General features: G+C 41.3%; 59 protein-coding genes, 1 tRNA gene and 2 pseudogenes (1 of these 62 running past the window's edge). 31 read left to right on the forward strand and 31 right to left on the reverse strand.

Features of this window, described 5'->3' with window-relative positions; genetic code table 11:
• Positions 1-352 precede the first annotated feature (352 nt).
• Both LGZ98_RS09325 and LGZ98_RS09330 read left to right on the forward strand, forming a co-directional pair.
• Positions 353-499, forward strand: a complete 147-nt coding sequence (locus LGZ98_RS09325; protein ID WP_158536590.1) for a hypothetical protein — start codon at positions 353-355, stop codon at positions 497-499.
• Positions 500-557: 58 nt separating this feature from the next.
• Positions 558-1,226, forward strand: a pseudogene (locus tag LGZ98_RS09330) (helix-turn-helix transcriptional regulator).
• Between the two features lie 137 nt (positions 1,227-1,363).
• On the opposite strand, the gene LGZ98_RS09335 reads toward LGZ98_RS09330, so the two are convergent.
• The 5 genes and pseudogenes from LGZ98_RS09335 to LGZ98_RS09355 form a co-directional block, all read right to left on the reverse strand.
• Positions 1,364-1,540 carry a DUF6392 family protein gene (locus LGZ98_RS09335; RefSeq protein WP_315901992.1) on the reverse strand — a complete coding sequence of 59 codons (177 nt, stop codon included), beginning with the start codon at positions 1,538-1,540 and terminating at the stop codon, positions 1,364-1,366.
• A 93-nt stretch (positions 1,541-1,633) separates the two neighbouring features.
• Complete coding sequence (locus tag LGZ98_RS09340) at positions 1,634-2,299, reverse strand: RES family NAD+ phosphorylase (RefSeq protein ID WP_113043443.1); 666 nt, start codon at positions 2,297-2,299, stop codon at positions 1,634-1,636.
• Positions 2,292-2,966 carry an antitoxin Xre/MbcA/ParS toxin-binding domain-containing protein gene (locus LGZ98_RS09345; protein WP_113043444.1) on the reverse strand — a complete coding sequence of 225 codons (675 nt, stop codon included), beginning with the start codon at positions 2,964-2,966 and terminating at the stop codon, positions 2,292-2,294. Before LGZ98_RS09345 ends, LGZ98_RS09340 begins: the two co-directional genes overlap by 8 nt.
• 57 nt (positions 2,967-3,023) lie before the next feature.
• Positions 3,024-3,293, reverse strand: a complete 270-nt coding sequence (locus tag LGZ98_RS09350; RefSeq protein WP_262977998.1) for a hypothetical protein — start codon at positions 3,291-3,293, stop codon at positions 3,024-3,026.
• Between the two features lie 264 nt (positions 3,294-3,557).
• Positions 3,558-3,731 (reverse strand): annotated as a pseudogene (locus LGZ98_RS09355) (S-type pyocin domain-containing protein); the annotation flags it as partial.
• An 846-nt stretch (positions 3,732-4,577) separates the two neighbouring features.
• Between LGZ98_RS09355 and LGZ98_RS09360 the strand changes: the two are divergent.
• The 11 genes from LGZ98_RS09360 (at position 4,578) to LGZ98_RS09410 (ending at position 12,433) form a co-directional block, all read left to right on the forward strand.
• Positions 4,578-5,270 carry a PAS domain-containing protein gene (locus tag LGZ98_RS09360; protein WP_113043446.1) on the forward strand — a complete coding sequence of 231 codons (693 nt, stop codon included), beginning with the start codon at positions 4,578-4,580 and terminating at the stop codon, positions 5,268-5,270.
• 50 nt (positions 5,271-5,320) lie between these two features.
• The gene (locus LGZ98_RS09365) at positions 5,321-6,001 is read left to right on the forward strand and encodes a helix-turn-helix transcriptional regulator (RefSeq protein ID WP_262977999.1); all 681 of its coding nucleotides are present in this window, start codon (positions 5,321-5,323) and stop codon (positions 5,999-6,001) included.
• Between the two features lie 29 nt (positions 6,002-6,030).
• Positions 6,031-6,177, forward strand: coding sequence for a hypothetical protein (locus LGZ98_RS09370; RefSeq protein ID WP_390904663.1), 147 nt, complete (start codon positions 6,031-6,033; stop codon positions 6,175-6,177).
• Entirely contained in the window at positions 6,162-6,842 is a 681-nt protein-coding gene (locus LGZ98_RS09375; protein WP_113043448.1) for a helix-turn-helix transcriptional regulator, read from the forward strand. The genes LGZ98_RS09370 and LGZ98_RS09375 overlap by 16 nt, the downstream gene beginning before the upstream one ends.
• A gap of 30 nt (positions 6,843-6,872) precedes the next feature.
• Positions 6,873-7,553, forward strand: a complete 681-nt coding sequence (locus tag LGZ98_RS09380; protein ID WP_262978000.1) for a helix-turn-helix transcriptional regulator — start codon at positions 6,873-6,875, stop codon at positions 7,551-7,553.
• Positions 7,554-7,839: 286 nt separating this feature from the next.
• Complete coding sequence (locus LGZ98_RS09385; protein WP_113043450.1) at positions 7,840-8,520, forward strand: helix-turn-helix transcriptional regulator; 681 nt, start codon at positions 7,840-7,842, stop codon at positions 8,518-8,520.
• 270 nt (positions 8,521-8,790) lie between these two features.
• Positions 8,791-9,471, forward strand: a complete 681-nt coding sequence (locus tag LGZ98_RS09390) for a helix-turn-helix transcriptional regulator (protein ID WP_113043451.1) — start codon at positions 8,791-8,793, stop codon at positions 9,469-9,471.
• Positions 9,472-9,500: 29 nt separating this feature from the next.
• Positions 9,501-10,181, forward strand: coding sequence for a helix-turn-helix transcriptional regulator (locus tag LGZ98_RS09395; protein WP_113043452.1), 681 nt, complete (start codon positions 9,501-9,503; stop codon positions 10,179-10,181).
• Positions 10,182-10,210: 29 nt separating this feature from the next.
• Positions 10,211-10,891, forward strand: a complete 681-nt coding sequence (locus LGZ98_RS09400) for a helix-turn-helix transcriptional regulator (protein WP_113043453.1) — start codon at positions 10,211-10,213, stop codon at positions 10,889-10,891.
• A 27-nt stretch (positions 10,892-10,918) separates the two neighbouring features.
• A complete protein-coding gene (locus tag LGZ98_RS09405; RefSeq protein WP_262978001.1) occupies positions 10,919-11,590 on the forward strand; it encodes a helix-turn-helix transcriptional regulator in 672 nt (223 codons plus the stop codon).
• A 147-nt stretch (positions 11,591-11,737) separates the two neighbouring features.
• On the forward strand, positions 11,738-12,433 hold the full coding sequence (locus LGZ98_RS09410) for a PAS domain-containing protein (protein ID WP_113043455.1): 696 nt from the start codon (positions 11,738-11,740) through the stop codon (positions 12,431-12,433).
• Positions 12,434-12,723: 290 nt separating this feature from the next.
• On the opposite strand, the gene LGZ98_RS09415 is transcribed toward LGZ98_RS09410, so the two are convergent.
• The 11 genes from LGZ98_RS09415 to LGZ98_RS09465 form a co-directional block, all read right to left on the reverse strand.
• Positions 12,724-13,860, reverse strand: a complete 1,137-nt coding sequence (locus tag LGZ98_RS09415) for an aminotransferase class V-fold PLP-dependent enzyme (RefSeq protein ID WP_113043456.1) — start codon at positions 13,858-13,860, stop codon at positions 12,724-12,726.
• Between the two features lie 45 nt (positions 13,861-13,905).
• On the reverse strand, positions 13,906-15,261 hold the full coding sequence (locus tag LGZ98_RS09420) for a YhfT family protein (protein ID WP_228902246.1): 1,356 nt from the start codon (positions 15,259-15,261) through the stop codon (positions 13,906-13,908).
• On the reverse strand, positions 15,251-15,631 hold the full coding sequence (locus tag LGZ98_RS09425) for a DUF2620 domain-containing protein (RefSeq protein ID WP_113043458.1): 381 nt from the start codon (positions 15,629-15,631) through the stop codon (positions 15,251-15,253). The genes LGZ98_RS09420 and LGZ98_RS09425 overlap by 11 nt, the downstream gene beginning before the upstream one ends.
• Before the next feature lie 11 nt (positions 15,632-15,642).
• Positions 15,643-16,533: a phosphotriesterase-related protein gene (locus LGZ98_RS09430; protein ID WP_113043459.1), complete on the reverse strand. Its 891-nt coding sequence runs from the start codon at positions 16,531-16,533 to the stop codon at positions 15,643-15,645.
• 43 nt (positions 16,534-16,576) lie between these two features.
• Positions 16,577-17,755: a YhfX family PLP-dependent enzyme gene (locus LGZ98_RS09435; protein WP_262978002.1), complete on the reverse strand. Its 1,179-nt coding sequence runs from the start codon at positions 17,753-17,755 to the stop codon at positions 16,577-16,579.
• A gap of 117 nt (positions 17,756-17,872) precedes the next feature.
• Positions 17,873-18,229, reverse strand: a complete 357-nt coding sequence (locus LGZ98_RS09440; RefSeq protein WP_113043461.1) for a PRD domain-containing protein — start codon at positions 18,227-18,229, stop codon at positions 17,873-17,875.
• A 23-nt stretch (positions 18,230-18,252) separates the two neighbouring features.
• Positions 18,253-19,158, reverse strand: a complete 906-nt coding sequence (yhfZ, locus tag LGZ98_RS09445) for a GntR family transcriptional regulator YhfZ (protein ID WP_112876922.1) — start codon at positions 19,156-19,158, stop codon at positions 18,253-18,255.
• Positions 19,159-19,310: 152 nt separating this feature from the next.
• Positions 19,311-20,978 carry a PTS fructose transporter subunit IIBC gene (gene fruA / locus LGZ98_RS09450; RefSeq protein WP_262978003.1) on the reverse strand — a complete coding sequence of 556 codons (1,668 nt, stop codon included), beginning with the start codon at positions 20,976-20,978 and terminating at the stop codon, positions 19,311-19,313.
• A 72-nt stretch (positions 20,979-21,050) separates the two neighbouring features.
• Entirely contained in the window at positions 21,051-22,178 is a 1,128-nt protein-coding gene (gene fruB, locus LGZ98_RS09455) for a fused PTS fructose transporter subunit IIA/HPr protein (RefSeq protein WP_262978004.1), read from the reverse strand.
• A 347-nt stretch (positions 22,179-22,525) separates the two neighbouring features.
• Positions 22,526-23,146, reverse strand: coding sequence for a tyrosine-type DNA invertase (locus tag LGZ98_RS09460; protein WP_262978005.1), 621 nt, complete (start codon positions 23,144-23,146; stop codon positions 22,526-22,528).
• 709 nt (positions 23,147-23,855) lie between these two features.
• Positions 23,856-24,017, reverse strand: coding sequence for a hypothetical protein (locus LGZ98_RS09465; protein ID WP_228903221.1), 162 nt, complete (start codon positions 24,015-24,017; stop codon positions 23,856-23,858).
• 569 nt (positions 24,018-24,586) lie between these two features.
• Here LGZ98_RS09465 and LGZ98_RS09470 point away from each other — a divergent pair.
• The 3 genes from LGZ98_RS09470 to LGZ98_RS09480 are packed head-to-tail and all read left to right on the forward strand — an operon-like array spanning position 24,587 to position 26,134.
• Positions 24,587-25,258, forward strand: coding sequence for a helix-turn-helix transcriptional regulator (locus LGZ98_RS09470; RefSeq protein ID WP_262978006.1), 672 nt, complete (start codon positions 24,587-24,589; stop codon positions 25,256-25,258).
• On the forward strand, positions 25,224-25,418 hold the full coding sequence (locus tag LGZ98_RS09475) for a hypothetical protein (protein ID WP_262978007.1): 195 nt from the start codon (positions 25,224-25,226) through the stop codon (positions 25,416-25,418). Before LGZ98_RS09470 ends, LGZ98_RS09475 begins: the two co-directional genes overlap by 35 nt.
• 20 nt (positions 25,419-25,438) lie before the next feature.
• Positions 25,439-26,134 carry a helix-turn-helix transcriptional regulator gene (locus tag LGZ98_RS09480; protein WP_262978008.1) on the forward strand — a complete coding sequence of 232 codons (696 nt, stop codon included), beginning with the start codon at positions 25,439-25,441 and terminating at the stop codon, positions 26,132-26,134.
• Between the two features lie 319 nt (positions 26,135-26,453).
• Here the strand turns inward: LGZ98_RS09480 and LGZ98_RS09485 are convergent, their stop codons facing one another.
• Genes LGZ98_RS09485 through LGZ98_RS09495 form a run of 3 tightly spaced genes read right to left on the reverse strand, consistent with a single transcriptional unit; the run spans position 26,454 to position 28,484 of the window.
• Positions 26,454-27,710 carry a PTS ascorbate transporter subunit IIC gene (locus LGZ98_RS09485; RefSeq protein WP_262978009.1) on the reverse strand — a complete coding sequence of 419 codons (1,257 nt, stop codon included), beginning with the start codon at positions 27,708-27,710 and terminating at the stop codon, positions 26,454-26,456.
• A 14-nt stretch (positions 27,711-27,724) separates the two neighbouring features.
• Positions 27,725-28,012 carry a PTS sugar transporter subunit IIB gene (locus LGZ98_RS09490; protein WP_113044365.1) on the reverse strand — a complete coding sequence of 96 codons (288 nt, stop codon included), beginning with the start codon at positions 28,010-28,012 and terminating at the stop codon, positions 27,725-27,727.
• 28 nt (positions 28,013-28,040) lie between these two features.
• Positions 28,041-28,484 carry a PTS sugar transporter subunit IIA gene (locus tag LGZ98_RS09495; protein ID WP_113044364.1) on the reverse strand — a complete coding sequence of 148 codons (444 nt, stop codon included), beginning with the start codon at positions 28,482-28,484 and terminating at the stop codon, positions 28,041-28,043.
• Between the two features lie 286 nt (positions 28,485-28,770).
• Between LGZ98_RS09495 and LGZ98_RS09500 the strand changes: the two genes are divergently transcribed.
• Entirely contained in the window at positions 28,771-29,811 is a 1,041-nt protein-coding gene (locus LGZ98_RS09500; RefSeq protein WP_228902673.1) for a LacI family DNA-binding transcriptional regulator, read from the forward strand.
• 62 nt (positions 29,812-29,873) lie between these two features.
• Here the strand turns inward: LGZ98_RS09500 and LGZ98_RS09505 are convergent, their stop codons facing one another.
• The 4 genes from LGZ98_RS09505 to LGZ98_RS09520 all read right to left on the reverse strand — a co-directional run bounded on the left by LGZ98_RS09505 (position 29,874) and on the right by LGZ98_RS09520 (position 32,403).
• A complete protein-coding gene (locus tag LGZ98_RS09505) occupies positions 29,874-30,227 on the reverse strand; it encodes a nuclear transport factor 2 family protein (RefSeq protein ID WP_262978018.1) in 354 nt (117 codons plus the stop codon).
• Between the two features lie 354 nt (positions 30,228-30,581).
• On the reverse strand, positions 30,582-31,637 hold the full coding sequence (locus LGZ98_RS09510; protein ID WP_262978010.1) for an alkene reductase: 1,056 nt from the start codon (positions 31,635-31,637) through the stop codon (positions 30,582-30,584).
• Between the two features lie 231 nt (positions 31,638-31,868).
• The gene (locus LGZ98_RS09515; protein WP_262978011.1) at positions 31,869-32,198 is read right to left on the reverse strand and encodes a type II toxin-antitoxin system RelE/ParE family toxin; all 330 of its coding nucleotides are present in this window, start codon (positions 32,196-32,198) and stop codon (positions 31,869-31,871) included.
• Entirely contained in the window at positions 32,167-32,403 is a 237-nt protein-coding gene (locus LGZ98_RS09520; RefSeq protein ID WP_011146234.1) for a TA system antitoxin ParD family protein, read from the reverse strand. Before LGZ98_RS09520 ends, LGZ98_RS09515 begins: the two co-directional genes overlap by 32 nt.
• A 535-nt stretch (positions 32,404-32,938) precedes the next feature.
• Here LGZ98_RS09520 and LGZ98_RS09525 point away from each other — a divergent pair.
• The gene (locus tag LGZ98_RS09525) at positions 32,939-34,660 is read left to right on the forward strand and encodes a phospholipase D-like domain-containing protein (RefSeq protein WP_262978012.1); all 1,722 of its coding nucleotides are present in this window, start codon (positions 32,939-32,941) and stop codon (positions 34,658-34,660) included.
• A 194-nt stretch (positions 34,661-34,854) separates the two neighbouring features.
• Here LGZ98_RS09525 and LGZ98_RS09530 read toward each other — a convergent pair whose 3' ends face one another.
• A complete protein-coding gene (locus LGZ98_RS09530) occupies positions 34,855-36,186 on the reverse strand; it encodes a D-serine ammonia-lyase (RefSeq protein WP_113043973.1) in 1,332 nt (443 codons plus the stop codon).
• A 416-nt stretch (positions 36,187-36,602) separates the two neighbouring features.
• Positions 36,603-37,940 (reverse strand): D-serine transporter DsdX, encoded by a 1,338-nt coding sequence (gene dsdX / locus LGZ98_RS09535; protein ID WP_113043974.1) that lies wholly within the window; start codon positions 37,938-37,940, stop codon positions 36,603-36,605.
• Between the two features lie 250 nt (positions 37,941-38,190).
• On the opposite strand from dsdX, the gene dsdC reads away from it, so the two are divergent.
• Positions 38,191-39,129 (forward strand): DNA-binding transcriptional regulator DsdC, encoded by a 939-nt coding sequence (gene dsdC, locus LGZ98_RS09540; RefSeq protein WP_113043975.1) that lies wholly within the window; start codon positions 38,191-38,193, stop codon positions 39,127-39,129.
• Positions 39,130-39,402: 273 nt separating this feature from the next.
• A complete protein-coding gene (locus tag LGZ98_RS09545) occupies positions 39,403-39,951 on the forward strand; it encodes an Ail/Lom family outer membrane beta-barrel protein (protein WP_113043976.1) in 549 nt (182 codons plus the stop codon).
• A gap of 180 nt (positions 39,952-40,131) precedes the next feature.
• Here the strand turns inward: LGZ98_RS09545 and LGZ98_RS09550 are convergent.
• A tRNA-Lys gene (locus LGZ98_RS09550) sits at positions 40,132-40,207 on the reverse strand.
• Between the two features lie 252 nt (positions 40,208-40,459).
• Between LGZ98_RS09550 and cycA the strand changes: the two genes are divergently transcribed.
• Entirely contained in the window at positions 40,460-41,866 is a 1,407-nt protein-coding gene (cycA, locus tag LGZ98_RS09555; protein WP_113043977.1) for a D-serine/D-alanine/glycine transporter, read from the forward strand.
• 224 nt (positions 41,867-42,090) lie between these two features.
• Here cycA and putP read toward each other — a convergent pair whose 3' ends face one another.
• Positions 42,091-43,575 carry a sodium/proline symporter PutP gene (gene putP, locus LGZ98_RS09560; RefSeq protein ID WP_113043978.1) on the reverse strand — a complete coding sequence of 495 codons (1,485 nt, stop codon included), beginning with the start codon at positions 43,573-43,575 and terminating at the stop codon, positions 42,091-42,093.
• 486 nt (positions 43,576-44,061) lie between these two features.
• On the opposite strand from putP, the gene putA reads away from it, so the two are divergent.
• Complete coding sequence (gene putA / locus LGZ98_RS09565; protein ID WP_262978013.1) at positions 44,062-48,042, forward strand: trifunctional transcriptional regulator/proline dehydrogenase/L-glutamate gamma-semialdehyde dehydrogenase; 3,981 nt, start codon at positions 44,062-44,064, stop codon at positions 48,040-48,042.
• 80 nt (positions 48,043-48,122) lie between these two features.
• Here the strand turns inward: putA and fliZ are convergent, their stop codons facing one another.
• The 3 genes from fliZ to LGZ98_RS09580 form a co-directional block, all read right to left on the reverse strand.
• Positions 48,123-48,635, reverse strand: coding sequence for a flagella biosynthesis regulatory protein FliZ (gene fliZ / locus LGZ98_RS09570; protein WP_011146218.1), 513 nt, complete (start codon positions 48,633-48,635; stop codon positions 48,123-48,125).
• A 52-nt stretch (positions 48,636-48,687) separates the two neighbouring features.
• On the reverse strand, positions 48,688-49,410 hold the full coding sequence (locus LGZ98_RS09575) for an RNA polymerase sigma factor FliA (RefSeq protein WP_113043980.1): 723 nt from the start codon (positions 49,408-49,410) through the stop codon (positions 48,688-48,690).
• A 246-nt stretch (positions 49,411-49,656) separates the two neighbouring features.
• Positions 49,657-50,724 carry a FliC/FljB family flagellin gene (locus LGZ98_RS09580; RefSeq protein WP_113043981.1) on the reverse strand — a complete coding sequence of 356 codons (1,068 nt, stop codon included), beginning with the start codon at positions 50,722-50,724 and terminating at the stop codon, positions 49,657-49,659.
• Between the two features lie 274 nt (positions 50,725-50,998).
• Here LGZ98_RS09580 and fliD point away from each other — a divergent pair, with 274 nt between their 5' ends.
• From fliD to LGZ98_RS09610, 6 genes are all read left to right on the forward strand, one after another.
• Positions 50,999-52,420 (forward strand): flagellar filament capping protein FliD, encoded by a 1,422-nt coding sequence (gene fliD, locus LGZ98_RS09585; protein ID WP_228901531.1) that lies wholly within the window; start codon positions 50,999-51,001, stop codon positions 52,418-52,420.
• Positions 52,421-52,432: 12 nt separating this feature from the next.
• Positions 52,433-52,843 (forward strand): flagellar export chaperone FliS, encoded by a 411-nt coding sequence (fliS, locus tag LGZ98_RS09590; protein WP_262978014.1) that lies wholly within the window; start codon positions 52,433-52,435, stop codon positions 52,841-52,843.
• The gene (gene fliT / locus LGZ98_RS09595; RefSeq protein WP_113043983.1) at positions 52,843-53,217 is read left to right on the forward strand and encodes a flagella biosynthesis regulatory protein FliT; all 375 of its coding nucleotides are present in this window, start codon (positions 52,843-52,845) and stop codon (positions 53,215-53,217) included. Before fliS ends, fliT begins: the two co-directional genes overlap by 1 nt.
• Before the next feature lie 254 nt (positions 53,218-53,471).
• Positions 53,472-53,753 carry a type II toxin-antitoxin system RelE/ParE family toxin gene (locus tag LGZ98_RS09600; protein ID WP_228901549.1) on the forward strand — a complete coding sequence of 94 codons (282 nt, stop codon included), beginning with the start codon at positions 53,472-53,474 and terminating at the stop codon, positions 53,751-53,753.
• An 11-nt stretch (positions 53,754-53,764) separates the two neighbouring features.
• Complete coding sequence (locus tag LGZ98_RS09605; RefSeq protein WP_113043985.1) at positions 53,765-54,046, forward strand: HigA family addiction module antitoxin; 282 nt, start codon at positions 53,765-53,767, stop codon at positions 54,044-54,046.
• Positions 54,047-54,071: 25 nt separating this feature from the next.
• Complete coding sequence (locus LGZ98_RS09610) at positions 54,072-54,278, forward strand: hypothetical protein (RefSeq protein WP_228901534.1); 207 nt, start codon at positions 54,072-54,074, stop codon at positions 54,276-54,278.
• On the opposite strand, the gene fliE is transcribed toward LGZ98_RS09610, so the two are convergent.
• Positions 54,259-54,570, reverse strand: a complete 312-nt coding sequence (gene fliE / locus LGZ98_RS09615; RefSeq protein ID WP_113043986.1) for a flagellar hook-basal body complex protein FliE — start codon at positions 54,568-54,570, stop codon at positions 54,259-54,261. The genes LGZ98_RS09610 and fliE overlap by 20 nt on opposite strands.
• A gap of 284 nt (positions 54,571-54,854) precedes the next feature.
• On the opposite strand from fliE, the gene fliF reads away from it, so the two are divergent.
• The 3 genes in view from fliF to fliH are tightly spaced (each overlapping or abutting the next) and all read left to right on the forward strand, a layout consistent with a single transcriptional unit that may run on beyond the window.
• Positions 54,855-56,558, forward strand: coding sequence for a flagellar basal-body MS-ring/collar protein FliF (fliF, locus tag LGZ98_RS09620; RefSeq protein WP_228901536.1), 1,704 nt, complete (start codon positions 54,855-54,857; stop codon positions 56,556-56,558).
• Positions 56,555-57,547 carry a flagellar motor switch protein FliG gene (fliG, locus tag LGZ98_RS09625; protein WP_113043988.1) on the forward strand — a complete coding sequence of 331 codons (993 nt, stop codon included), beginning with the start codon at positions 56,555-56,557 and terminating at the stop codon, positions 57,545-57,547. The genes fliF and fliG overlap by 4 nt, the downstream gene beginning before the upstream one ends.
• On the forward strand, positions 57,540-57,671 hold the 5' portion of the coding sequence (gene fliH, locus LGZ98_RS09630; RefSeq protein WP_228901539.1) for a flagellar assembly protein FliH. It continues 573 nt past the right edge of the window; the window shows 132 of its 705 coding nt (coding positions 1-132); the start codon lies at positions 57,540-57,542; the stop codon falls past the right edge of the window. Before fliG ends, fliH begins: the two co-directional genes overlap by 8 nt.

A 57,671-nucleotide genomic window follows, 5' to 3' on the forward strand; every position in this document is an offset into this window, starting at 1 on the left:
TAAATCATTTAAATAATAACCTAAATAATAAAATGTCATATTAACTATAAATTACAACAAAATAATACCATTATTGAACTAATTTACCTGTGTAAAAAATAATAATTCCCAGGAAAAATGATTAGTTATCAAAAATCCCCCGCCCTATTCTCTACCAATATCACAATTTTCCTAAGAATTACGATATTAAAATATTTTTAACTGGTAAATTACCTTCATCTATTGTAGAAAACACCGTTAATTATAGTAAGAAAATTTACCCAAAATTAAATCTATAATGTCATATACCCTATGGATTTCAAGATGCATCGCGACGGCAAAGGAGTGAATCCCCGGGAGCATAGCAAACTATGTGACCGGGGTGAGCGAGTGCAGCCAACAAAGAGGCAACTTGAAAGATGACGGGTATATACAACTAAACGATTATCGTAATAAAAATAACCATAATAATTATTTTATGAAAAAGTCTGTTATTGCTGGTAATAAAGTATTAAACTGACAATATGATTCAAACATATCACGACTTAAACCCAAAATGGGTAAAAAGGAATTATAATATGAGTAATCACATAACTATATCATCTCAAGTTATTAATACACTGGCAGCAAGCAACGAGCCTTGGGGAATTAAAGATAAAAACTCATGCTTTATTTACGGTAATTTAGCATTAAAATCTCTTCAGAACTTTTCAAATTCATTTGAATTTGAAGGGGTCTATGAAAATGAGCTTCCTTGGGATAGTGCTAAATTTGCGGAACAATTTATTAATCATGACAAAAAGGTAATAGAAAAACAGCAGAGAATATGCTCAATAGAAACCCATATATTTGGCAGAGAGAAAATCCTATCGTCTTATTTTTTCGAAAAATCACCTTTTTACCATCAAGATGGAGATTGCATCGGAGTCATATATCATGGTTGGAAAGCGCAAAACCATTCATTATCCTATTTACATCAATACCACAACACACTTCCCGCCTCAATTATGCTACAACCACCAACTGATCTTTTTACTCAACGTGAATGAGATGTCATTTTCCTCTTTTTACAGAAAAATACCAGAAAGCAGATTGGACGGATACTGAATCTAGCCTATCGCACTATTGAATATTATATGACTCGGATATACCGTAAGATAGGAATTAATTCCAGCCAACAACTGGAAGAATATTGTCGAGCCAATAATTTCAATCACTATATACCGGAAAAGTTTTTATTATCTTAGATTACGTATTTATTCCCAGTTTTTACATGCTGTTCTTATTCATTATTAATGGAGAAAATAACCCGCCCTGTTGGAATATTTTATTTAAAAATATTATAGTTATATTCAATAATTTTTAAAAATTATATATGAACCCATCAGGGCCTAATAAAGACACGCTCTAATAGATCATAATCAACTTGCATACTAATCGGCATATGAAAACCTAAACAAGTATATAGTTCTGTCCAACCAATATCTTTCTTTAATCTTTTCCTCGGAGGAAGTGATTTTTCAGGTTTGCCAAACTGTTTATGAATCCATTCCCGGGACATTAGCGATCAGGATCATGCTCAGCCGTGTCACTACCGTCATAGAGGATGGAGCTCACCTACAATTCAGGCTTTTAATGACAAATATGCCGTAGATCATACCATATCTTTAGGTACCAAAACCAACTCCATTTCATCTGCAAGCTCTTTAAGTTTTTCGTTAACCTCTTTAGAAGTAGCGGCTGGTTCAGATTCAAGAGACACATACAAATCTTTTTCTTCCACCCGATCTCCAAAAATTATTATTGCTTTACCACCGTGCTGCTTAGAGGGCCATCGAATTGCTTGAGCATCAGGATTGTCATGATAAATTTTTGCTGCCCAGAGCTGAGTAATATGATAATCCGATGCTCCTGATTCTACTAGTTGGCCTTGAATAATCCCCCATTTCTTCAGTATTCGTGGGTTGATATCCACATACTTGATATCTTTTTGTGGAGTAATTTGGCTATACGCTAAATCATCTAGTTTACCCAGATCAACAGGTATACCGGCGCAGTTTAGTGGAATATCGTGTAAAATCGTCTCCATAATAGCGACTCCTACGTTTTCACCGCCATAGAGTGTTGGAACAGAGATTCCATTATTTTTGAACGGGCTAAAACGGGCATTGCCAACACCAGGATTAAATTCAGCTCCTTTAAACTTGGCTTTATGAATACGTTTAATAGGCGTACCCGCTTTCCACTTTTGGATTTTGGCTGCTGTATTCTCTGGAGGAAATGGTATATCTTCTTGAAATTCTTTTTTATCATCAGCCATGACGCGGCCCTTCAGCTTCTTCTTTGGCTGCCATATAAACATTATCAGGTTGAGTTAATAAAAGGTCCTTTGGTTTTTTATTACCAAGCCAGCTATTTGGTGTGCCGAACCAGATAGCTATTGACCAAGGAGTTTTTTTGTCCCCAAACAGCGCAATAGTTTTCTTTATCACTGGTAACGGTTGGCCGCCTTCGTCTAGAGCATACAACGGGAAGAGGTCTTTGCCATTAATTGGCAATGCGAATATTTTTTTCGACTTTTTCCAACGATTTGCCGCAGCGCTGGAATTCACTGATTTAGATCCGGCTAATTTGCTGAGTTCACTTGCAGTCAGCCACTCTGAATCAGTAATGATCTGATTTTTTAATTTTTCAAGGCGTGCTTCATTACGGGAAGCAAATCCAATTTTTGAAGATGGTTCAGTCGTAACAGACCGATTTTTGTTCTTATTAAATGTAGTGACAGCGGTTATCGCACTAGCTATTGCCAACTTAATATCATGATAATCAATTGCTCTTGGCAACTTTACTACCACATACTGATCTGCCTCATCAGCAGGAATTTCAGACAAACTGATATGTTTTACAATATCCTTGTCATTTGATAACTCAATTGAAAGAAAGTCAAAGCTAACATTCTCCGATTTAGGTTGCGATTTAGTAATCATGCTGCCTCCATATTGTATCTGCTTGAGTTCGTATTTTGCGTATTTTGCGTATTTTCGTTATATGGATGATATGGCGTATTTGTAAAAAGTGCAAGAATTGATACGCTGTAACCGACCGTCTTCTTTATCCTGCTTAAGCTCAGATTGCTCTTTCTCTTTATGGCTTTTATGGAAGACAACCCAATTCCCTTCCTTTTTACCCACCTTTTCAAACCATAGAATTTGCTCCGTTAAAAGAACGGTAACAAACAGCCATAGAAACAAATCAACACTATATGTTAGTTTCCAGCCATTCCTTCCGGCCAGACAGCAAAGAGAAATGGTCAAAAGCGGTAACCAACAAGCAATTACTGTCTAATAGGGGGAGTTATGCCATGACAACGGTATACCTATTTTGATAGAACTGCTTACGTACTTGATGAATAAGGAATAGGCATGAAGAGTTATCCATACGTATTTTGGTTTCTCGTTATCACTACTGATCTGTACAGCAATCTCTCTGTATCAACGAAGAGACTGATCATCGTTGATACAGAGTTCGGATAGGAATTCTCCACTGGTTCGTAGTATCGGGTAAGTGACGAAATTTTCAGACAAAAATAATCCCATTAATCCGACTGTCAACGGATTCGGTGCCGCCAGCCAGCGCCCGACACTGGTAACGCCACCACCAATGTAACGCATCACCAATGCTTCACCGTCCGCTACCACACCGCGAGCGGTGGCGGTGGCTTCGGCCTTATCTTTGCTACCGCTAAACCACCGACAATGATGTAAGTGCCAGAATGCTTACCACAGGTAACCTTATCCCCTTCGCGAGCAGTTGCTCGTCCCTTTTTTTGCCTCCGGCGTTACCTCGTCGGCACTGTCAAAGCAGAAAATCATTGATACAAACTGGGGAATATGGGGTAAGAACGTGATTGTCACAAACATCTAAGTGGAACTTGAAATGCAACTTTATATCTCGGACTATACCATTTTAAGTAAGTTTTTTATTTAATTATTCTTCGATAATTTAATTTTATAGAATTTCCCTAACCTTAATTTTATTTAAGAATAGCCATTGTCCGCAGTAGGCAAATTCAAACTCGGTTTTTAGATTGAAAACTCTATTTAGTTGATTATTCTGATAATTCCAAAATATGGTTTATCTAATTACAATGCTCTAGATACACCGTTTAAAAAGCATTCTTTAATTGATCGAATATTATTCCGATTAAATGCCATTTTTTCGCCATTATTCCGTTCCAAAAATAACACCTTCTTTTTCATTCTATTACCTATCATCGTTATAACAACCGCTCCCTCACGCTTCGGTTAATGACAGAAAATTTTTGATCTACGTCACTTAATTACTCATGACTTAAAAAGCTTATTCATTAATTTTGCTGTTTAGTAAGTAAACTAAAATGTTTTTATACAAAATAGTATTTTTAGTTATATTCGTTAATGTTAAAAGTATCATTATATAACAATAAAAGACTTAATTAATAAATATATGTATTTTGACGAGCAAGTTATTATATTCTATTATATTACCAAGGCATTTTGAGTATAATTAGTTAACAAACATGTCAGATAACAACTGAAATAATCGTTCAGGAGTCACCAATGCAACATATAAAAAACAGACCTAATAATATCACCCCACAATTAATTCATATGTGGGAAAACAGTGATGAACCTTGGGGAGCCAAAGATCTCCAATCAAGATTTATTTACGCCAATTCCGCTTTTTATCAACTGCATAATTTGCCTGAAGATTTCGATATTACCGGGCTTACATCAGGTGAATTACCCTCACCTATTGCAGAATATGAAAAAGAATTCCACCGTCAGGATCAAAAAGTTCTTCAAACTATGCAACGCGTTAGTTCACTAGAAACGCATCCATTTGAAGAACATAAGATTAAGCAAATCTATCTTTGTAATAAATACCCACTTTGTGACGAAAATGGCAATTGTATTGGGCTCACTTTTCATATGTGCAAAACCCAAAACTTTTCTACTGCTTACTATTATGATAAAACCCCTCCCGCAACGTTGGAATTTATCGCCCCTAATGACAAATTGACACAAACTGAATGGGAAGTTCTCTTTCTAACTCTGCGCTCATTAGATGAAGAGAAAATCGGTGAAGAGTTAATGATAAGTGCCGAAGATGTGGTTAATCATATTCAGTCAATTTACCAAAAATTCAATTTATCATTACACGAAGAATTGAAAGATTTCTGCAAAGAAAATAAACTTGATGTTTATATTCCCGCAAGATTTGTCACTATCGGTAGTATGGAATTAAATTGATTATAAAATTAAAAATCTAATTTTAAGGCTAGGAAAACAGGATTGATAGTATGGACAATAAACTAATTATTTCATCTCAAGTTATTAATACATTAAAACAAAGTAATGACCCGTGGGGAATAAAGGATAAAAACTCATGCTTTATTTATGGTAATTTGGCATTAAAATCCCTTAAAAATTTTTCAAGTTCATTTGAATTTGAAGGGCTTTATGAGCATGAATTACCTTGGGATGGGGCCGAATTTGCCAAAGAATACATCACTCATGATCAAAAGGTGATGGAAAAAGAAGAAAGAGTATGTTTGCTTTTAACACATACTTTTGGAAAAGAACAGATTCTTTCGTCTTATTTTTTTGAAAAATACCCTCTTTATCATGAAGACGGAAGCTGTATGGGAACGATATATCATGGTTGGCAAGCCCAAGATTTCTCATTCACCCGGCTATTTCATGGAAAATTGCCAGCCAATATTATGTTCCAACCACCGACCGATCTCTTTACTCAACGGGAATGGGATGTTATTTTTCTAATGTTACACAAATATACTAGTAAGCAAATCGGTAGAATGTTAAATATTTCCTACCGTACGGTTGAAACCCATATCTCACGCATCTATAAACGAATTGGTCTTCATTCTAGTCGTCAATTAGAAGAATATTGTCGCACCAATGATTATGATCTCTATGTACCAGAAAGGTTTGTGCATCCAGAAAGCAGAATGTTTCCTTAATCTTTAGATTAAAAGGAGATTTTACTGATATGAAGAAGAACTATGCACTATCACCTCAGATTATTAATACAATGGAGATGAACAATGAGCCGTGGGGAATAAAGGATAGTTCTTCAAACTTTATTTACAGCAATGCAGCTAAAGAAAAAGGAGTAATAACATGGACAATAAACTAATTATTTCATCTCAAGTTATTAATACATTAAAACAAAGTAATGACCCGTGGGGAATAAAGGATAAAAACTCATGCTTTATCTATGGCAATTTGGCATTAAAATCTCTTAAGAATTTTTCAAGTTCATTTGAATTTGAAGGACTTTATGAGCATGAGTTACCTTGGGATGGGGCCGAATTTGCCAAAGAATACATCGCTCATGATCAAAAGGTGATGGAAAAAGAAGAAAGAGTATGTTTGTTTTTAACACATACTTTTGGAAAAGAACAAATTCTTTCATCTTATTTTTTTGAAAAATACCCTCTTTACCATGAAGACGGAAGTTGTATGGGAACGATATATCATGGTTGGCAAGCTCAGGATTTCTCATTCACCCGGCTATTTCGTGGAAAATTGCCAGCCAATATTATGTTCCAGCCACCGACCGATCGCTTTACTCAACGAGAATGGGATGTTATTTTCCTGATGTTACAAAAATATACCAATAAGCAAATCGGTATAATGTTAAATATTTCCTACCGTACAGTTGAAAACCATATCTCACGCATATGTAAACGAATTGGTCTTCATTCCAGTCGGCAATTGGAAGAATATTGTCGCACCAATGATTATGATCTCTATGTGCCAAAAAGATTTGTGCAATCTGGAAGCAGAATGCTCCCTTAACCCTTAAATTAAAAAGGAGTTTTTACTGATATGAAAAAGAACTATGCACTATCACCTCAGATTATTAATACAATGGAGCAAAGTAATGCCCCCTGGGCAATAAAGGATAAAAACTCATGCCACATTTATGTCAATCAAGCATGTAAAAGCCTTCTCAATATTTCATGTTCTTTTGACTTTGAAGGACTTTATGATGATGAATTACCCTGGGATGGGGCCGAATTTGCCAAAGAATACATGGTTCATGATCAAAAGGTGATGGAAAAAGAAGAAAAAGTATGTTTGCTTGTAACACATAATTTTGGAAAAGAACAAATTCTGTCATCCTATTTTTTTGAAAAACATCCTCTTTATCATGAAGACAGAAGTTGTATAGGAACAATATATCATGGTTGGCAAGTTCAGGATTTCTCATTCACCCGGCTATTTCATGGAAAATTGCCAGCCAATATTATGTTCCAGCCACCGACTGATCTCTTTACCCAACGGGAATGGGATGTTATTTTCCTGATGTTACACAAATATACCAGTAAGCAAATCGGTACAATGTTAAATATTTCCTATCGTACGGTTGAAAACCATATCTCACGCATATGTAAACGAATTGGTCTTCATTCTAGCCGCCAATTAGAAGAATATTGTCGTACCAATGATTATGATCTCTATGTACCAGAAAGGTTTGTGCGCCCAGAAAGCAGAATGTTTCCTTAATCCTTAGATTAAAAGGAGTTATCACTAGTATGAAGAAGAACTATGCAATATCACCTCAGATTATTAGTACAATGGAGATGAACAATGAGCCGTTGGGAATAACGAATAGTTCTTCAAACTTTATCTACAGCAATGCAGCTAAAAAAAATTTATTCATAATTTTAAACAATTATTTGATTATGAAGGGTTTTATGATCTTACATTACCCTAGGGTTTGGGTAGTCGTGAGTTAAATTGATGATAAGATTAAAAATCTAATTTTAAGGCTAAAAAGAGGAATGATAACATGGAAAATGAATTAATTATTTCATCTCAAGTTATTAACACCATGCAGCAAAGTAATGAACCTTGGGCAATCAAAGACAAAAACTCATGTTGGATTTTTGGTAATTTGGCATTCAGACAAATCCAAAATCTCCCAGATTTATTTGATTATGAAGGGAAAAATGATAGTGAACTCCCCTGGAACGGGGCTGAATTTGCAAAAGAATTCGTTATTCACGATAAAAATGTTATGAAACAAGAGAAAAGAATATGTTCACTTGAAACACATACATATGGGAAAGACAAATTTCTATCATCTTATTTTTCGGAAAAATATCCAATATATAATGATGAAAACGAATGTATCGGTCTCTTTCTCCATGCATGGAAAGCCCAGGATTTCTCATTCACTCGGTTATTTCGTGGAAAACTTCCAGCCTCTATATTATTTCAACCACCGACCGATCTTTTTACTCAACGGGAATGGGATGTTATTTTCCTGATGTTACACAAATATACCAATAAGCAAATCGGTATAATGTTAAATATTTCCTACCGTACGGTTGAAAACCATATCTCACGCATATGTAAACGAATTGGTCTTCATTCCAGTCGTCAATTGGAAGAGTATTGTCGCACCAATGATTATGATCTCTATGTGCCAGAAAGTTTTGTGCATCCAGAAAGCAGAATGTTTCCTTAATCCTTAGATTAAAAAGGAGTTGTTACTAATATGAAGAAGAACTATGCACTATCACCTCAGATTATTAATACAATGGAGATGAACAATGAGCCGTTGGGAATAATGAATAGTTCTTCAAACTTTATCTACAGCAATGCAGCTAAAAAAAATTTATTCATAATGTTAAACAATTATTTGATTATAAACTATCCTAGGGTTTGAGGTAGTCGTGAGTTAAATAGATTATAAGATCAAATATCTAATTTTAAGGCTAGAAAGAGGAATGATAACATGGAAAATGAATTAATTATTTCGCCTCAAGTTATTAATACTATGCAACAAAGTAATGAACCTTGGGCAATCAAAGACAAAAACTCATGCTGGATTTTTTGTAATTCGGCACTTAGACAAATGCAAAATATCCCGGATTTATTTGATTATGAAGGGAAATATGATAGTGAACTCCCCTGGAACGGGGCTGAATTTGCAAAAGAATTCGTTATTCACGATAAAAGTGTTATGAAACAAGAGAAAAGAATATGTTCACTTGAAACACATACATATGGAAAAGATAAATTTCTATCATCTTATTTTTCGGAAAAATATCCAATCTATAATGATGAAAACGAATGTATCGGTCTCTTTATCCATGGATGGAAAGCCCAAGATTTCTCACTTACTCGACTATTTTATGGAAAACTTCCTGCCTCTATATTATTTCAACCACCGACTGATCTCTTTACTCAACGGGAATGGGATATTATTTTCCTCCTATTACACAAATATACCAGCAAGCAAATCGGTAGAATGTTAAATATTTCCTATCGTACGGTTGAAACCCATATATCACGCATATATAAACGAATTGGTCTTCATTCTAGTCGTCAATTAGAAGATTATTGTCGCACCAATGATTATGATCTCTATGTACCAGAAAGGTTTGTGCATCCAGAAAGCAAAATGTTTCCTTAACCATTAGATTAAAAGGAGTTCTCACTAATATGAATAAGAACTATGTCATCTCCCCTCAGATTATTAATACAATGGCGCAGAGTAATGAACCCTGGGGAATAAAAGATAAAAACTCATGCTTTATTTATGTCAATCAGGCATGTAAACATGTTCAAAATATTTCAAGCTCTTTTGACTATGAGGGGCTTTATGATTATGACCTTCCCTGGGATGGAGCCGAATTTGCTGAAGAATACATGACTCACGATAGAATGGTGATGGAAATAGAAGAAAGGATGCGTTCACTTATAACACATGTACATGGAAAAGAACAAATTCTTTCATCTTATTTTTTTGAAAAACATCCTCTTTATCATGAAGACGGAAGCTGTATAGGAACAATATATCATGGTTGGCAAGCTCAGGATTTTTCATTCACCCGATTATTTCGTGGAAAATTGCCCGCCAATATTATGTTCCAGCCACCGACTGATCGCTTTACTCAACGGGAATGGGATGTTATTTTTCTGATATTACACAAATATACCAATAAGCAAATCGGTATAATGTTAAATATTTCCTACCGTACGGTTGAAAACCATATCTCACGCATATGTAAACGAATTGGTCTTCATTCTAGCCGTCAATTGGAAGAATATTGTCGCACCAATGATTATGATCTCTATGTACCAGAAAGGTTTGTACACCCAGAAAGCAGAATGTTTCCTTAACCATTAGATTAAAAGGAGTTCTCACTAATATGAAGAAGAACTATGTCATCTCCCCTCAGATTATTAATACAATGGAGCAGAGTAATGAGCCATGGGGAATAAAGGATGAAAACACACGCTATATTTATGTCAATCAAGCATGTAAACGTCTTCAAAATATTTCAAGCTCTTTTGACTATGAAGGACTTTATGAACATGAATTGCCCTGGGATGGTGCCGAATTTGCTAAAGAATACATGGCCCATGACAGAAAAGTGGTAGAACAGGAAAAAAGAATATGTTCACTTGAGACACATATACATGGAAAAGAGCAAATTCTGTCATCCTACTTTTTTGCAAAATATCCTCTTTACCATGAAGACGGAAGCTGTATAGGCGTGATATATCATGGTTGGCAAGCACAAGATTTCTCATTCATTCGACTATTTCATGGAAAACTGCCGGCATCTATTATGTTCCAGCCACCAACCGATCTCTTTACTCTACGGGAATGGGATGTTATTTTCCTGATGTTACACAAGTATACCAGCAAGCGAATTGGTAGAATGTTAAATATTTCTTATCGTACGGTTGAATCTCATATCTCACGAATATATGGAAGAATTGGGGTTCATTCTAGTCGTCAATTGGAAGAATATTGTCGCACCAATGATTATGATCTCTATATGCCAAAAAAATTTATCCATCCCAAAAACAGAGTTTTTCTTTAACCTTTAGAATACAGGAGTTTTGTCAATATGAAAAATAACTATGAAATATCACCTCAAGTTATTAATACAATGGAAATAAGTAATGAACCGTGGGGAATAAAGGATAATTCTTCAAACTTTATTTACGGTAATTCAGCCACAAAGAGGTTTATTCATAATTTTAAAGAGTCATTTGATTATGAAGGGCTTTATGATCATGAACTGCCCTGGGATGGCGCTGAATTCGCCAAGGAGTTTATTCTCCACGATAAAAATGTCATGGTTAAAGGCGAAAGAGTCTGTTCACTTGAAACCCATGTTTTTGGACAAGAGCAAACTTTGTCATCCTATTTTTGTGAAAAGTTGCCTCTTTATCATGACAATGGTAATTGTATGGGAATTATGTACCATATGTGGAAGGCTAAAAAGTATTCATTAACCTACCTACATCAATATTATGATAAATTACCGTCATCCATGCTACTCCAACCCCCTTCCGATCTTTTTACTCATCGGGAGTGGGATATTATCTTTCTCTTCTTACAGAAACAGCCCAAAAAACAGATTGGGAAAATATTGAATATCGCCTATCATGAGGTCGAAGAACATATGTCAAGGATATATCGTAAAATCGGGATTCACTCCAGTCAACAGTTGGAAGAGTATTGTCGAACCAATAATTTTGATCACTATATCCCAGAAAGGTTTTTATTGTCTTAAATTACGTATTATTTCCCAGTCCCTACATACTACCTTTGTTAGTTATTTATTGATAAAATAGACGACCCTATGGAAATATGCTTTGCTTTCAATGATATATTTACATTCAATAATTCTAAAAAGCAATAATTATCTTAAAGGATATTTATGAATAAATCAGGATTTAAAGAAGTCCCTTTTATTACTCGTCAATTAACACATATATGGGACAGAAGCCCCGATCCTTGGTTTGTAAAAGATAAGGAATCTCGCTTTATTTATGCAAATACCAAGTTTATTAAAATCATTAAGTTACCTGAAAACTTTAATATCATAGGGTATAGCGTTGACGAATTACCAATACCTGTTAATGGTTTTGCCCATCACTTTAAAGAACATGATCGCAGGGTCTTAGAATGTATGCAGAAAGTATGCTCTGTCGGCACTTATCCTCAAGGTAATGGTCGGCCGCCTAAATCCTATTTTTGCGAAAAATATCCATTGATGAGTGAGGATAATCACTGTATTGGCATTATTTCTCACGCCAGAGAATTAGAGCACTTTACGGTTTATCATTATATTAAAGAGCATATACCAACCTCAGCCAGCCTCAGACCACCTAATGATTTGTTAAATGAGAAAGAGTGGATGGTTATTTTTCTATTTTGCTGCGGTATGAATAATAATGAAACATCCATTGAAATGAATGTTTCATGCCATTCGGTGGAAAAACATTTTGAAAGTATTTACGAAAAACTATCCGTCAGCTCATTGACTGAGTTACGATTACTTTGCAAAGAAAAGGGGTATGATCTCTATGTTCCACCAAGGTATTTTCTATCAATAGGTCATTTTATATTATAAATAATCGATTTTACTGTTAATTATTAATAATTCTATTGATCATTCAGGTAATAATAAGGGATACAATTAATGGCATCGCCGATCTTTACATTAATTCAGGATTTATAAGCCTTGAGCCTTGATATCGATTTCCCCATCTTTTCCTTTAAAGAGGGTACTCTCGCCGACACAAGGCGGGAGGGGAGTTTCGACGGGACGTTAGTCCCGTATAGTGTTTCACAACTTCGAGCATCGTCACACGCGCCGGCAAAATGAAAACGAGACCCAAGAACGGGCTTGTTGTCTGCCTCTCATACTGATGGAAAGCGGTATATCGGGAGTGGTTGAAGGTGTAGCAAGGAAGCGGCCTGTGCACAGCTTTGACTCAGGAGCCTTATCACTGTCTCCGCACCACTTCGATTAGGATTTATCCTTATCATCCGTCTCTCTAACGCGGGATCAGATTGACGGAATGTACCAGATAACCGGTAAAACAGTGGCGGAATGTCAAACTTTGATTCAGCGCCCACCGGATATGGCAGTGCACCAAGCTTATGAGCAACATGAAGTACCTGTTCGGCAATCTCATCATAAAACTCCACCAGCAATACTTTCGATTGTGCATTGGCGATAAACGCCTGTTTCACCTGCGGTATGATTCCCTGATTAAGCCGGACCACTAATGTTTCACTCACCTGAGCCTGCACAGCATGCATCACCGGAGCAAATACTAATCCACGCAATACTTCCAATGCCTGAAATCCCTGTACTTGACTGCCACCGGAATACATACTACGCCGGATGCGCTCTATTGCCGCTTGTTGACCTACCACAACACCGATACCTTGCGGGCCAAACAGTTTAAAGCTGGAGAAGGCCGATAACACAGCCCCCCATTCACAACCGATTCGTTCCACTTTCATGGCAGCATAATTATCGTCAACCAGAACCGGTAGTGATGCAGCATTCAATAGTGATATAACTTCTGCCAGCTCATAAGCATCATCAATTTTCTGCCGTGTGTGTTGTACTAACCCCGCCACCGGTGCATGTTGCAAAATCGCAGCCTGTATTTGTTCGGATTGATTGAAATCGGCCCGCACCAGATGTAAGCCCATCTGCTCGGCAATAATCGCCGTCGAGGGATATAACGGCGCATCATGAATCAGCAGGCTATTACCCGCATTAAGTAATGCCGACAACCCACAACGTATTGCCCCAGTTCCCGCCCCTTGTACTAACACAGCAGCCTCAGCAGAAAAGAAATCGGCAATGACCTGTTCAACGCGTTGCGTTATCTGTGGCCGGTTCAATCCCGGCACCAGCCCTAAATCTCCTGTGGTGAGAAAATCCGCACCTGGAAAATAGCGGCAGATAATATCAACTAAACGAAACTGCTTGTGCTGCGCCTGCTCCATACTCAGACTAGGTAATGGATATGTGTTCAATATCGGCTCTCCCGTGCTTCCCCTCTATTTTTATCATCACAAAAATTAGCTGATGCCCAACAGATAGATGACGTTAGCTAGCACACCAACCACAATCGTTGCAATCGGCCCAATCGCCATTTCAACCAAAGGACGTTTAGCCGTACGGTTGAGTAGATAAATACCCGCCACCACCATAAATCCCATGCCCGGCAGAATGGCGTTGGCAGCCATCATTCCCCCCACCAATAAGGCAACTTCTAACATGCGGGTAATAACAGTACGAATATGCTCACCACAAGCTTTGACTCCGGGATATTTATCCAACCAGATAGCAATTCTCGCCAGCAGTTTGATTTCTATAAACATAATCAAACTACCGGCAATGAAGGCAATCCACAGATTATTCGTGACTAACCCAGCGACAAACACGAACTTCATGCCGACCGGGCTATAAACCCCTGTCGCAATGGCTGTCATACCGACTAACGGCACAAAGCTGATCGCTCTGGCAAGCGCCACCAACATGGCGTTAGCCCCTTCCCCCTGCGCCATCAGTTGCAGTGATACCGGACCTTCCGCCAGCAGGCTGAGTGACATCGAAGCCGCTACCGCAGTCAAACCCCCACTTAATACCAGCAACCAGATGTTATTTTGAATGCGCTGTATCCGCGTGGAGAATAGTCCAACCAACGTCTCATTCGCACCTTTAGCCGGAGCAGATCCCTCGCCGGCTTTGGGAGCACGCTGTTTCATAGCAAAGTAGAACATCACAATCATTGAGATCAGCAGGGCTATCCCGTTAGGATCCAATTGCACCGGTTTGCTCAGAGCCCCACCAAAACTCAATGATCCTACCGCTTTCGTCGCGATATACCCCACCAATGTCGCAATCAGTACCCATATTCCTTTGCCATATCCGTATTGATAGGCCACAACAATCGCAGGAAACAGGGCAAAGCAGGCTACGATAGGATCGCCAACTTTACTCAGGTTACCCATGAAATTAACCGGCAAATGGGCAAAGATATCGACAACAGATCGTAAACCGGTCATCAAGGCAACGGCATATAGCGCTCCCAAGACAGCGGAAAGTATGAAACCTTTTTTACTGTTTGCACACCAAGTACCAATAACATCGGTTCCCAATAATAAGCTATGCACCAGAATAATCGGGGCGGTCAGCGAGAACGGAATACCAAAGCCGATAACCAACCCAAAACTTAGGGCAAAACTGGTGGCAGCCAGGGTTTTACGATTCATACGCCCTTCCAGATGCTCCGGCATTAAAGGACGTAGCCCATCATGAAATACTGCAATACCACGGTTAGCCATCATGGCAGATATCCCACCAATCACCGCCAACAAACCCGCTTTAAACGGATCAATTTCCATTAAGCGAGTGAAAAATTCATATTCCATTTTCCTGTCCCCATGAAGAAAGAATAGCCTTGATAACCACCGGAATAACCGCGTCTATATCCTGACCAGTAAAACCAAATGCCGTTTTCCCGGCGTTAACATGGGCAATAATTTCTTCATCAGGCAGGATCTTCCCTGGCATACTGATGGTGGCGCATTTGTCAATACCAACAATCGCAATGGCCATTGCCAAAGCGCCTCCACCGGTATTACAGGCTCCCAAATAGTAATCCGCATCACCACTCTTAAGCGCCATAGCGGCATCTATGTCGCCCATCACGGTAATGGATAAGGTTTTATCCCCGGCCAGACGGCGTAAAGTTTCAGCAATTTTTTCTTTCTCAATTTGTCCTCCAATAACAAATCTCATATGTTTTTCCTTTATTTGAAAAATAGCATTGGGTTATTACGTAACATCAAATCAATATCAGTTTGCGTTAATCCAGCCCGGTTTAGCATCGGCACAAAGGTGGTGATTAAATAAGCAAACCCATTGCCACCATTGGCTTTTAAGTGAGAACGACGGGTAATATCCATCGATAACATGACGCGGTTAAGCAAGCCACTTCGGGCCAGGGTCTGTAACATAGCGATCCGCTTTTCATCCGGGTAGTAATCGTTTTTGCCAATCGTGTCGAACTGGATGTAGGCCCCCTGTTCAATGATGCGCAAGATGTTGTCCAGATTATCTTTAAGATCACAGTGACCAATCACTACGCGTTCAGCATCTACACCGTGCTTTTTCAGTAATGCCAGTTGCTCAAGACCCATTGTGCTTAATGTCGTATGGGTCGAAACAGGACGCCCGGTCTCCAAATGGGCTATCGCCGCAGCATAAAATACTTTCTCTTCATCAGGCGTAATTACCCCCTTGCTGGAACCAATTTCCCCAATGACTCCGGCTTTCAGCGTCGTACCGTCGATACCCTGTTCAATCTCAGCGATCATTTCATCCGCCAATTGTCGAGCTGTGGTATGTGCTACATGTTCAGGAAAAAAGGCAGATTGGTAATAGCCAGTTGAAACTATTACATTAATGCCGGAGTCCCGCATCAGATCCAGCATAAACTGTGGGTTACGTCCCATGTAACGATTGGTCATCTCCACAATATTGTGTACACCCAGGCTGACCAGTGTTTTCATCTCTTCACAAATCAGGTCGTACTGATCCAACCGGCAGTCAATGTTGTTTTTAAATGACGATAAATCGAGATGCAGGTGCTCATGTGCATAGGTATAACCAGATGCATCAATTCTGTTTTTCTGGGTCATGAGTAAGAGAGTCCTCAGACGAAGAGAGTGGAACTGCGTCTGCTCACAGGCCATTTTCTCTATTAATCGGGATAGGGTTTCCTTGGCTGTCATAAAGCCCTTCCAAGACCAGATGCCCTGACTGGATACCGCTAACCAACGCCACATCACTGCGAGTAGCAAATATCTGGGTGCGAAAGCACAGCACGACAACACAGCCGACCGGAAATTCACCGCTCAGAGGAAAATGGTAATCAATGCTGGTGTCATCCATCGGTAACAAGTGCGTGGCGGTGATCTGGCCGTTTGGCAGGAATATCAGCGCGTTATGCGCCCGTCCACGACGGTAATAACCGCCCCCATAGCAGTAACTGTTACCGTTAAATCGGTGGGATATTTCCGTCAGATAGAGCATAGCAATGCGCTCTGGCTGCTCTCCCCGAAAATTGGCAAGGATTGTTCCTGTTAGCGCATGTCCAGGCTCGGTATGGGTAACGCCATACTTTGCCAGTAGCGGCAGTGTGCTACAGCTTGACGCCGACGGCGCATTTATCTGCGTCACCTCAACCCCAGTTTGTCGTAAAATGTCTTTTGCTTTCAGTAAAGTAAATAAGTTTGGCGCCGGCAGTGTCTGCTGCTGATCCTCTTGCCACAACAAGCAAGGAAAATGTGTCAATCCCGTCAGTTTTACACCGGGCATTGCCATGATGCGCTGAACGATGGTGTGCAATTCCGACAAGTGAAAACCCGCTTCCTGACCTGGATATAAATGATCATGATCATCATAGATTTTCAGCATAATGCGTTGCACATTTCCTTCACGCTGCGCCAAACTGGAAATTTCCTCCGCTTTTTCTAAAGAATATACTGTGATCACTTTCGGATGTTGCTGCATCACTGAGGAGACCATATTACGAGGGATCTGTACCAGATGGCCTGCATGACTAACCGGGATATTCCCATTCATCAAGACTCTGGCCTCTTTAAAATCCACCGCGGTGACACCCTGATAACCCAGTTCCATCAGTTTACGAGCCAACCAAGGGTTACGCCCCACCTGTTTGGTCATCAGATAAAGAGCAATACCATAATGCTCCGCTACCGCAAGCAATCGTCTGGCATTTTCTAAAACCTGATCAACGTCAATAACATAAGTATCAGGCAGTAAGACCCCTCGCGCCCATAATGTCTGGGCTGCCTCAATCAGTGCCGGATTTTGTTTGTTCAGCGCATGTATAAACATGCTGTACCTCCTGTACTCCTTCGGCGATCAATGCCACTGCAATAAGTTAGATGTTAAATCATCATTTTTTTGAATATTTGATGGAAAAAAAAATCCTTCATCTCTGTTGTCGTGTTATCACTGCCCCTTTGCCGCCCAAAGGCTAAACAAATTTGCCAGCAGATACCCCTCCTCACAGGGATGTAATTGCACGTCAAAATGTACTAATAGCGAAGCATTAATCGCTTGCAAATGAGAAAAGATTCTCGATTGACGCACTTCCATCAGCAGTTCAATATCCATTGAACTGATTTGTTCTCCCCGGCGTGAGCGCATTAACGCGTTGGCCATATGTGTTATTACTATTTCTCCTAACGCATTCCTGACAGGAATTTCCCAATCGTTTTCAAGCTGAGCCACAACTTGTAACATGCCATCATGAATATCCTGATCAATGACTTTTCCCTGATAGAGCAAATTCAGTCGATTTTCCATTCGTTAACGCCATCTATGCTAAATTAATAGCTTGGGTCCTGCTGACCTGCCAGTACACGTTGTTGATGAACTAATAACTCTGTTGTATTTACCATCGTACGTAAAAGTTGTTGCATCAGAATGTCATCAGCTCTGGTTAAAATCACCGCTTCAGAAGCTCGGATAAAACATGCACTTCCATGGAGCGGTACTGCAATAAGCTCCCTGGAACTGAGTTCAACTTCTCTGCTGACGTTCCAGATCACGGCATCAATGTCACCTTTCGCTACCTTATACAGGCTCTCGTGGTAAGAAATATCCACCAACGTGATATCCTGCCCGGCAAAGTACACTTCAGTCATGATTTTCTGGTCGGCAGAACGATGATCCAGCCCAACACGACGGATGTTATGTTCACCTCCTTTGCGATAAATCAGTTGGTGTGCACCAACATAGGTATGTGGTCCCAATTCAAGTACAGTACAAACATCACCTTGTTCCAGATAAGTTTGAGCCGCCAAATGTGATACCACCGCCAAGTCATAAATACCCTTACGCAAGCATTCCACCCTAGCATCTGAACCTCTCATGTGGGCGAAGTAAAATGGAATGCCCTCAAATTGCGCTTTCAGACCGCTTGCCAGCCCCTCATACAATCGGGTATAAGGCAGCGGCATTGCACAAACCACGTTACTAATATCAGCATGGGCTAACAGTGCTTTGTGATCCATACTGACCAAATAGCTACCATTGCGCCCCCGTCGTTCCACATAAACCGCGCCAGAACTCTCCAGTTTTTTTAATGCAAACTGAACTAACCCAACAGATAATCCATAGTCAGATGACAGCTCTTCAATCGTTTTCAACCGATTACCACAGCGCTCACCTAGCAGATAACGTGCCAAGCATGCTTGTGCAACCCCCTCTTTTTTAAGCAGCCCATGACTCATAATAACTCTTCATTTTTTTGAATATATTTATATCCAATTTAAGGCGGCAAATAACAATCGGAAAATAGCAAAAATGCGAATGAAGTCACGAATAAATAGGTAATTTTCTGAAATTTCAATGATTTTAGTTTGATAACTAATAATTTCTGTTTTTATGTTTTAGTTGTGGTCGTTTCTGGACGCTTAAGCAGTGCATAGATCAATCCTGCCAACAAAGTACCGGCGATAATCGACATCAAATAACCCAGTATTGGTGTGATAGCACCTGGAATCAACAGCACAAACAGACCACCGTGCGGTGTCATTAATTGCGCACTTATTGCCATAGAGATGGCTCCCGTCACCGCACCACCAACGATACAACATGGAAGCACACGTATCGGATCACGAACAGCAAAGGGAATCGCGCCTTCGGAAATAAAACATAAACCTAACACCAATGCGGCTTTACCACTTTCCCGCTGAACGTTATCGAACTTCTGCCGGGCAATCAGTGTCGCCACTCCCATAGCCAGCGGGGGAACCATCCCCGCTGCCATAATGGCAGCCATTGGCGCGTAGGTTTGCGAGCTAAGCAAACCGACACCAAACGCATAGGCAGCTTTGTTTATCGCTCCCCCCATATCAGCACACATCATTCCGCCTAAAATGGCTCCTAGCAGGAGTGCGTTGGTTGTCTCCATATGAGAAAGCCAATACGTTAGCCCCGCCATGATACCGGCGACGGGTTTACCAATAACGTAAATCATAATCAGGCCGGTGATCAGGCTAGCAAATAGCGGAATGATCAAGATCGGTTTCAATGCTGCCATACTCTGCGGCAATTTCACTTTGGTGTTAAGCAACTTCGCTACGTAACCGGCGAGAAAACCCGCAATAATACCGCCAATAAATCCCGCGTTCGTGCTAGTTGCCAACATGCCGCCAATTAAACCGGGTGTCAGACCTGGGCGATCAGCGATCGAGAAAGCAATGTAACCAGCCAATATAGGGACCATCAGAGCAAAAGCTGAGCTACCACCGATTTGCATTAACGCCGCCGCCAATGTACCCGATTCTTTAAATGCAGTGATGCCAAAAGCAAATGACAATGCAATGCACAGGCCACCCGCCACCACCATCGGTAACATATAAGAGACGCCCGTCAACAAGTGACGATAGATACCGGTATTCTCTTCCCTCCGGTCAGTTTTAACATTTTGCCCTTCCGGTTCGAAAAGCCTGGCTTCGACTAGCGCGCTATCAAATTCTTGCGCTGTTTTCTTCAACGCCAGCCCGGTGGAGGTGCGGTACATCGGTTTTCCGGCAAATTTCGCCAGATCTACGTCAATATCGGCAACGACTAGCACCAGATCCGCTTTTTCCACCTCTTCCGGCGTAATAACATTGCCCGCACCTACTGAGCCGCGCGTTTCCACCTTTACCCACCAACCGCGCTTTTTGGCTTCGGTTTCGATGGCCTCCGCAGCCATAAAGGTGTGCGCTACCCCTGTAGGACAAGCAGTCACCGCGACAATCCGTTTTGTATCACAACTGATGTCAGTTGCCGGTATCTGATACGGCTTCGCGTCAGCTTTTGCCTGCTGAAAGAAATTTTTCGGCGCATGCAATGCCTGTTCCGTGTCTCCGAGATAAACAAGCTTACCGTTCAATGTGTTATCGGTGGGGATGCGACTGCCAGTCACGACCACCAAATCGGCCTCTGCTGGATTTTCTGTTAGTATCAGTCCGTTTTCCGCCGCAGCGGCACTGAGGATTGTTTTCACCAGATAACTTCCGGCAAGTCCGAGTGAAGAATCAACGATAAGCAGCATTTTCATCATGCTTCTCCTGCTGTTAGCTAAAAGGGTTGTAGATCGACGCGCGCCATTATCACGGCAAATTGGGGATTTCTACTCTCGCGGCCCCTCCCCCAAACCGGAAGTAATCGCTTCACCAATGGCCGCTATCGCCTGCTGCGCATCATCACCATTGGCAGTAACATGAAGCCGATGGCCTTTTTTAGCGCCCAATGCCATGATTTTTATCAGACTACGGCCGTTTATCGGTTGACCGGCACCATCAAGATTGATGATGGTAATTTCACTGGAAAATTGCCGGATAACATTAACCAACAGAGCACCTGGGCGAGTATGTAAGCCATGTTCGTTGCACAGGACAAATTCCCCGCTGGATATGGCGCTCTGCGCCAGTACGCCACTGGTCAGTAATGTCAGCACTGTCGGCGCATCAGCTTTCAGCAAACATTCCGCTTTTTGTGCTAATAGCAAGTTACTTAAGTGGTGCAACACATTTAGCGGTTGGTCGTCAGCAATCGCAACCGTCAGCAACATCACCACCGGCTCGTTATCCCGCGTGAATAATCGGCTCACTGCCACAGCGCTGGTTAAGTTACCGTCGGGGCTATCACTGAGCCAAATGCCCTGCCCAAGATCCAGGGGTTTGCTGTTAATCACTTTGCTGACAAAGGTCGTATCTACGGCCCCCACTTGCTGTAACCGCCCGGCATTCAATGCCTGTAATGTCATCAGATCGCGGGCATTAACATCTAACGTGATCAAGCTGGTATCGAATTTAAACTCAGCCTGCTGAACTTCTCCCATTAGCAAGCTATGCAGTACCTGTGCTGACTCAATAGTTTTCAGCTGTTTTGCAATACGATCATCACTCAGTAAGTGTGTTAACTGACGCAGTAGTGCCAAATGCTCATCGGAACGCGCGGCGATACCAATAACCACATAACACATCGCGCCTTGATCCCATTCAATACCCTGTGAGAAGTGAAATACCTGTACATCGGTTTTCATGACCAGATCACGGGTATCTAGCGTGCCATGCGGAATGGCGATACCGTTGCCAAGGTAGGTGGAAATTTGCTTTTCACGTTGCAACATGCCGTCAACATAGGCATCACTGACGTTACCACTCGCGGCTAACATGGCCGCCACTTGGCGAATGGCATCTTCTTTACTGGTTGCAATTGCACCAGTATGGATATTTTGCAGAGCCAACTGGAACATAATTTTCTCCCTATTACCAAAAATAGAATCGTTTCAGTTTACGTAGAGAAAAAAACATTAAGTCCAATAAAAGAAAAAAGAGATAAAAAACTGAAACGTTTCAACGAGTGTGGAACATGACTAATTTTCATTCAATACTTATGTGAAATAAAATCGCAATTTTTTGAGATTACTCACATTTTTCCTGCCATCGTTTTTTTTCTATCTTCGGTTTAAGAGATTTGGTAAACCAATAACTCACGTGCCATTAATGAAATCATTGGCCGTCAATCAGTAAGAAGGAGAGAAGTTAGCTCTACAGATGGTTTTTATGTATGCGCCTTAACAGGCGCATACATCAGAATCACTTATTCAATTGAACAAGCATTTTCCTGTGGGACATAATCAAAGTGTAATTCCCGACTCCGATTCCTTTTTACACCCCAAACACCGTGGAAACGCTCTGCATTACTGGCGGTATAGCGTACTGTATGGCGAATATTACTGTGCCCAAGATAATCTTGTATCAACCGAGTATCTATCCCCCTATCTGCAAGCGCAAAACCACAGGCATGGCGCAACATGTGCGGATGAGAGCCTACGGAAATATTAGCCAATCGTCCTAATTGACTAATAAGTTGATAAATGCGCTGGCGAGTCAGTGGGTTTCCGCTGCGTGACAGAAACAACCAATCACTTTCTGCCCCTCGGAAGGTTTTACGGACTTTTAGCCACTCCCTGATCGCCTGGATTTCATAGCCTAACAGAGGATGAATAGTAGAAAATCCGCCTTTTAAACGCCGGATATACAAACTGCCATCTTCCAAATCCAGATCAGATATCCGTAGATACCTGGCTTCACTAACACGTAAGCCATGAACAAAACTCATGTATACCAGACAATAGTCGCGCTCCCCATTAGGGCCCTTTTTCGCCACTTCCAGCATTCTTTCCACTTCGTATTGCGTTAGATGTCTTCGCTGACCCATTATGGTCTATCCCAAATATTCTTTGTTTCAACGCACTTAACACGCTGCGTTATCTGTAACTGATTAAGACCCGGAACCAACCCTAAATCCCCCATAGTAATTAAACCTGCACCGAAATGGCGGCAGATGACTGTATGAAATCTCTGTTTCTGTACTTGCTCTATTCTCAAGCTGCGTAATGGATAGATATTCAATGTCTGTTCTCCGGTAATCCCCCCCTATTCTTACCATCACAAGGCCAAAAGAAAAATAGTGATTCAATTAACCGATCCCCACCAAATAAGGCTTTTTGGCTAGAATTACCAACAAAAATCGCTGCGATAGGCTCAATAACCATTTTAACAAAAGGACATGTCCGTCAGATTGATATCTGGTTCAAATCACTAAGGAAGGATGTTGATGCAGCAATGTTTGCCGGCTTCCGATAAACATTTAATCTCTCTATCTTTGCTAGAGGAACCCGGCAGACAGCAAATCTAACAAACTGGTAACAAGGTAGATGATCCTCTATGCAGAATAATCTGGTATATCAGCTAGATACAATATTCAGCATTCAGCTTTTCAAACCACTACCAGATTTTATCCATGTCGTCATCAATGATGCCTTTTATAAATTTTTTAAACCTCAATATTATGACCCATTATTGCCCTCCTCCGCCAATCATTTGCAACAAAATTTGGTTTGCGAGTGTACTCACACGTTTAAAAGTTACATGTGACTTTTCCCGTTAATTGACGTTGACCGGTGATCCGCATCCTCTACCCGCTCATCTGCTAATCCATTGGCTTCACTAGCTGGTGTGCACTTTGCACTATACCCGTCATCTTTCAAGTTGCCTCTTTGTTGGCTGCGCTCGCTCACCCCGGTCACATAGTTACCTATGCTCCCGGGGATTCACTCCCTTGCCGTCGCGATCCATCTTGAAATACATAGGGTATATACAATATGATCTCGACAGCCAAGGAAAGTAAAAACAGAGAAAGAGATGTTAAGGATTAAATCAAACCTGTATAAAGACAACTTAAATAATTTCAGAACTAAACAATATTAATACTTATATTTTTTTACATAGAGGTATTTTTTACACAGAATAATAAACCATTTAATTAACAGATATGTGTAAAAATCAATAAATTTTATTTCTTTACCAATTAATTATTGCAATCTCTTATATATTCAGGTTATTTTAAGTGTAATCATTAAAAAAACGCTTCAGATAATGATTTAAAGACTCATTAAGGAGTTGTCATGTTAAACAAACAAAATAATATCACTCCGCAATTAGTTTACATGTGGGAAAATAGTCATGATTTTACAAAAATACATCGGCCAAAAACAAAAAGAATATTGTTGTCTTAACGATGTTGATCTCGACACACCAGAAAAATTTTTGCAACAAGAAAGCATTATGTTTTCCTAAATCAAAATATTACACAAATATGACTAGAAAAAATCCAACTATTTCGTTACAAATAATCAACACATTGGAAGTAAGCAATGAACCGTGGGGAGTAAAAGATAAATCTTCCTGTTTTCTCTATGGTAATAGTGCATTAATTAAACTCCAAAATATAAATGCCAACTATGATTATGAGGGTAAATATGATAGTGATATTCCCTGGAGGGGCAATGAATTTGCCAAAGATTTTATTACACATGATTTGCAGGTAATAAAAAATAGAGAAAGTATTTTATCATTAGAGACACATGTATTTGGGCGAGATAAGGTTTTATCATCTTATTTCCAGGAAAAATTTCCACTCGATGATGGTAAAGGTGAATGCATCGGTATTCTTTTCCATGCCTGGAAAGTTCAGGATAATTCATTGACTCGGCTATTTCACAGTAAACTACCTACTTCTATTATGTTTCAATCGCCGACTCATCTCCTTACTGAACAAGAATGGGAAGTTGTCTTTCTTTTTCTACAAAAATATAGTAGGAAACAAAGCTGTCAATTACTCAAAATTTCACATAAAACCATAGAGGAATATATAAGAAATATTTACAATAAATTGAAAGTTAACTCAGACTCACAACTGGAGGAATATTGCCGACTAAATAGTTTTGATCTCTATGCACCAAAAAGGTTCTTATTGTCTTACTTATAAATATCGTCTATTTATTCAAATTTTTTATACCCTATGGATTTCAAGATGGATCGCGACGGCAAGGGAGCGAATCCCCGGGAGCATAGCAAACTATGTGACCGGGGTGAGCGAGCGCAGCCAACAAAGAGGCAACTTGAAAGATAACGGGTATATAAGGTAATAATGTTATAAAGGTCAAATATGAGTCAATCAGGATGTAAAAAAGTCCCTTTTATTACTCCTCAATTAACTAATATGTGGGATAAAAGCTCAGAACCGTGGTTTGTAAAAGATAAGGAGTTCCGCTTTATTTATGCAAATAAAATGTTTATCAAAGCTAATAAGCTACCTGAAAATCTTGATATTATTGGGTATACCGATAAAGAATTACCTTCGCCAGTTAATCAATTCTCTCATCTTTTTGAGGAACATGATCATAAGGTGTTACAGGGTATGCAACGAATATCATCTCTTAGCACTTACCCTCAAGCAAAAAATGAACAAGCCACATCCTATTTCTGTGATAAATATCCGTTAATGGATGAAAATAAACAGTGTATTGGTATAATTTCTCACGCAAGAGAAATACATAATTTTACTGTATCTCATTATATGGAGAACAATATTCCTATATCAATTCGATTTCAACAACCTAACAATATATTAAAAGAGAAAGAATGGATAATCATTTTTTTATTCTGCCGTGGCGTTAGTAATAGATATATCGCTGACGAAATGAAAATTTCATATCGCACTGTGGAAAAATATTTCGAAAGTATCTATGAGAAACTATCAGTTAGCTCAGCAATTGAGTTAAGAACACTTTGCAAAGAGAATAGTTATGATCTTTATATTCCCCCCCAATATCTTCAATCTATAGGCCATATTTTGCTATAAATAATCGATTTCATTATTACATATTTCTCTCTGACCTGTTTAATTAACCTGAATTTTGCTTAAATTTCCCCTAACTGATATATGGATAACAATTTGATAAATCAAAATAAAGGGCTAAAAACGTGACTAAATAATCATTTTTTTGAAAATTTACTTTTCTATTTCTGTTGAAGACTTTATATAAAAAACGATGAAACCAAGAAATTCTCATGAGCACTGACGGGTGCTTTATCATGGTCGAATGGTTTACATCAATATTTTGGCAAGAAACAGGGTGTTTATGACCCTGTTTCAATTCCAAGATCCAGATATTCCACAATCAACGAACAATAATACCTAACAGAATGCCCAATGCGCCAAAGTCAGCATCACTGAATGTCGTGTTAGCAATACCGATATCCCCCAAAACGGGTAACAGAAATACGGGTAAGAAGGTAATCAGAAAGCCTTGAGTAAAAGCCCCGAGAATAGCGCCTCTACTCCCCCCTGTCGCATTACCAAAAACCCCGGCCGCCGCACCAACAAAAAAGTGCGGCACAACGCCGGGAATAATGACCGTCATACCAAGTGCATACAGGACAAACATACCGATAACACCAGCCACAAAACTGCTCAAGAATCCTACCAATACTGCATTAGGAGCGTAAGGAAAGACAACCGGGCAATCTAACGCAGGTTTAGCATTGGGTACCAGTTTGTCAGAGATTCCTTTAAATGCAGGAACAATTTCTGCAATTATCATTCTCACACCTTGCAGAATAATGTATACACCTGCGGCAAAGGTAATAGATTGCATTAGCGAGAACATAAATCCATTTTTCCCACCACTGACTTCCCTCACAAAATCACCGCCAGCAAATAAACAACTGATCATGAAAATAATCGCCATCGTAAAAGAGATGGCAACCGGTGTATCACGCAGAAACAGCAAGCTTTTCGGAACATTCATCTCTTCGGTTGAGTGGGCCTTATTTCCTAGTTTGCTGCCAATAAAACCCGCGAGAACATAGGAAAGCGAGGAAAAATGCCCAATGGCAACGTCGTCAGAACCTGTTATTTTCTTCATATATGGATGGACAATCGCCGGGAAGAAAACCATAGCAACGCCAACAACCACAGAACCAATAGCCACTAGCATCGAGCCTTTGATCCCTGCTGTTGCCAGAATCACCGCGACCATCATGGACATAAATAATGTGTGGTGCCCAGTCAGAAAGATAAATTTCCACGGGGTAAAACGCGCAATCAAGATATTGATCACCATAGCAAAGAACATGATCATGGCCATTTCTTTACCAAAACTCTTTTGCGCAATGGAAACAATTGCTTCGTTGTTTGGTACGACTCCCTGAATACCAAAAGCGTGTTGGAAAATTTCAGCAAAATCCCCCAGTGAAGAGACGACTAATCCAGCACCCGCCCCCAAGATCAAAAACCCCATAATGGTTTTTATGGTACCTTTGATACATTCAGTCACCGGTTTCTTTTGCACGATCAAACCAACAAGCGCGATAACCCCCACCAAAATCGCAGGTTCTGACAGAACATCACTCATCAGAAAATGAAAAAACTCCATGACAACCTCCCCGGTTACAGTGCACCAAGTTCAACTAATGCCACGGACAGACGTACTTTCATTGCCGATTTATCCACCATATTGTCCAGCGCAACAATTTTGCCATCGACTGCCTGAATAACCAGTTGTTCTGCAATATCTTTAGTCCCGACAAAAATGTCGCTTTGAGTTGCTTTTGCTGACCCCAGATCGACGTGATCAACACTGGCATCTATTCCCATCTCTTTCAGAATATTTTTGATGCTCATTTCCATTATCAAGCTGGTACCTAACCCATGTCCGCAAACGACAGTGATTTTCATACTGTTACCCCATAGCAAAAATAACGACTTAATACTTGTTAATCACGGCAAGAATCTCTTCTTTACTTTTGGCACTCATCAGTAATGCAATATCTTGTTGATTATCAAATAGTTCGGCAAGTTTAGCGATCACTTCGATATGGCTGTTGCTATCCGTTGCTGCCAAGACAATCAACAAATTAACCGGATCATTTTCTTCAGAACCAAACTCCACTCCTTTGCTAATCACAGTTAACGCTAAAGCTAATTTGTTGACCCCTTGTTCCGGTCTGGCATGTGGCATAGCAATTCCCGGCCCAACAACATAATAGGGACCAATTACCTCATGCGAACGATAAATAGCATCAATATAACAAGCAGAAATGGCGCCATTTTCCACCAGAGGCTGACAAGCAATCGCAATCGCTTCACGCCAATTTTTAGCATCCGGTATCACTTGGATCACATCTTGGGTGAGTAACGTCTTTAGCATCAATTTCCCCTAATTAAAATCTCATTCCACTCTACCTACTCTCTATCTTCTATCTTCTATCTTCTATCTTCTATCTTCTATCTTCTGCTAGTGATATTAGTCACAAATGATAGCGCTATCTATGATAGTAACTCATAATTGTGATAGCGCTATCATTTGTTATTTGATTAATTCACCAGAAAGCGAAAGTACATCATGGTTTTTTCCTCCACGGCTTGCCTGAGATCAGGTAGAATCCCATCGTCAAATTTATAGCCGCTAATTAAAAAAATAGAAAAATATTTTGATGAAAAAGACACGAAAACGCCGTAATACAGGGCGAGTAACATTACAAGATGTTGCTAAGTATGCCGGTGTCGGTTCAATGACAGTTTCACGCGCATTGAGAACACCAGAAGTGGTATCGGATAAATTGCGAGAAAAAATTGAACACGCTATACAAAAATTGGGATATATCCCAAATGGCGCTGCCGGCGTACTTGCTTCGGGCCAAAGTAATATTATTGCAGTACTTGTGCCCTCACTGACAGATAAAGCTAGTGCTACATTTATACAGTCACTGCAACAAGTGCTGAATAAACATGCCTTTCAAGTTTTACTTGGATGTCATGAATATGACCATAATAAAGAAGCTGAAATTATCATGACATTACTGCAAAGCAATGCAGTCGCATTGGTGATTTTTGGTTCGCTATTGGCAGATAAAACCCACAGCAATATTTCTCATATCAATATTCCCATTATTAATGTTGCAAACTCTCATCAACAGCAGACGGCAATTAATATAGAAACCGATTTTTCCGCGGCTGCCTATACGTTGACTGAACATATGTTGAATAATGGCCGCAAGCATATCGGTTATATTGGCGCCCAAATGGATAGCCGTTTACGCAATCAGCAAATTAATGGCTGGCATAAAGCCATGCTGCATCACTATCAGAATGCTGACCAAAATATCACTACCTCGGATACTGCTAGCATGCAATTTGGTCGCCAGGCAATTACTGAAATGTTATTACGTCAACCTGAACTGGAAGGTGTGATTTGCAGTCACGAAGTGATTGCCCTAGGTGTCATGTTTGAATGTCAGCGGCGTCTACTTAAAATACCCGCTGATTTGGCTGTTGCTTGTCTGGATGGTTCAAATAACTGTGACCACACACAGCCAACACTGACATCAATTCGCATTGATTATCCCCAAATAGGCAGGGACACCGGAAAATTACTGATAAAACTGCTCACTCAACAAGGTGAAGATGAAACAAAACATCAAAACAACCGATATCACCTATTTTCGTATAAGTTCGAGCCTAGACAAAGTGCTTAGTAAAATTGATCACCCTATGCTATTGTTTGGCTCAGTTAATATTGCCGGCATAATAACCGATGTCACCGAATAGCATAATCTGCATGAGCACGCTCAATCTGAAGCGTATCGGCAGTTTGTTGTAATTTAACTAGCCGCCCATCCCGCACTGTCCATATATGAACGAAACGAGAAATGAACCGTTTGCCACGCTTCACCCGTCCCAAATAATTACCCAGAACAATGACATGATCATCTGACTCAAAATATTCAGAACTGTCCACAATAAACTCATCAATATCATTTAAAAACGGCACAAAAAAATTATTTAATATATCCTCAATCCCTTCATAAACCCCACCATACCGAGATCCTTCGGTAACATCCCAAATAATATCGCTCGCCATGATCTGGCGAAGAACATCAATATCACCCATAGAGTCGTAAAAACGACGAACAATAGATATACCCGTCATCTTTCAAGTTTCCTCTTTGTTGGCTGCGCTCGCTCACCCCGGTCACATAGTTTGCTATGCTCCCGGGGATTCACTCCCTTGCCGTCGCGATGCATCTTGAAATCCATAGGGTATACATTTAATGAATCTGACATTATCATTCTCCTTCAAATTATCCTGCAATGAAATATGACCGGCTCTTATAAAATGAGCCAGCCGGATATCTTGGGACGTTCAACCAAAAAGCGCCATTAAAGCTTTAAATTAACATCCCCGAAAAACAATTCGAATATCTTTCATGTTAGGCTATCCACTGCGGGTAAGATATCCCCTTACCTAGGTAAGCACTGGATAATCAGTATAGCCTATAGCACCAGGAACCATAAAAGTTTCCGGTTGTTGTTCATTAAATGGCGCTTTAGCTAAAAACCGGTGAGGTAAGTCTGGATTGGAGATGAATAATTGACCAAAAGCCACTGCATCAGCCCGGCCGTCAGCAAGAACTTGCTCGGCACTTTCTTTAGTAAGTTCCTCGTTAGCAATATAGGTTGACCCAAAAGCCTCTTTTATCACCTTACTTAAGTCACCATCAACCACAGCATCACGTGAGAAGATAAAAGCAATACCTCGTTTACCAAGTTCACGTGCTACATATCCAAACGTCGTCACAGGATTGGAATCCGCCATAGAGTAATGACCACCACGTGGGGACAAATGCATACCAACACGTGTTGATCCCCAAACCGAAATACAAGCGTCTGTCACTTCCAGCAGCAACCGAGCCCGATTTTCGACTGAACCTCCGTACTGATCTGTGCGCAGATTAGCATTATCTTGCAAGAATTGATCGAGCAAATATCCATTGGCACCATGTATTTCTACTCCATCAAACCCGGCCGTTTTCGCATTTTCCGCTCCGCGTCTGAATGCTTCAACAATGCCGGGAATCTCCTCAGACTCAAGCGCCCGAGGAACCACAAAAGGACGTTTTGGGCGTAATAAGCTAACATAACCCTCAGCCGCAATTGCACTTGGCGCCACCGGCCGTTCTCCATTAAGGAAAACAGGGTCCGATATCCGCCCCACATGCCAAAGCTGTATAAAAATACGCCCACCAGCAGCATGCACAGCATCCGTGACCAATCGCCAGCCAGCAACTTGCTCATCCGACCAAATACCCGGCGTATTCTCGTAGCCAACTCCCTGTGGGGTTACGGAAGTCGCTTCGCTGATAATCAAACCAGCGGAAGCGCGTTGAGCATAGTATTCCGCCATTAGCGCATTAGGGACACGCCCTTCTCCTTCTGCACGGTTACGTGTCAGAGGAGCCATAAAGATGCGATTTGGCAAGTCGAGATCACCAATGCGAATTGGGTCAAAAAGTGTAGGCATATTTTTTCTCTCATATAGATTAATAAATGCACTTCGTTGCAAATCATCAATAGCTGCATAGCCAGGTCATACCAGAAACAAACTAATACAACAATGACTTTGTTTGAGAATGATATATACCGCTTGTAGCCTTTGATTTAAATAAATAGGGGTTTATTGAATGAGTGGTGTAAAAAAGGCCACGCAATACGCAGCCTTGAAACGCGCTTTATTGGATAGAGCCCCTAGCCCCTATCCAATGAGTTTTAAATCTGCTTTTCTGTGTCGCTTTTGTTCCTGATAAAAATTTTCATGAGAGCCAAAGTTCAGCAGGTATAACTCTATTTTCTCTTCAACCCAACAGTAACCAAGCAATGTTAACTGGTTATTTAACTGAAATTTATGAACTCGAAGGAAACTTAAATCACCTTTCTTCTGCTCACCGATCTCAGGATTATCAATTATTCTATCAATCTCATCTTCTACTATCGTAAGAAGATCCTCAGATAACTTAGATAATGCCTTAGAGAAACGTCTTGTTTCATAAACTTCAATCTTTGGATCTTTTTGTCCTTCTGACATAACGCGACACCTTACCGCTATTGACTTCGCTTTTTGCCAGTAAAGAATCAAGGATAAAAGAGTACGGCAAATCAGGGTTATCCTCCGCAATGCGGCCAATCTTAGCCCAATGCTCGATTTGCTTAGGTACACTTCTGCTTGAAGCTTCTGCATGAATTTTTACATCATTCACGAAATCATCATCCAAACGTATACTGATAGCCATAGTTTAGTTACCCCTCTGGGATTTTGTACTACATGCGTTATAAAATGCACGTGTATAAAATGCAACATTTTATCGCATTATGCAATTATTAATTACAATTTCGATATCTCTATTCCCATGATATAAAAGGGAACCTCTCAAAATCCCCCGCTCAACGCAATAAGATACAGAAAGGCCAATTTTATTTTCATCCTCAATAAAACTGGCTTCATTGAATTGTTGATATCGCCTGAATTACGGATCTATACCCTATGGATTTCAAGATGCATCGCGACGGCAAGGGAGTGAATCCCCGGGAGCATAGCAAACTATGTGACCGGGGTGAGTGAGCGCAGCCAACAAAGAGGCAACTTGAAAGATAACGGGTATATGGCTCAGAAAAGTCGATTTATCCCCCCCCTTTAAAAATGCGAAGTCGGTTCTATCTTTTTTAACTTCCCCCCCTCAAAAATTGATTATGATTATAAATAGCTTGCCTGATGCTGGCAGGCTGTTGGTTGATATGTAAAAAAATTGTTGCTTGGAGGATGTATATATGAATTTATTGGATGGTTTACAAAAAAAACTGGACGGTTACTTTAATAAAACAAGTGAAATCAACTATGTAAAAATATTTGATACTCCCAAAATATGGGGGCTTCCTTTTGGAAAAGAGATAATGCCACAGGCGGTTAAAAGAGCAGCGGAATTTGAAGATGCTATTGTAAGCATTCTGGAAAACATGCGTTATCGCTGTGATATTTCCTCTTTAAATGCCCCGGATGCAGAGTGGAGAAAAGTTATCCTATCAGCTATTGATAGCGCATTTACCAAAAAAATAAACAGGAAGGAGAGAACTCAGATAAGGTTCTTATTCGCTCAAACACCGACATCTTTATTAAACGGTGTGAATTCATACTTTGAAGGTACCCCTGAATATCTGGCATTGAAGAATGATATTATTAAATTAATTCAAGAAAGGAGAGATCATTGGGAGTGTATACCTGAAATATGGATTGGTCGGTTTTACAGGATAGTAGACGGACTTAAAGTATCATTAGAGAAGAAAGCGCTGCCAGAAGAAATGTTTCCAGAAGATGATACCAGAATGACATGGAATCATACAAAAATTATCGCAGTTGATGGAATTGAGTCATTTGTCGGGGGCCATAATTTAAATATGGATCTTTTTAAAAATTACCCTCCAGTTCATGATGTCTCTGTTAAAGTTATAGGAACGGCATCATTAAGCTCACAATTATTTTTAAATAACATGTGGGAGGCTGATACAGATCTCTTAACTAAAGAATTCTTTGATATAGATGAAAATAGATGGGTTAATGCAAATGGTATTGTGGGAAAGCCAGCAGATCCATTAAAAAAAGAGCACATTACTGAATATATAGACAGAAAAAAAGAAGAATGCCTAAAAAATCCACCTAAGGACCCAGAATATAAGAAAACAAGCAGGATATTATCCGTAGGTAAATATTGGTCTGGGCCTGATATGCGAACGGATTATAAAAAAGGCTCCGAAATAATGAAAGAGTTTATAATAAAGAATGCAAAGAAAAAAATCCGCATGTCCCAACAGGATCTTGTCAGTGCATGGAAAAAACAATGGAAAGATCATCATGTGTGCCGATGGTTAATCGAAGCATTACTTTCCAACCCCGAACTGGAAGTTCAAATTGTTGTATCGCCACTTGATGCAGCAGCTGGTGCTGCTGGTGATCAATATTCTTTTGGTTCTGGAGCCAAAAGAACGTTTGAAATATTTAAATACTATTTGACACATAATGAGCATACCGATGAGAAGCTGGAAGATCCTGATGGAATCAGGCAAGCCGCATTGAAGAGAATTGAGGTTGCCCCTTTTTTCTTTACAGACAAAGTACCTGAAGATCTTTTGATTGAAGGCACTACATACAAATGGCCAACCCCGGATGAAAATTCTTATACTGCTACGCTAAAAGAACCGTCTCTTGCTGAAAGACCCCCACAGATAGGTGCTATAGGACGCCCATTCCGATCCTTAATTAAAGCAAGTGGTCCGGTATATCCCAAAGTTCCCCCTGCTCCTGGGAATCATGCAAAAGTAACAATAATTGATGATGAACTCTACGTGGTTGGTTCTGATAATCTCTATCCGGGTTATCTTTCGGAGTTCAACTATCTTATTGAGGGAGAAGATGCGGTGAAGGCTTTCATAGAATCCTACTGGGAACCGTTGTGGAAATATTCAGGAACACATTCATTTAATTACAAAAATGTTTGATGTAAGTAACCAGTGTACTGATATATTCCCGCCAACTGCTGGCGGGAATATTACTTGAAAAACATTAAGGAGATGACTTTTCAGAGTAGGAAATCAAATCAACGCGTTTTTCAGTAATAATCTGGAGGCCAGCAAGATATTGAACCTGATAAACCAGATGCTGGCAACCGGATTGCCCCTGTGAAAAAGACCAATTAGATTTTGGCTGTCACCAAATATTTTGTCATTTCATCATCGGGCACCATACCACCGCCGGTTGCCCAAACCAAATGCGTAGCCTGTTTCATCTTTTCTGCTGAAAGGTTCTTATTGTTCAGGTAATCAAGGTTTCCACTCACACGAGCAGGACCCGCCATCCCAACTAACGCCGAAGGCTCTAACCGGATACCTTCATCACGATCCAGTAAGCCCAACAGATTATACATTTCCTGATCTTGAACAGTATAAAATCCATCCAGCAAACGTTCCATCGCTCGCCCAACAAAGCCGGAAGCCCTGCCTACCGCAAGACCATCGGCAGCAGTGATATTGTCGATTCCGATATCCTGTACGCAAATATTGTCATGCAAACCAGTATATACCCCCAACAACATACTGGGAGAATGGGTCGGTTCAGCAAAAATGCAGTGCACATGATCACCAAAAGCCAGTTTCAATCCAAATGCAACACCACCAGGACCGCCACCAACACCACACGGCAAATAAACGAATAGTGGGTGATCTTCATCAACCACAATATTCATCTGCTCAAACTGCGCCTTTACCCGTCCACCTGCGACAGAATATCCCAGAAACAACGTTTGGGAGTTTTCATCGTCAATAAAGAAACAGTTAGGAGTAGATTCAGCTTCTTTACGCCCTCTGGCCACGGCTACCCCATAATCTAGCTCATGTTCCACGACATTGACCCCATGTGAACGTAGCTTTTGCTTCTTCCATTCACGAGCATCGGCAGACATATGTACGCTGACATTAAAGCCCAATTTTGCACTGACAATACCAATGGACAGCCCCAAATTGCCGGTAGAACCTACAGCAATGCTGTATTGATTAAAGAATTGTCTAAACTCTTCTGAAAACAGTTTGCTGTAATCATCGTTTTCAGAAAGCAACCCCGCCTGTAATGCCAATTTTTCCGCGTGAGTTAACACTTCATAAATTCCACCACGGGCTTTAATCGAACCGGAAATGGGCAAGTGGCTGTCTTTTTTAAGCAAAATGTTCCCTGTGATACCCATACCATAATGTTGCTCCAGTGTTTTTTGCATCGTAGGTATAGCCACTATTTCTGATTCAATAATGCCATGTGTGACGGCTGTTTCTGGAAAAGCTTTACATAAATAAGACGCAAAACGATCCAAGCGTGCTTCAGCATCCTTAACATCATCAGCGCCCAAACCGACAAAAGGCAATCCCTCTTTCAAGGTGGGATTACAAGGGTTAAACCAGAAGATTTCCTCTAATTCCATCAAATTTTTTACTAACGGATGTTCATTTAGTAATTGTTGAATTTCAGTACTTTTCATATATGTATTAACCTAAAATAAGTGTTTCCCTGGTATATACCCGTCATCTTTCAAGTTGCCTCTTTGTTGGCTGCACTCGCTCACCCCGGTCACATCGTTATCTATGCTCCCGGGGATTCACTCCCTTGCCGCCGCGATGCATCTTGAAATCCATAGGGTATATAAAAACAACTCTTGCTTTTTTGATTATTAGAATTTCTTATTATATTTACTGCAACTTCCTACAAATATCAGCACATCATACTTTATTTTTTATCTTCCCCTTATTTTGATTACTACGTTAATGTTTATCTTGTTTATTATTTTAGATATAAATTTGCCTATTTTATAGGCTTCCCTGGTATTGACACTTCGCACTTCTTATTCTTATTTTTCAAGCTGAACGGTTACTTCTTTCCATTACATAATGGTAGCCATTACACGATGGTAGAAAGAAGAAACGTCCCAGCCAACGCAACCACAGAAGCAATAAATGTTGCGGTTGTATAATACTTAAAAGTTTCACTGAGCGTTGTTCCGCAATATTGCTTAACCAACCAAAACAGTGAATCAGTCACAATAGTACCGCCGATAGCACCTGAACCAATAGCCAATGTAATGATTTCAGGGCTAATATCTGGATATAGCGGCAGCATAGGCGAAACAATCGCTGTTGCCCCCATCATTGCGACTGTTGCTGAACCAACCGCCGCATGCAAAATAATGGCTACCAACCAAGACAAAAGAATTGGGTGCATATCCAGACTCGACAAAATAACAGCCAATGTATCACTAAGGCCACTGACTTTTAAAATACTATTAAATGCTCCGCCCGCGCCGATAATTAATAAAATATTGGCGATAGAAGAAAAACAATCTTCCGTTTTCATCAACAGAGTACTCATTCCCATATTTTGCTTGATGCCCAAGGTGTAATAGGCAACAAACGCGGCAATGAACATGGCTGTAATAGGATTACCAATAAATTCCAGCACCGTATAAAACGTGGTACCTTTTTCCATATTTAATTCAGTAACCGTTTTAGCCAACATTAACCCAATTGGCAATAACACAGTAAACAATGTGATGCCTAAAGAGGGTAAATTCTCTTCTTTACGAACTGCAATTTCAGAAAATTCAGCCGGAATCGATTTAAAAGGCAGACGGTTACCGAGAAGTTTCTGAAATAATGGACCACCCACCAAAGCGGCAAACAGGCCAACTATCAGCCCATAAATAATCACCGAGCCAATATCCGCACCCAATTTATTCGTCACAAATAATGCAGCCGGGTGTGGAGGAATAATACAGTGAACCGCCATCAACGCTGTACATAATGGGATCGCTAATTTCAGCAGTGACGTATTGGTTTTCCTGGCAATAGAAAATGCCAGTGGAATTAACAATACCACCCCAACTTCGACAAACAGCGTAATACCACAAACCAAACCAATCAGTACCATAATGATATCAGGTGACAGCCATCGGCATTTTTGCAATGTGATACCAATCCGCTCTGCCGCGCCGGATATCTCCATCATCTTACCAAGAATGGTCCCCAGACCAATCACTACGGCTAAAAAACCTAACGTATCCCCGATTCCCCCTTGAATGGCGCTCACCATTTCAACAGGGTTCATTCCCATTAAAGCACCGACATAAAAACTGGCTAACAATAGAGCAAGAAAAGGGTGAATCTTTAATTTAATTATCGTAAATACAATTAACACAATACTTGTGAGTAACGTACCAATCACCCAAGGTTGTGAATCCACTTAATCATTCCCCACAGTTAACCTTTGTTCGTCTCACGAATTTTCATTATTGAATATGAATATTCAATTTTTGACAAATGATTAATACATAGCCATGCATGAATCAGATTGAGCCAATTCAGTGATACCGATCAAAATTTTCACTTTATTTGCGATTTAAATCACTAAAACTATCTGAAACATACCGCCTTAATGATACGGTTATATTATCCGTCTTATCCGTCGTCGATGAACTAGAAACACGATAAATATGTACACAGATGATAATTTCATGGTTGTAAATAAGTTACTCAATGGAAGCCAGTTATCAAAGCTGCATACATTTGAGATAGCCGCTCGTCACGGCTCTTTTGTTCTGGCTGCTGACGAATTAGCTATCACTGCCAGTGCGGTCAGCCATCGAATCAGTTCTCTGGAACAAGAGTTAGGATTCAAACTGTTCCAACGTTTTCACAGAAAAATTGAATTAACTTGTGAAGGAAAGCGTTTATTTTGGACAATTAAATCAACGCTGGAACACCTAAATCAGGAAATTCTGGAAATAAAAAATCAGGAGTTATCGGGTAACCTGACTATTTACTCCCGTCCGACCTTTACTCAATGCTGGCTAGTGCCTAAATTAGCTGATTTTAATCAGCTATATCCATCCATTAACCTGAACATCTTAGTCGGTAATGAAAATGTGAATTTCCGCGGTTATGGTATCGATCTTGCGATCTATTTTGATGATATTATATCCAACGAATTATCACATCAATATCTGATGAGTGAGTATATTACCCCGGTCTGTAGCCCGCAGTATGCCGAACAACATAATCTAATGGGAAATATTGATAATCTACGATACTGCACACTATTGCATGATAAACAAGCATGGAGCTACGATTCTGATACCAAAGAGTGGAATACTTGGGCAGAACACTTTAGCATTACACTGGAGCCATCACAAAAATGTATTGTCTTTGATCGTTCCGATTTAGCTGCCGTTGCTGCAATACACCATGCAGGTGTTGCAATGGGAAGAAAAAATATGATTTGGGAAAAAATTGAAAACAATGAATTAGTCGCCCCCTTTCCCAACACTGAAGTATTATGTCAACAATATTACTATACCTGTACCCTGCCTCAACAACAGAATGAGAAAGTCAATGCCTTTATCCAATGGCTAAAATCAACTATAGACAAATAAAAATATAGCCAACCATTAACGGATATAACAAACCCGCTCTATTTTAAGTGGCGACAGTTAGTCGCCACAGAATTTAACAACGGAGTTTATTCTTCACTATTTCTATCCTTAAAAAGTCAGTAACAATGTAATGATTTGAAAATAACATCTAAATTTAATCAAAAAATATATACTCATGGTGTAAGTTATGATACTCATCACAACTGCTAGTAAGCAAATCGTTTAAATGCATTATAAAGTCGTTTATTTTAGAAGTATATAGAGTGTAATGAAATGCAAAAATTGTTATTAAGCTGTGGAGTTATCTTTTCTGTATCTGCGATAGCTTTACCTGCTCAAGCAGAACAACATACAGCCTCAATCGGATACGCCTATGTGAAACCACAAGATGTAAGTGCACTAAATGGTGCAACATTGAGTTACCGATATGAGCTTGATGATCAATGGGGGCTATTATCATCATTTACCTTTGCTAAAGGAAATGAAAAAGAAACAAAATATTACACAAGGGATGACTTAAAGTACTATTCTTTAATGATTGGCCCAACCTATAGAATTAATGACTATATTAGTTTATATGGGCAACTCGGGCTATCCAGAATAAATGATAAATCTACTGCCCACTATAGTGGTGGATATATCGAGAAAGAATCAACAAGCAAAAATACTTTAGGTTGGGGAACGGGTTTTATTATCAACCCAACTACCAATACCTCAATTACCGCCGGTTATGAAGGTAGCCGTTTTAGTATTAAAGACGGAAATGAGAAAGATCACTTATCTACTAACGGTTTTAATATAACTGTCGGCTATCGTTTCTAATTTAATTAATGAGCAATGTATCATCACCAGGGTTGAATATTCCACAAAATTGACAATCTTGGTGATTTATCGAAATAATCTTAACTCAATTCTACATGCCAGAAAGCCTAACCCTCGCTTAAGAAAGCTTATCAACAATGAGTAGCCGCCGATAATTAACGCATTTAATTGGCCTTAACTTGGTGGGTTGTCGGGGGCTCGAACCCCGGACCAATTGATTAAGAGTCAACTGCTCTGCCGACTGAGCTAACAACCCAATATGAGCAATTATTCCCCGATACAAAGCTAGCGTCAATATATTATGGCTATTTTTTTCTAAAAGAATAATTCACATTCAATTCCAACAGCATTGACAAGTTAAATTGCAACCAATTTGTTTTTAAAGTGAGATCAGACTGTTATTACTATAGTAATCTGTGTCACAATCTTTTTCGCAAACATCATCATATATAAGGCCACTTAAAGAGCCGTAACAATTTACCTAAGAAAATATTGGATACTATATACTATGGCAGAAAATATACACACTTCACTTTCCGCTAAAACCGGGGAAACGCAGTTGCAACGTAATCTAAGCAACCGGCATATACAACTTATCGCTATTGGCGGCGCCATCGGCACGGGTCTGTTTATGGGATCAGGGAAAACAATCTCTCTCGCCGGACCATCGATCATATTCGTTTATATGATTATCGGTTTCATGCTGTTCTTCGTGATGCGCGCAATGGGTGAACTATTGCTTTCAAACCTGAATTATAAATCATTCAGTGATTTCTCCGCCGATTTGCTCGGGCCCTGGGCAGGTTTTTTCGTCGGCTGGACTTATTGGTTTTGTTGGGTCATTACCGGTATCGCCGATGTAGTCGCAATCACTTCCTATATCAGCTATTGGCAACCAGATTTTCCACAATGGCTTACTTCCCTACTCTGTGTTTCACTGCTGCTCTCCCTTAATCTGGCTACAGTGAAATTATTCGGGGAAATGGAATTCTGGTTCGCTATGATAAAAATCGTTGCCATTATCGCTTTAATCGTGACAGGTGCTGTTCTGATTGGCATGCATTTTCAATCTCCAGCCGGTCATACCGCTTCACTGGCAAATATATGGAATGATGGTGGATTCTTTCCCAAAGGGTTAAGTGGATTTTTTGCCGGATTTCAGATAGCTATATTTGCCTTTGTGGGCATTGAATTAGTAGGCACCGCGGCCGCAGAAACTAAAGATCCAATGAAATCGCTACCCAGAGCCATTAATGCCATCCCGATTCGTATTATCACCTTCTACGTGCTGGCGCTGATAATTATTATGTCAGTCACACCGTGGCGTTCAATCATTGCAGATAAAAGTCCTTTTGTTGAGCTGTTTGTTCTAATCGGTTTACCCGCTGCCGCCAGTATCGTGAACTTTGTGGTATTAACCTCCGCCGCCTCTTCAGCAAACAGTGGGGTTTTCTCCACCAGCCGCATGCTATTTGGATTAGCAAAAGAAGGCGATGCACCACAGCAATTCAGCCGCCTTTCACGCCGTTCTGTGCCTGCATCAGGGTTAATCTTCACCTGTTTATGTTTATCCTGTGGTGTGGTGCTGATTTATTTAATTCCTGATGTTATGCATGTATTTACCCTAGTCACTACCGTTTCAGCCATTCTGTTTATGTTTATTTGGAGCATGATCCTATGCTCATATTTGGTTTACCGGAAACGTCGCCCAGCATTACATAAGGCTTCAACCTATAAAATGCCATTGGGTATTATCATGTCATGGGTCTGTCTGGCATTTTTTGCATTTGTTCTGATATTACTCACTTTACGGGATGATACCCGCCAGGCATTAATCATCACGCCTGTTTGGTTTCTGGTCTTAATTATCGGTTTTCAAATTGTAAAAAAACGTAGAACACGTTTGTACAGCTAACTTATTCAACTCCTTAATATCTATATACCCGTCATCTTTCAAGTTGCCTCTTTGTTGGCTGCACTCGCTCACCCCGGTCGCATAGTTTGCTATGCTCCCGGGGATTCACTCCCTTGCCGTCGCGATGCATCTTGAAATCAATAGGGTATATGACCTAGTGGTCTGGTGAAGGCATTTCGCCTTCACACTTTTTTTACCTTTATTGCAATTTACCTTATTTCAACTCATTTAGTCTTATATTGCGCCTCAGCATCAATAAAACGCTGTTGCGCTGCGCTGCTCGGCGCTTTACCCAACAGACTCACAATCACGATCGCAATAGAAGCTAAGATAAAGCCAGGAATAATCTCATACAACGCAAACCACTGGTATTTCATCCACACCAATACCGTGACGGCCCCTACCAACATCCCCGCTAATGCGCCATTACGTGTCATACGTTTCCAGATAACAGAAATCAGTATGACCGGGCCGAACGCAGCACCAAATCCAGCCCATGCATTACTGACCAGAGCCAGTACTTTATTGTCCGGGTTGGTTGCTATCACCATCGCGATGACCGCCACCAGCAGCACCATGAAACGCCCCACCCACACTAACTCTTTCTGGCTGGCAGATTTACGGATAAAGGGTTTGTAAAGATCTTCCGTCAAAGCACTTGCACATACCAGCAACTGGCAGCTTAAGGTACTCATCACCGCGGCCAGAATAGCAGAGAGTAAAATACCCGCTATCCACGGATTAAACAGAATAACCGCCAATTCCATAAAGATACGCTCACGGTTAGCTATGACCGGGCCAGACAGTTCAGGATGCACCTCAAAATAAGCAATACCAAAGAAACCGACAGCAATAGTGCCCGCCAAACATAACACCATCCAGGTCATACTGATACGACGAGCCTTGCGGATAGTGTGATGGGAGTCTGCCGCCATAAAACGCGCCAGAATATGTGGCTGACCAAAATAACCTAACCCCCAACCCAACAGCGAGATAATGGCAATAAAATTCAACCCTTTGAACATATCCATATAAGCCGGGCTTTTTGCGGCTATCAGAGCCAGAGAGGTATCAATGCCACCCACAGAGAAAATAACGATGACCGGCGTCAAGATAAGCGCAAAGATCATTAATGTGGCCTGAACCGTATCAGTCCAACTGACCGCCAAGAAGCCGCCAAGGAAAGTATAGGCAATTGTTGCTGCGGCACCGAGCCACATGGCCTTCTGATAACTGATACCAAACGTACTTTCAAATAATAATCCTCCGGCAACCACGCCAGAAGCACAATAGATAGTGAAGAATATCAGAATAACCAGCGCAGAAATAATACGTAGAATTTTGCTACTATCGTCAAAACGACCGGTGAAATAATCCGGCAATGTTAGCGCATTATTATTGACTTCCGTCTGGATACGTAGCCTGCCTGCCACCAATTTCCAGTTCAGGTAAGCACCTAAAGCAAGACCAATGGCTATCCAGCTTTCTGAAATCCCCACAAAATAGACTACGCCAGGTAAGCCCATTAATAACCAGCCACTCATATCCGAAGCACCGGCAGACAAAGCCGTTACCACGCTACCTAATCGCCTTCCTCCCAAGATATAGTCATCAAAATTTTTGGTTGAACGATAAGCCAAAAAACCTATCAACAACATTCCAGTAATGTAGACAATAAAGGTGATTAGCATTGGTGTATTTACTGTCATGCAAGTTCTCCATAGTGTTATCTGTGTTTTGCAAATCCGCAGTTCTCCCGGGTACACAGAGTTTTCCCTGCCAGGTTCAGGAACGTTGCACCTGATTGCACCTAAAGATGGACCATAATTCTAAATTGAAATAATTATTTTTGTAACCAATTAGAAAGTTACAGTGAATCCTAGATTAGCATCAGGTAATTTAACAACTAATTAACGTCATTTTTTACAAAAAACGTTTACTGAATCACATTTATTTGATTTTAAAATTATACTTTTTAACCATTTTAGGGTCATACGCCTATATTAACTACAAAATGTTAAACCAATATATATCAATCAAATAAAGTCACAAAAATAAATATATCCACATAATTATAATAACTAGATTAATTTCACAAAAATAAAACAAGCGATTCTCATAAGGTTGCACAAAGTTGCAACATGTCAGATATTATCATGCAATTTTAGATAAACCTTACCTATTAAGGAGCAAAGATGGGTAGTACAACAATGGGCGTGAAGCTTGATGAAGCAACGCGCGATCGCATTAAAGCTGCGGCACAACGGATCGACCGCACTCCACATTGGCTAATTAAACAAGCTATTTTTAATTATCTTGAACGTCTTGAAAACGATGAACAGATCGCTGAACTCTCTGCTAATCAGGATATTAAAGAAGAGAAGGTAATCGCAGAAGAAACGGTAACAGATTCGTCTCATCAACCTTTCCTCGACTTCGCAGAACATATCCTGCCTCAATCAGTAAAACGTTCCGCAATTACTGCGGCCTATCGCCTGCCAGAAACACAGGCAGTTCCCATGCTGCTACAACAGGCGCAATTGCCAGAAGATCAGGCACAAGCGACTCATAAGCTGGCTTACAGCATTGCAGAAAAATTGCGTAACCAGAAAAACAGCATGGGTCGTTCAGGTCTGGTTCAAGGGTTATTGCAGGAATTCTCACTTTCATCTCAGGAAGGCGTTGCGCTAATGTGTCTTGCGGAAGCCCTGCTCCGTATTCCTGATAAAGCCACTCGCGACGCGCTGATCCGCGACAAAATCAGTAACGGCAACTGGCATTCTCACCTAGGCCAAAGTTCGTCCATGTTTGTCAATGCAGCAACCTGGGGGCTACTGTTTACCGGCAAACTGGTTTCTACCCACAACGAAGCCAAACTCTCCAATTCACTGAATCGCATTATCAGTAAGAGCGGCGAACCATTAGTGCGTAAAGGCGTAGATATGGCAATGCGCCTGATGGGTGAACAGTTTGTGACCGGAGAAACCATCGCCCAAGCGCTGGCAAGTGCACGTAAGCTGGAAGAAAAAGGGTTCCGTTACTCCTACGACATGCTAGGTGAAGCCGCTTTAACTGAGGAAGATGCTCAGAATTATATGGTTTCTTACCAACAAGCCATTCATGCTATCGGGAAAGCATCTAACGGCCGCGGCATTTATGAAGGGCCTGGAATTTCCATTAAGCTTTCTGCCCTGCACCCGCGTTATAGCCGTGCTCAATATGAGCGCGTCATGAATGAGCTATATCCACGCCTGCTTTCTCTGACATTACAAGCTCGCCAATATGATATTGGTATCAATATTGATGCCGAAGAAGCAGATCGCCTGGAAATTTCTCTCGATCTGTTGGAAAAGCTCTGTTTTGAACCGCAACTGGCTGGCTGGAATGGCATTGGTTTCGTTATTCAGGCTTATCAGAAGCGCTGCCCCTTTGTTATCGATACAGTTATTGACTTAGCACAGCGCAGCCGCCGCCGATTAATGGTCCGACTGGTAAAAGGCGCTTACTGGGATAGCGAAATTAAACGTGCTCAAATCGACGGGCTGGAAGGTTACCCAGTTTACACCCGCAAAGTTTATACTGACGTTTCTTATCTGGCTTGCGCCCGCAAGCTGTTGTCAGTACCCAATCTGGTTTATCCTCAATTCGCTACTCATAACGCCCATACTTTAGCTGCCGTTTATCATATGGCAGGCCAAAACTATTATCCCGGTCAATATGAATTTCAATGCCTGCATGGCATGGGAGAACCCTTGTATGAACAAGTGGTCGGGAAAATCGCTGATGGTAAATTAAACCGCCCATGTCGTATTTATGCGCCAGTAGGCACTCACGAAACACTGTTGGCTTATCTGGTCCGCCGTCTGCTGGAAAACGGTGCTAACACCTCCTTCGTCAACCGTATCGCCGATACCACATTACCACTGGATGAACTGGTTGCCGATCCGGTGAAAAAGGTTCAGAAGCTGGCCGAAACCGAAGGCCAAATCGGTCTTCCACATCCGAAAATTCCTCTGCCTCACAATCTGTATGGCAAAGATCGCGCAAACTCAGCCGGTCTGGATCTTGCCAACGAACATCGTCTGGCTTCTCTTTCCAGTGCACTATTAAGTTCTGCTACCGAAGAGCAATATAGCGAGCCACTACTGGGCGGCAATTATCACCATCAAGGTGAGTTACCGGCCGCTAAACCGGTTATTAACCCAGCGGCCCCTTCGGATATTGTCGGCCATGTTCGTGAAACAACTGAACAGGAAGTCGGTCATGCGCTGGATGTCGCAACAGAAGTCGGCGCAATCTGGTTTGCGACGCCACCATCAGAACGGGCCGCTATTCTGGTTCGTGCGGCGGAATTGATGGAAAATCAGATGCAACCGCTATTAGGTATTTTGGTTCGGGAAGCCGGCAAAACCTTTAATAATGCGATTGCTGAGGTACGCGAAGCGGTCGATTTCCTCCATTATTACGCAGGACAGGTTCGCCATGATTTCGCTAATGATACGCATCGCCCACTGGGGCCAGTTGTCTGTATCAGCCCGTGGAACTTCCCATTAGCCATTTTTACCGGACAGATAGCGGCTGCATTGGCTGCCGGCAACAGCGTATTAGCAAAACCTGCGGAACAGACCCCATTAATTGCGGCAACAGCGGTCAAAATACTGCATCAAGCAGGTATTCCCCACGATGCATTGCAATTATTACCCGGCCAAGGTGAAACCATTGGTTCTCTTCTGGTGGGTGATGAGAGAGTACGAGGCGTGATGTTTACTGGCTCCACTGAAGTGGCCGGCCTATTACAACGTAATATTGCCGGACGACTTGATGCACAAGGGCGCCCAACCCCTCTGGTTGCCGAAACTGGTGGTCTGAACGCCATGATTATCGACTCTTCCGCACTGACCGAACAAGTTGTTACTGATGTGATCGCCTCTGCTTTTGACAGTGCAGGTCAACGTTGCTCTGCCTTGCGTATCCTTTGTATTCAAGATGATGTAGCAGAACGCACCATTACTATGCTGAAAGGCGCCATGTCTGAATGCCGGATGGGTAATCCTGAGCGCCTGTCTACCGATATCGGCCCGGTCATTGATGCGGAAGCCAAAGCCAGCATTGATCGTCATATTCAAGCAATGCGTACCAAAGGGCTCACGATTTATCAGGCAGCACAAGATAATGTGGTTGACAATCAAGAGTGGGATCAAGGCACTTTCGTTAAACCGACACTGATTGAACTGGAAAGCTTTGATGAATTGAAACAGGAGATTTTCGGCCCGGTTCTGCATGTTGTTCGTTTTAAACGTAACGAGCTGGATAAATTGCTGGATCAAATTAATAGCTCCAACTATGGCCTGACTCTGGGTGTCCATACTCGTATTGACGAAACGATTGCACAAGTTACCGCTAAGGCGAAAGTCGGTAATCTGTATGTTAACCGCAACATGGTAGGCGCTGTTGTTGGCGTACAGCCATTCGGTGGTGAAGGCTTGTCTGGTACCGGACCGAAAGCAGGCGGCCCACTCTACCTATACCGTCTGCTCTCTTGCCGTCCTCAAAATGCGATCAACCAAACGTTGGAACGTCAGGATGCTGAATATCCACTGGATGCCAATGTCCGTTCAGTACTGATGGCACCCTTTGATGCATTAACAGAATGGGCAGCCAATCAGCACAACGAAGAGCTAAATCAGTTAGTTCAACAATATAAATTGCTGGCACAAGGTGGCACCACTCGCCTGTTGCCTGGGCCGACGGGTGAACGCAATACTTATACCCTGTTGCCTCGTGGTCAGGTGCTGTGTCTGGCGGATAATCAACAAGATACATTCATTCAACTGGCAGCAACACTGTCTGTAGGCTGTCAGTTGCTATGGCAAAATGATGAATTACATCAGCAACTGTTTCGTCAATTACCAGATAACGTCCGTAAATCAATCAACTTGGTTCAGGACTGGCAGAGTGAAGATACGGCATTCGAAGCGGTTATTTATCACGGCGACTCTGATCAACTGCGTCAAGTTTGCGAACACGTCGCGCAACGTAAAGGCGTTATCATTTCCGTACAAGGTTTTGCCCGTGGAGAAACTAATTTGCTGTTAGAACGTCTGCTACATGAACGCTCACTGAGCATTAATACCGCGGCGGCGGGGGGTAATGCCAGTCTGATGACTATCGGTTAATTTCTGTTATAGCTAAGGGGAACACATCAAACATGTGTTCCCCCAAAATTAATCATCTCTTTGCTGTTTATATTTCCAGCTTAGTGACCGCCCTGTTGCCAGCTCAAATACTGTTCATACTTGCGCAAAGCAATGTTGTAGTTACTGAATGCCGACTGTGACAGCTTTTCACTCAGTTTTTCCTGAATTTTCTCTGTTGTGAACTCTTTTACAGGGTAATTGCTTGAAGTGAGCAATTCATCCAAACGTCGTAAACGAACCACATACTCACGAACAGTACTATGACTCATTTCAGTCTGTTCAAACAGGTACTGTTTGAAAGACATGATGTCAAAATAATCTGTCTCGCTATTGCAATAAATCTCACTGCAAAAACGACATAACGCGACAAATTTATCTTGCAGCTCATCCCAAGTCTTGTCATCAATCAACTCCGTCATCTCGGAGATGGACTCTTTGTTGATCACTTGGCCATTAAAAACCAAAGAGATACGGTCAAGAGCTTTGTGACAATGCAAGCAATGAGTTTGACTATGTTTGTAGTCTTTAATGTAACGGCTGAGCGGCCGTTTCTTTTGTGTTGTAACAGACATAAGAGATAAGCCCTGTGTGTAGTCTTAAACAAAAAACAAATAAGCAAAAAAGTTACTTTTCCGGATTTAAGCGTGCCCGCAAGCGTTTAATCGCCTGGCTGTGTAGCTGACTTATACGGGACTCCCCGACTTCAAGTACTGCGCCAATCTCTTTCAGATTAAGTTCTTCCTGATAATACAGCGTCAGAACCATTTTTTCTCGCTCAGGTAACGAATCGATAGCCTCAATTACCCGTTGACGAACGTCACTCTCCAGCAATTGTTGTAAGGGATTAGTTTCATGCCCTTCTCCAATGGCAGGCTCACAGCTTTCACCATGAATTTCATGCCATTCGTCATACGAAAACAACTGACTGTTATTCGTATCTAACAGTATCTGCCGATATTCTATCAGATCAATCTTTAATTCTTTAGCAACTTCCTGCTCACTGGCTGGACGGCCTAAGTCTTGCTCAAGTTTACGGATGATGTGCGTCACTTCGCGCGCATTACGACGCACGCTACGCGGAGCCCAATCGCGGCTCCTTAACTCATCCAACATTGCACCTCTGATGCGTTGTACCGCATAAGTGGTAAACGCGGTTCCTTGTAAGGAATCAAAACGTTCCACCGCATTTAGTAAGCCGATTCCCCCGGCCTGAAGTAGATCATCCAGCTCCACACACGCGGGTAACCTAACTTGTAGCCTTAACGCTTCATGGCGAACTAATGGTACGTAGCGCTTCCAGAGGCTGTTTTTGTCCATCACGCCTTCGGCGGTATACAAATCGCTCACAACAACAGACACCTTTGGAAAAAGAGACTAACCATCATTATCCAATCCCCTAACAAGGGCAATCGTTTGAACAATGTAGTAAAAACACTTCTTTTTCACCTATGCGAAATTTATTGTCTGCCTAATAGTATCACAAATTTTAGGCTGTTCCTGATAAACTCCTAAAAAAGAAGGACCGGCGAGCCGATCCTTGATTTGTTTGGATTTTTATGTGAATCAGGTTCACATATTGCCCTAGCTGAGCAATTAACGCAGCAGAGACAATACAGTCTGAGGAACTTGGTTAGCCTGAGCCAGAACCGCAGTACCCGCTTGTTGCAGAATTTGACCACGGCTCATGTTAGATACTTCAGTCGCGTAGTCAGCATCTTCGATACGGCTACGAGCAGAGCTCAGGTTGTTAACGGTGTTGTTCAGGTTGTTAACGGTAGATTCCAGACGGTTCTGGATAGCACCCAAAGAACTGCGCAGGCTGTCAACTTGTGCCAGAGCGCTGTCCAAAGTTTCTAGAGGCTTTTCTGATGCTTTGGCAGTGATGTCTGCACCTGCTGTTAATTTACCCTCTTTAGTAATAGTGGCTTCGAAATATTTTACTTTGCCATCTGTATCGTCAGTACCTTTGACAACATATTTACCAGGATCAACTGAACCATCATTCTTAACGGCTTTATAGACTTCTACATTTTTCAGGTCCTTAACTTTAGCGTCGGCAGTATGATCGATATCTTTCTTCCCACCTGCACCATCGTCAACCTGTTTAACTACTTCTCCGTGTGGAACTTCCGCAGAAATAGTAAATTTACCCAGATTCAGAGCTTCTTTGTCGATTTTTTTCAGATCGATGTCGATAACTTCGTTATCATTAGCACCAACTTGAATGGTCATTTTGCTATCTTCACGCAAAACACGAACACCATTGAACTGAGTTTGTTCAGAAATACGATCAATTTCCTTTAAACGCTGAGTCACTTCTTCCTGGATAGATTTGATATCACTTTCAGAGTTGCTGCCGTTTTGTGACTGAACAGTCAGTTCACGAATACGTTGTAAGTTGGTGTTAATTTCGTTCAGTGCACCTTCGGTAGTCTGTGCAATAGAGATACCGTCATTAGCGTTACGTGCTGCCTGAGTCAAACCTCTAACATTTGCAGTGAAACGGTTAGCGATCGCTTGACCAGCCGCGTCATCCTTCGCGCTGTTGATACGCAGACCAGAAGATAGACGCTCAATAGCGCTACCCAAAGTACCCTGGGATCTATTCAAGTTATTCTGAGTCAGCAGGGACAGGCTGTTGGTGTTGATGACTTGTGCCATAGTTAGAGTTCCTTTTTAAAATCAAGTCGATATATAAGTTTGGGTTTTACCCACGGTGTTCATCACCGCCAACAGTTTTATCGGCGCTCCTCAAAGAACCTTTAATTTTTCTTGAAAAAACTTTTTCTTTTTTATCACGCTGCCCTGATAAGCCAAACAACGTCGGTTCTTCACGACTATTCTTACCATAGAAAAATTATTTTTATTAGTAAACTTTTCTAAAAACTTACCGATAACCGGTTCAATAAAGCTTTACTAATAAAGGAGTCAATAAATGGCTAGCATTTCTTCATTAGGCGCCGGGTCGGGGATGGATCTGGGCTCTATATTGGATAAACTTCAGGCAGCAGAACAAAAACGTTTAGTACCGCTGACACAGCAACAAACCAGTTATAAAGGTAAACTAACCGCTTTTGGTACATTAAAAGGCAGTTTAGAAAAACTGGAAACCGCGTCTGAATCACTGAAAAAATTCGATAAACTTAACACAACCACTGCCAGCGAAAAACATGATGCATTCGTTGCCAGTACTGATTCCAAAGCCAGCCCAGGTAACTACAGTATTGAAGTTAAGCAATTGGCACAGGCACAATCATTAAAAACAGAAAAAGTCAATAATATCAAAGAGTATGTGGGTGAATCTTTGGGCGAAGGTAAAACCCGGACAATCACTATTACTCAGCCTGGTGAAAAAAAGCCGATGAAAATCGAGCTGACAGATGGACAAACATCCATCATTGAGATTCGTGATGCGATTAATAAACAGGAAGGTAATGTCAACGCCAGTATTATTAAGGCAAAAAATGGCGAAAATTATTTAGTGCTAACGGCTAAAAAAGCGGGCACTGAATCCGTGATGACCATCACTGTTGAAGGTGATAACAAACTTAGCGAGTTTCTAGACTATCCGGGCACAACGAGTAAACTCACTCAAACCGTCGAAGCTAAGAATGCACTGTTAACCGTTAATAAAATCCCAATTGAACGTCAGACAAACCATATTACCGATGCACCCGAAGGCGTTAAACTAGATCTGAAAAAAACGACCGAGGATAAAGATAAACCAGGGGAATATAAGCCAGAAATGCTGGTCATATCCCGTGATATTGAGCCGATGAAAGAGGCGATTAAAAACTGGGTTGATGCTTATAATGAATTACAAACGACATTTGATTCACTGACCAAATTTAAGCAAGTAAAACAGGGTGAAGAACCGTCGAAAGATAATGGTGCTTTATTAGGTGACAGCACATTACGCGGAATACAGAACCAGCTAAGAAGTCAGATTTTCAGCTCTCAGGCAGTTAATGATATTCCAACCCTGAATAAACTGGGCATTAAACAAAAGTTTGACGGCAAGCTGGAAATTGATAACGAAAAACTGGAAAAAAATCTAAAAGAAAAACCGACTAATGTAAAAGCATTCTTTATGGGTGACGGTAAAGAAACGGGTTTTGCCACCCAGACACATAAGCTACTAAAAGATGCTCTGGATAGTCATGAAGGTACTTTAGTTACCGCGACTAATGGCATTAACAAGCGTCTAAAAAACCTTGATCAACAAGTAGACAGGACGAAACAGAATATTAACGAAACAATTGAACGTTATAAACGCCAATTTTCACAACTGGATAAAATGGTCTCTTCCTTGGGAAAAACCGGTAGCTTCCTATCACAATTACAGCAAATGAGATAATTAAAGGAAATTATGTATCAACGTTCGGCAAGTCAATTATATGCCCAGATAGATGTGGAAAGCGAAATTATGAACGCCTCCCCCTATCAGTTGATTCAGATTTTGTTCAACGGGGCGCTTAGCGCCCTACGTCGAGCAATTATTCTGATGGAACAAGGTAATATCGCGGAAAAAGGCGCAGCTATTTCCAAAGCGATCAATATCATCGATAATGGCCTCAAACAGGGATTAGATAATGAAAAAGGTGGAGAGCTGGCGCGCAATCTCGCTTCCCTTTACGACTATATGACCCAACGTTTACTCTACGCTAATTTACGCAATGATGAGCCAGCCATTACCGAAGTAATAAAGTTACTCACCGAGATTTCAGACGCTTGGCGGCAAATTGGCCCTCATTACAACGCCAGTCAGGATATTGTTTAATGGATAATAAAATGGATCTTTTGTCAGCTTACCAACAGATCCTAAGTTTAAGTGAGCAAATGCTTAATTTAGCTAAAAATGAAAAATGGGATGAACTTGTTGATATGGAAATCACCTACCTCAAAGCAGTAGAAGTGATCAGCCACTCTTCAATATCATCGACGACTTCTCTTTCGTTACAGCAAAAAATGACCAACATTTTGCAGACAATTTTAGATAATGAAAATGAGATTAAAAAACTACTACAGAAAAGACTTGATGAATTAAGTAAACTCATCAAACAAGCAAGCCAACAGCAATTATTAAATGATAGCTACGGCCAATTCCCTGTTGAACCCTATCATACTCTTATGAACTCTACGGAACAAAAGTAATTGAGAAATAAAGGTGATGTACTTTCATCACCATTATTTACCCGTTTTGTGAGCTTGGTTTAGGATGTATTGATTTCAATTCAGATTATAAGAAATAGATAAAAAAACCTTGGTGATTAAATCGCCTCTGCCAACAATGAGCAATGATAAGTAAGGCAAACTAGTATGAAAAACCCCGAAATACTGTAACTTGACCTCTGACACCCATATCCGTATAGTATCGCTATACACAACACAATGCTACAATGTCGAAAATGATTAAAAATTTCAAACATAAAGGTCTGGAAGAATTTTTCAAAACTGGCACTACAGCAGGCATTCAACCAAAACATGCTGTAAAGTTACAAATTCAGTTAACCGCATTAAACACGGCTAAAAAACCAGATGATATGAACGCTCCAGGTTGGAAACTTCATCCGCTAAAAGGGGCTGATTTAAAAGGTTACTGGGCTATATCGGTCAATGGCAATTGGCGATTAACATTTAGATTTGAAGGTGAAGATGTCATTCTCGTCAATTATCAAGATTACCACTGAGGAATAACAAAATGGGCAGAATGTATAACCCGGCACATCCTGGATTTGTTTTACGCGAGTATCTTGGGGATATATCTGTAACTGACGCAGCAAAATCATTGGGCATCACTCGCGCCGCATTATCCCGTATATTAAACGGCAATGCCGGCATATCCGCGGATATGGCATTACGTCTAGAGGCTGCATTGGGAACCAGCGCTGAAATGTGGACAGAAATGCAATCTCAATATGAGCTATGGATTGCCTCCCAACACAAAAGACCCGAAATAAAACCGATAATTGCACATCCATAACATCAAAGGCCACCTGCAAATCCGGGTGGCTATCCCCAAACAGAAAATACAAAAGGTTGATAACGATAGATATCAATATACCCAATGGATTTCAAGATGCATCGCGACGGCAAGGGAGCGAATCCCCGGGAGCATAGATAACGATGTGACCGGGGTGAGTGAGTGCAGCCAACAAAGAGGCAACTTGAAAGATGACGGATATAAATTAATACCTACACCTGCATATTCATAATCTCCTGATAAGAAGCCACCAACTTATTTCTTACCTGGACGCCCATTTGCAAAGCGATACTGGATTTCTGCATCTCCACCATCACATCATTCAATTCAACACCGGGTACACCGAGTGTAAAATCCTGAGTTTGTTTTGTGGCATTCAAACGTGTTTGATTAATTTTACCCACAGCCGCCGTTAGTTGACTGGCAAATCCACCCTGCAATGGCATGGGTTTTGCGATATTGGCTGCCTGTAATGCCTGAGCCTGCATCTGTTGCAGCACGCCTTCAATTGCCTGAATTGACATAAAAACCTCGTGTTAAACCACCCTATACCCTACGCAATTCAATGCCATATTAACCCAAGGTATATACGGCATATTTTTAGACTGCCACCCTAACATAGCCCTCTCGATCTAAAGCGGGTAATTAAAGTAAAAAGTCAGGGCTTATTGTGCCATTAAAAGATGAGTGAACAGCGAATAATGACAAAACTGAAAATAGGAAGAATTTTTTCGCTTGCGTATGGGGAGTCTGTTTTGTTACGCCACGCTTTTAGTATTCATGTTGAACAGCAAGGCAAGGATCGTCTATGAGTGCCGCAACAACCGACGTTGAAAATCAAACTAAAGGTTTCAGTGCTATCATTAACCAGATAAAAGCTGATCCTAAAGTGCCATTATTAGTTGCCGGCAGCGCAGCCGTTGCGATTGTCATTGCCCTTTTCCTGTGGTTACGCAGCCCCGATTATCGGGTGCTTTACAGTAATCTGAGCGATAAAGATGGTGGCGATATTGTCACCCAATTAACCCAATTAAATATCCCTTACCGTTTTGCCGAAAATGGCGCTGCTATCATGATCCCTGCCGAACAGGTGCATGAGACACGGCTAAGATTGGCACAACAAGGGCTGCCTAAGGGTGGGGCTGCGGGATTCGAACTACTCGATAAAGAAAAGTTTGGGATCAGCCAATTTAGTGAGCAAGTTAACTACCAAAGGGCATTGGAAGGTGAACTGTCACGCACCATTGAATCGTTGGGGCCGGTGCAAAATGCCCGTGTTCACCTTGCACTCCCCAAACCCTCGCTGTTTGTCCGTGAACAGAAATCGCCTTCAGCCTCCGTTACCGTTGGGCTATTACAAGGCCGCACTTTGGATGAAGGCCAGATAAATGCCATCGTCCATATGGTTTCCAGTAGTGTCGCTGGCTTACCGCCGAGCAATGTCACCATCGTTGATCAAGCTGGACGTCTGTTGACCCAAGCCGACGCTACCGGTCGTGACCTAAACACCAGTCAACTGAAATACATTCAGGAAGTAGAGAACCGCTTCCAACATCGTATTGAAGCGATTTTGGCTCCGGTTGTCGGTCGTGGTAACGTTCACGCACAAGTGACGGCACAGGTGGATTTTTCCCGTCGTGAAGAGACAGCGGAAGAATATAAACCTAATCAGCCACCAAATCAGGCGGCGGTTCGCTCAAAACAGTTAAGCGAGAGCGAACAGAGTGGCGGCCCTCAGGTTGGCGGTATTCCCGGTGCGCTTTCCAATCAACCGAGCCCTCCACCGAGTGCGCCGATTGATAAGCCAAATACCAAAGAGAACAACAAAAACGACAAGGGCGATAAGAAAACCTCATCCGCCGGTAGTAGTAACGAGCGCACGGTCAACAGTAATCGCAATAACCGCCGTGACGAAACCACAAACTATGAAGTGGACCGAACTATTCGCCATGTGCAACAACAAGCCGGCGGTATTGAACGCTTATCTGTCGCTGTTGTCGTCAATTATGCCACGGTGGAAGGCAAAAATGGCCCGGAAACTCAGGCACTACCCCCTGAGCAATTGGCAAAAATAGAAGCGCTGACCAGAGAAGCAATGGGCTTTTCTAAAGAGCGTGGCGACAGCTTAAATGTGGTTAACACGCCATTTACTGAAAGCAAAGAAAATATCGAGGTTATCCCTGTCTGGCAGAATCCGGTTCTGTTGGAAAAAGCCTTCGATTTTGGCCGCTACCTGCTATTGATTCTGGTGGCATGGCTGCTGTGGCGCAAAATGGTTGTGCCTCAACTTGCCAAAAAACGCGCTGCGGAAAAAGCCGCCCTTGAAGCACAGAAAGTTCAGAAAAAACAAATGACTGAATCTAGTGCAGAAATGGATGAAAAAACGCGCCAGAAACTGACACGTCAACGAGTCAGTGCTGAAATTCAAAGCCAACGCATTCGCGAGCTGGCAGAAAAAGATCCTCGCGTAGTGGCACTGGTGATCCGTCAATGGATGAGTAACGAACAATGAGCCTGAACGGAACAGAAAAAAGCGCCGTCATGTTAATGACCCTGGGAGAAGATCAGGCGGCTGAGGTGTTTAAACACCTAAACTCCAGGGAAGTCCAGCAACTCAGTATCACAATGGCAGGCATGCGCCAAATTTCTAACCAGCAACTGGTGGATGTATTGGCAGAATTTGAAGAAGATGCCGGCCAGTATGCAGCACTGAGTATCAACGCCAGTGACTATTTACGCTCGGTGTTAATTAAAGCGCTAGGTGAAGAACGCGCTTCCAGTCTGCTTGAGGATATTCTTGAATCCCGTGAAACCACCACTGGTATTGAGACCCTCAACTTTATGGAACCACAAATGGCAGCCGATATGATCCGTGAAGAGCATCCACAGATTATCGCCACCATTCTGGTTCACTTAAATCGTGGACAAGCAGCCGATATCCTTGCGCTGTTTGATGACAAATTACGCAACGACATCATGCTACGTATCGCAACTTTTGGTGGCGTACAGCCAGCGGCACTGGCTGAACTGACAGAAGTGCTCAATAACCTGTTAGACGGTCAGAATCTCAAGCGTAGCAAAATGGGTGGCGTTCGTACTGCGGCTGAAATTATCAACCTGATGAAAAGTCAGCAAGAAGAGAATGTTATCGAAGCCATGCGTGCCTACGATAATGAACTGGCACAAAAAATCATCGATGAAATGTTCCTGTTCGAAAACCTTATCGATGTGGATGACCGCAGTATCCAACGCCTGTTGCAGGAAATCACGACTGACTCCCTGCTCATTGCATTGAAAGGCTGCAACCAGCAACTGCGCGATCATTTCCTCAACAATATGTCTCAACGTGCCGCAGAGATTATGCGCGATGACCTGGCAAACCGTGGTCCGGTGCGGATGTCGCAAGTGGAAAGCGAACAGAAAGCGATTCTGCTTATTGTTCGTCGTCTGGCAGAAAACAGTGAGATTATCCTAAATGGTGGCGACGATAGCTATGTCTGATAAATTAAACAATGCTGACTGGCAACCCTGGAAACCAAACGAACTCACACAGTGGGAAAAACTACGGGCCAAACCAGAGCCCGTTGATGACTCACAGGAAGACTCTGAGCACAATGAAATCCTT

This window comes from Photorhabdus kayaii (assembly GCF_025384895.1).
Taxonomy (GTDB): Bacteria; Pseudomonadota; Gammaproteobacteria; order Enterobacterales; family Enterobacteriaceae; genus Photorhabdus; species Photorhabdus kayaii.

Excerpts from the sequence above, each read along its gene's own strand:
- LGZ98_RS09335 (WP_315901992.1), bottom strand. The coding sequence starts at position 1,540 with ATGTCCCGGGAATGGATTCATAAACAGTTTGGCAAACCTGAAAAATCA.
- LGZ98_RS09340 (WP_113043443.1), bottom strand. The coding sequence starts at position 2,299 with ATGGCTGATGATAAAAAAGAATTTCAAGAAGATATACCATTTCCTCCA.
- LGZ98_RS09345 (WP_113043444.1), bottom strand. The coding sequence starts at position 2,966 with ATGATTACTAAATCGCAACCTAAATCGGAGAATGTTAGCTTTGACTTT.
- LGZ98_RS09360 (WP_113043446.1), top strand. The coding sequence starts at position 4,578 with ATGCAACATATAAAAAACAGACCTAATAATATCACCCCACAATTAATT.
- LGZ98_RS09365 (WP_262977999.1), top strand. The coding sequence starts at position 5,321 with ATGGACAATAAACTAATTATTTCATCTCAAGTTATTAATACATTAAAA.
- LGZ98_RS09370 (WP_390904663.1), top strand. The coding sequence starts at position 6,031 with ATGAAGAAGAACTATGCACTATCACCTCAGATTATTAATACAATGGAG.
- LGZ98_RS09375 (WP_113043448.1), top strand. The coding sequence starts at position 6,162 with ATGGACAATAAACTAATTATTTCATCTCAAGTTATTAATACATTAAAA.
- LGZ98_RS09380 (WP_262978000.1), top strand. The coding sequence starts at position 6,873 with ATGAAAAAGAACTATGCACTATCACCTCAGATTATTAATACAATGGAG.
- LGZ98_RS09385 (WP_113043450.1), top strand. The coding sequence starts at position 7,840 with ATGGAAAATGAATTAATTATTTCATCTCAAGTTATTAACACCATGCAG.
- LGZ98_RS09390 (WP_113043451.1), top strand. The coding sequence starts at position 8,791 with ATGGAAAATGAATTAATTATTTCGCCTCAAGTTATTAATACTATGCAA.
- LGZ98_RS09395 (WP_113043452.1), top strand. The coding sequence starts at position 9,501 with ATGAATAAGAACTATGTCATCTCCCCTCAGATTATTAATACAATGGCG.
- LGZ98_RS09400 (WP_113043453.1), top strand. The coding sequence starts at position 10,211 with ATGAAGAAGAACTATGTCATCTCCCCTCAGATTATTAATACAATGGAG.
- LGZ98_RS09405 (WP_262978001.1), top strand. The coding sequence starts at position 10,919 with ATGAAAAATAACTATGAAATATCACCTCAAGTTATTAATACAATGGAA.
- LGZ98_RS09410 (WP_113043455.1), top strand. The coding sequence starts at position 11,738 with ATGAATAAATCAGGATTTAAAGAAGTCCCTTTTATTACTCGTCAATTA.
- LGZ98_RS09420 (WP_228902246.1), bottom strand. The coding sequence starts at position 15,261 with ATGGAATATGAATTTTTCACTCGCTTAATGGAAATTGATCCGTTTAAA.
- LGZ98_RS09425 (WP_113043458.1), bottom strand. The coding sequence starts at position 15,631 with ATGAGATTTGTTATTGGAGGACAAATTGAGAAAGAAAAAATTGCTGAA.
- LGZ98_RS09430 (WP_113043459.1), bottom strand. The coding sequence starts at position 16,533 with ATGACCCAGAAAAACAGAATTGATGCATCTGGTTATACCTATGCACAT.
- LGZ98_RS09435 (WP_262978002.1), bottom strand. The coding sequence starts at position 17,755 with ATGTTTATACATGCGCTGAACAAACAAAATCCGGCACTGATTGAGGCA.
- LGZ98_RS09440 (WP_113043461.1), bottom strand. The coding sequence starts at position 18,229 with ATGGAAAATCGACTGAATTTGCTCTATCAGGGAAAAGTCATTGATCAG.
- yhfZ (WP_112876922.1), bottom strand. The coding sequence starts at position 19,158 with ATGAGTCATGGGCTGCTTAAAAAAGAGGGGGTTGCACAAGCATGCTTG.
- fruA (WP_262978003.1), bottom strand. The coding sequence starts at position 20,978 with ATGAAAATGCTGCTTATCGTTGATTCTTCACTCGGACTTGCCGGAAGT.
- fruB (WP_262978004.1), bottom strand. The coding sequence starts at position 22,178 with ATGTTCCAGTTGGCTCTGCAAAATATCCATACTGGTGCAATTGCAACC.
- LGZ98_RS09460 (WP_262978005.1), bottom strand. The coding sequence starts at position 23,146 with ATGGGTCAGCGAAGACATCTAACGCAATACGAAGTGGAAAGAATGCTG.
- LGZ98_RS09470 (WP_262978006.1), top strand. The coding sequence starts at position 24,587 with ATGACTAGAAAAAATCCAACTATTTCGTTACAAATAATCAACACATTG.
- LGZ98_RS09475 (WP_262978007.1), top strand. The coding sequence starts at position 25,224 with ATGCACCAAAAAGGTTCTTATTGTCTTACTTATAAATATCGTCTATTT.
- LGZ98_RS09480 (WP_262978008.1), top strand. The coding sequence starts at position 25,439 with ATGAGTCAATCAGGATGTAAAAAAGTCCCTTTTATTACTCCTCAATTA.
- LGZ98_RS09485 (WP_262978009.1), bottom strand. The coding sequence starts at position 27,710 with ATGGAGTTTTTTCATTTTCTGATGAGTGATGTTCTGTCAGAACCTGCG.
- LGZ98_RS09490 (WP_113044365.1), bottom strand. The coding sequence starts at position 28,012 with ATGAAAATCACTGTCGTTTGCGGACATGGGTTAGGTACCAGCTTGATA.
- LGZ98_RS09495 (WP_113044364.1), bottom strand. The coding sequence starts at position 28,484 with ATGCTAAAGACGTTACTCACCCAAGATGTGATCCAAGTGATACCGGAT.
- LGZ98_RS09500 (WP_228902673.1), top strand. The coding sequence starts at position 28,771 with ATGAAAAAGACACGAAAACGCCGTAATACAGGGCGAGTAACATTACAA.
- LGZ98_RS09505 (WP_262978018.1), bottom strand. The coding sequence starts at position 30,227 with ATGGGTGATATTGATGTTCTTCGCCAGATCATGGCGAGCGATATTATT.
- LGZ98_RS09510 (WP_262978010.1), bottom strand. The coding sequence starts at position 31,637 with ATGCCTACACTTTTTGACCCAATTCGCATTGGTGATCTCGACTTGCCA.
- LGZ98_RS09515 (WP_262978011.1), bottom strand. The coding sequence starts at position 32,198 with ATGTCAGAAGGACAAAAAGATCCAAAGATTGAAGTTTATGAAACAAGA.
- LGZ98_RS09520 (WP_011146234.1), bottom strand. The coding sequence starts at position 32,403 with ATGGCTATCAGTATACGTTTGGATGATGATTTCGTGAATGATGTAAAA.
- LGZ98_RS09525 (WP_262978012.1), top strand. The coding sequence starts at position 32,939 with ATGAATTTATTGGATGGTTTACAAAAAAAACTGGACGGTTACTTTAAT.
- LGZ98_RS09530 (WP_113043973.1), bottom strand. The coding sequence starts at position 36,186 with ATGAAAAGTACTGAAATTCAACAATTACTAAATGAACATCCGTTAGTA.
- dsdC (WP_113043975.1), top strand. The coding sequence starts at position 38,191 with ATGTACACAGATGATAATTTCATGGTTGTAAATAAGTTACTCAATGGA.
- LGZ98_RS09545 (WP_113043976.1), top strand. The coding sequence starts at position 39,403 with ATGCAAAAATTGTTATTAAGCTGTGGAGTTATCTTTTCTGTATCTGCG.
- cycA (WP_113043977.1), top strand. The coding sequence starts at position 40,460 with ATGGCAGAAAATATACACACTTCACTTTCCGCTAAAACCGGGGAAACG.
- putP (WP_113043978.1), bottom strand. The coding sequence starts at position 43,575 with ATGACAGTAAATACACCAATGCTAATCACCTTTATTGTCTACATTACT.
- putA (WP_262978013.1), top strand. The coding sequence starts at position 44,062 with ATGGGTAGTACAACAATGGGCGTGAAGCTTGATGAAGCAACGCGCGAT.
- fliZ (WP_011146218.1), bottom strand. The coding sequence starts at position 48,635 with ATGTCTGTTACAACACAAAAGAAACGGCCGCTCAGCCGTTACATTAAA.
- LGZ98_RS09580 (WP_113043981.1), bottom strand. The coding sequence starts at position 50,724 with ATGGCACAAGTCATCAACACCAACAGCCTGTCCCTGCTGACTCAGAAT.
- fliD (WP_228901531.1), top strand. The coding sequence starts at position 50,999 with ATGGCTAGCATTTCTTCATTAGGCGCCGGGTCGGGGATGGATCTGGGC.
- fliS (WP_262978014.1), top strand. The coding sequence starts at position 52,433 with ATGTATCAACGTTCGGCAAGTCAATTATATGCCCAGATAGATGTGGAA.
- fliT (WP_113043983.1), top strand. The coding sequence starts at position 52,843 with ATGGATAATAAAATGGATCTTTTGTCAGCTTACCAACAGATCCTAAGT.
- LGZ98_RS09600 (WP_228901549.1), top strand. The coding sequence starts at position 53,472 with ATGATTAAAAATTTCAAACATAAAGGTCTGGAAGAATTTTTCAAAACT.
- LGZ98_RS09605 (WP_113043985.1), top strand. The coding sequence starts at position 53,765 with ATGGGCAGAATGTATAACCCGGCACATCCTGGATTTGTTTTACGCGAG.
- fliE (WP_113043986.1), bottom strand. The coding sequence starts at position 54,570 with ATGTCAATTCAGGCAATTGAAGGCGTGCTGCAACAGATGCAGGCTCAG.
- fliF (WP_228901536.1), top strand. The coding sequence starts at position 54,855 with ATGAGTGCCGCAACAACCGACGTTGAAAATCAAACTAAAGGTTTCAGT.
- fliG (WP_113043988.1), top strand. The coding sequence starts at position 56,555 with ATGAGCCTGAACGGAACAGAAAAAAGCGCCGTCATGTTAATGACCCTG.